Raw genomic sequence first — 40,483 nt, 5'->3', positions numbered from 1 at the left:
GCTTCCTTTGTACTCACCCTCGCGGGCTTTCCTCCGGGCTTTCGTTCTGTGTTCTTGCGTTTCCGACTCTATCAGACTCTTTCGTGTCCGACTTCCTCGATGCTTCCAGTTCCTGCGCTTTCACGCTTTCCCTTTCCGGCGATTCCGACTCTATCAGCGATTTCCCGGCCCCTTGACCACTCGCCGTATTACCGAAAAGGCATACGAAAAGACGGAAGGGGGCTCAAGATCGTTGATGAAGGAGGAGTCCCGTCCATCTGCCGTTCGCGAGAAGTTCACACGAGGCGTCCTGGCGGGAGTGACGACAGTACAGGCCCCATGGTGCCCAAGCAAATCGATTCAGGCGTATGGTCTAGTCCACCGGTCTAGTCCACTAGTCTCCGTGCCGAAGGACCAGCCCGGATCGGGACCAACTTCGGGCGAACCCGAACATCAAGTGACATATCCTTCAGACGAGTACGCCGTTCGCAACAGGCAGTGACGGCGACACGATGAGCCCCACCCCTGGGAGGCCCCCATGACCAGCGTGACGTCCCCACTTGCCGGGATCGCCATCGGACTCGCGGCAGTGCCGGATCCGGTGTTCTCCGGCGCGATGGTGGGACCGGGCACCGCCATTGATCCCGTGCGCGAGCCCTCGGAGGCGGTGGCTCCCGTAGACGGTGTGGTCGTCTCCCTGCACCCGCACGCGTACGTAGTGGTCGACGGCGAGGGCCACGGTGTACTCACGCACCTCGGGATCGACACGGTTCAGCTCAACGGCGAGGGCTTCGAGCTGCTCGTGAACAAGGGCGACACCGTGACCCGCGGCCAGGCCGTCATCCGCTGGAACCCCGCCGCTGTCGAGGCCGCCGGCAAGTCGCCCATCTGCCCCGTCGTGGCGCTCGAGGCGACGGCCGAATCCCTCTCCGACGTCGTCGACTCCGGCGACGTGAAGGCTGACGACGCTCTCTTCAGCTGGCAGTGACCTCCCGCCCGGAACGGGCGAGTGAGTCGGACATCCACCGCGGCGGCTCGGCCCGCCGCTCAATCGGAGACGGGTGAAATGGAGACAACGCTGCGAGGCGTCGGCGTGAGCCACGGGGTGGCGATCGGCGAGGTGCGGCACATGGGCACGGCGGTTCTCGAGCCGCCGGCCAAGCAGATCACCGCGGACGAGGCGGAGCGCGAGCAGGGGCGCGCCCGTCAGGCGGTGAGTGCCGTGGCGGCCGATCTGATCGCGCGTGGCCAGCTGGCCGGTGGCGAGGCCCAGCACGTGCTCGAGGCCCAGGCGATGATCGCCGAGGACCCCGAGCTGATGGCGGACGTCGACCGGCGGATCGCCGTCGGCAGCACGGCCGAGCGGGGCGTGTACGACGCCTTCGCCTCCTACCGCGATCTGCTCGCGGGGGCCGGCGAGTACATGGCCGGCCGGGTGGCCGACCTGGACGACGTACGGAACCGCATCGTGGCGCGGCTGCTCGGTGTGCCGATGCCGGGTGTGCCCGACAGCGACGAGCCGTACGTGCTGATCGCGCGGGACCTGGCTCCCGCCGACACGGCGCTGCTGGACCCGGCGCTCGTCCTCGGTTTCGTGACCGAGGAGGGCGGGCCTACCAGTCACAGCGCGATCCTCGCGCGGGCGCTGGGCGTGCCGGCGATCGTGGCGCTGCCGGGTGCCGGTGAGATCGCCGAGGGCACGGTGATCGCCGTCGACGGCAGCACCGGTGACCTGTTCGTCGAGCCCACCTCCGCGAAGAAGGCCGAGCTGGCGGCTGCTGCCGCCGAGCGCAAGGCGGCTCTTGCCGCCTCGTCGGGTCCGGGTGCGACGTCCGACGGTCACAAGGTGCCGCTGCTGGCCAATGTCGGCGGTCCCGCCGACGTGCCGGCGGCCGTCGAGGCGGGCGCGGAGGGTGTGGGTCTGTTCCGCACCGAGTTCCTCTTCCTGGACGACAGCAAGAAGGCGCCGTCCGAGGAGAAGCAGATCGAGTCCTACCGCAAGGTGCTCGAGGCGTTTCCCGAGGGTCGTGTCGTCGTGCGGGTGCTGGACGCCGGCGCCGACAAGCCGCTGGACTTCCTGACCCCGGCCGACGAGCCGAACCCGGCGCTGGGCGTTCGCGGGCTGCGCTCGCTGCTGGACCACCCGGACGTGCTGCGTACGCAGCTCACCGCGCTGGCGAAGGCGGCCGAGGGGCTGCCGGTCTACCTCGAGGTCATGGCCCCGATGGTCGCCGACCGCACCGACGCCAGGGCTTTCGCGGACGCCTGCCGCGAGGCGGGCCTCAAGGCGAAGTTCGGCGCGATGGTGGAGATCCCCTCCGCCGCGCTCCGGGCGCGCTCGATCCTGCAGGAGGTCGAGTTCCTGTCGCTGGGCACGAACGACCTCGCGCAGTACGCCTTCGCCGCCGACCGTCAGGTCGGAGCGGTGTCGCGGCTGCAGGACCCGTGGCAGCCGGCGCTGCTCGACCTCATCTCCATGTCGGCCGAGGCCGCCAGGGCCGAGGGCAAGAGCTGCGGTGTCTGCGGTGAGGCCGCCGCGGATCCGCTGCTGGCCTGTGTGCTGACGGGTCTGGGTGTCACCTCCCTGTCGATGGGTGCCGCGTCGATTCCTTATGTGCGGGCGACGCTCGCCAAGTACACGCTCGCCCAGTGCGAGCGTGCCGCGGCGGCCGCCCGGGCGGCGGACAGCGCCGAGGAGGCGCGCGTGGCCGCGCAGGCGGTGCTCTCCGGCGAGTAGCCGGGCGGGGTGCGGTGTGGATCGAGGGGCCTTCGCCGGTGGCGAGGGCCCCTCGGTCGTTCAGTGGTGCGGGCCGGGGGCGTCGACCTCGTAACCCGGGCAGTATTCGACCCCGGATTCCGGGGCGACGGGCTCCCCCGTGTCGGCGTCGGTGCAGTAGGCGTTGAAGACGGCCGCGGCCGAGAGTGCGGTGAGGCGGCCGCGGTCCAGGCGCCAGCCGTGGACCCGCTCGCGGTGGCCTTCGGTGGTGCTCCGCACGACCAGTCCCCCGGGTCCGCCCAGGGCGAGCCCGGCGGCGAGGACCGTCACGAAGTCGAGGCTTTCGCGGCCCCCGATGCGCGGTGGGGTGTCCGGATCCCCGGTGGTGTCGGCGTGGAGGACGGCGACGAGTTGTTCCGCCTCGGTCGGGATGCTGCAGACGAAGTGGTGGTGGCCGGGTCCGGCGCCGGCCACGAGGCGTTTGAGCGCGTCGGTGGCGCGGTCGAAGGAGGCGTGGCCGATGTCCTCGCCGCAGTCCGCGCAGCGGCCGATTCCGGCGAGGAGGGTGGTGGCGTACTCCCAGGTGGCCTGGCGGACCGCCTCGTCGACGAGGAGCGGGACGATCTCGTCGACGGGCTGACCGGTGTAGGGCAGGACGGCGCTGCCGCCGGCCAGTTCCGCGGTGAAGCGGGTGCGGGTCTCGGCCGTGTCGGGATCGAGGCCGTGTTCCCCGCAGTACTCGGCGTACGCGTCGGGGTCGAAGAGGGCGACGGTGGTGTGGATGCCCCGGGCCGCGAGGGACCGGAGCAGGCCGTCGACGTGGCGGAGGTACTCGGCGTAGTCGGCGGGGTGGTCGAACGTGAAGCTGCGGTAGCCGCACATGGCCGCGAAGTCCCCGGCGTCGGCCAGCAGGCCGAGGGTGCTGGGGACCTCGCGGCGCAGCGTGCGGCGCTTGTCCGTGTCGTGGTCGTTCTTGCGCGGTGGCATGGCTCCCCCTGAGTGATGCGATCTTCTGCTCACTCAGAGTAATCACCGCCACTGACAGTGACGGTTGCCTCAGCCGCGGGTGCGGGCCAGCTCCTCGTAGAAGTGGAGGAGGTCGAGGTTGTCCACGGAGCCCGGGTTGACCGCCTTGGCCAGGGGTGCGCCCTGGAGGAGCCGCTTGACCGGCACCTCGATGCGCTTGCCCGTGAGGGTGTGCGGGATGCCCGGGACCTCGATGATCTCGTCGGGGACGTGGCGCGGGGAGAGTTCCTCGCGGATCGTCGCCTTGATCCGGGCGCGCAGGTCCTCGTCGAGGGTGGCGCCGGGGGCGAGGTGGACGAAGAGCGGCATCCAGTAGCCGCCGTTCGCCTCCTCCAGGCCGATGACCAGGGACTCCTTGATCTCGGGGAGCCGCTCGACGGCTTCGTAGATGTCGGCGGAGCCCATCCGGACGCCCTGGCGGTTGAGGGTGGAGTCGGAGCGGCCGTGGATGATCACCGAGCCGTGGTCGGTGATCGTGATCCAGTCCCCGTGGCGCCAGACCCCCGGGAACATCTCGAAGTAGCTGTCGCGGTAGCGGCTGCCGTCGGGGTCGTTCCAGAAGTGGATCGGCATGGACGGCATGGGGTTGGTGACGACGAGCTCGCCGACCTCGCCGATGACGGGCTTGCCGGACGGGTCCCAGGACTGCAGGTCGGTGCCGAGGCAGGCGGCCTGGAGCTCGCCGATGTGGACGGGGAGGGTGGGCACCGCGCCGGCGAAGCAGCTGCAGACGTCCGTGCCGCCGCTGACGGAGGCGATCCAGAGGTCCCCCGCGACCTCGTCGTGGAGCCACCGGAAACCGTCGGGCGGGAGCGGGGAGCCGGTGGTGGCCACGCACTTCACGGCGGAGAGGTCGAAGTCGCGCCCCGGGTGGACCTCGGCCTTGCGGCAGGCCATGACGTAGGCGGCGGAGGTGCCGTAGAGGGTGGCCTTCGTCCGCTCGGCGATGCGCCACTGGGCGCCCGTGTCGGGGTAGCCGGGGCTGCCGTCGTAGAGGACGACCGTCGTACCGGTGAGCAGTCCGGAGACGAGGAAGTTCCACATCATCCAGCCGGTGGAGGTGTACCAGAAGAACCGGTCCTCCGGCCCGAGGTCGCAGTGCAGGCCGAGCTGCTTGAGGTGTTCGAGGAGGATGCCGCCCTGGGACTGGACGATGGCCTTGGGCAGGCCCGTCGTACCGGAGGAGTAGAGGACCCAGAGGGGGTGGTCGAAGGGGACCGCCTCGAAGACGGGCTTCGTGTCCGCGGCGGTGAGGGCGGGCCAGTCGAGGGCGCCGTCGGGGGCGGGCGTGCCGAGGAGCGGGATGTGGACGACGGCGCGCAGGGAGGGGAGCTCGGCGCGGAGTTCGGCGACGGTGTCGCGGCGGTCGTGCTCCTTGCCGCCGTAGCGGTAGCCGTCGACGGTGAACAGGACGACCGGCTCGACCTGCTGGAAGCGGTCGAGGACGCTGCGGGCGCCGAAGTCGGGGGCGCAGGAGGTCCAGACGCCGCCGACGGCGGCGGTGGCGAGGAGGGCGACGGTGGCCTCGGGGATGTTGGGGAGGTAGCCGCTGACGCGGTCACCGGGGCGTACGCCGAGGGCGCGCAGTTCGGCGGCGAGCGAGCCGACCTGGCGGCGGAGCCCGGCCCAGGTGACCGGGGTGACCTCGTGGGTCTCGTCCACGTACAGCAGCGCCGGATCGTCGGCGCGGGCCGGGTCCTCGGCGGCGCGCAGGGCGTGCTCGGCGTAGTTGAGGGTGGCTCCGGTGAACCAGCGGGCGCCGGGCATGGAGCGGTCGGCGAGGACGGACTCGTACGGGGTGGTGAAGCGGACGTCGAACCATTCGGCGACGGCCTGCCAGAAGGTGTCGAGCTCGTCGACGGACCAGCGGTGCAGGGCGGGGTAGCCGCCGTCGGCGGGGGCTCCGAAGCGGGTCGCGGCCCAGGCCTGGAAGGCGGTGATGCGGGCCGCGGCGATCCGGTCGGGGCCCGGCGCCCAGAGGGGTTCCGGCTGCGTGGCTGAGGTCATGGGTCGGCTCCCGGTCAAGTCTGCGGCTCGCGCTTCGTGTGCGTACGGTGCCATCGCCCGGTGGGTGTCCGCGCAACGGCTCACAGGGACGATGCCATGTGATCGACATCCGCACCAGAGTCGTCATCGCCGCTCACGGGGTCTGCGGTATGTGGGCCGCCGCTGGTCGCGGGCGGTCGCCCGGCGGGTGAACGACAGTTGAACGCAGCCCCTTCGGCCGGGCGCCGGTGGCAGGGTGATCTCCATGGACGGTCGTGATCTGGTGCGTGCGGTGAAGGACATCGGTTCGGAGCGCGGGCGGCGCGCCTGGCGCGCGGCGTGGCGCCACCGGCGCGCGGACGCGGTGGGGCTCCCGCGCCGGGGCGCGGAGCGGGCGCGCGTGCCGGGGCTGCTGACCGGTACGGAGCCCCGCCCGGGCGGGGGTGTGCTGCGGTTCGCGCGCTCGGAGCTGCTGGTACGGGTCACGGTGGGCGGCGCGGTGTTCTGGGGCTGGGACGGGGCCGGGCCGACGCCCTCGTACGCGGTGGTGGGCGACGGGCCGGAGCCGGATCCGCGTGCGGTGCTGGAGCCGGACACCGGGGGCGGCTGGCGGGTGGTGTCGGAGCGGGCGACGGTGGCGGTGTCCCGGCACGGGGCGGTGGAGGTGCGCACCCCGGGCGGGACGGTGCTGCGGCGGGAGGCGCCGCCGCGGTGGTGGGAGACGGTTCCCCTCGCCGGGGAGGCCGCGGTGGGGGCCGGATCCGGCTCGGGCGGGACGCACCCGGCGGGGGATGCGGACGGGGCCGGCGGGCCGGGGTCGTCCTCTGGTGAAAGCGGGACCGGCTCCGGCGGGGCCGGGGCGTTCTCCCGCGGGCAGGTGCCGGAAACCGGTGAGAGCTGGGTGGGATCCGGTACGGCTTCCCGTGGCCTGGGGAGGGCGTCCGGCGGCCGCGGGAGCGGGGTCGGCGGGGCGGGGGCGGGCTCTGGGGAGAGCGGGGCCGGGCCCGGCGCGGTGGGTGCTGGTGGGGGGCGGTGGGTGCAGCGCAGTGAGGTGGCGGCCGACGCGCGGTTCTTCGGGCTGGGCGGGCGGGCCGCGGGGCCGCGGCTGCGGGACGGGGCGTACCGGCTGTGGAACACCGACCCGAAGGGGGGCTTCGGGCCGGGCACCGATCCGCTGTACCTCACGATGCCGGTGCAGATGGTGGTCGCGGACGCGGGCACGCACCTGGTGTTCCACGACAACTCCTGGGACGGGCGGGTGGTGCTGCGGGAGGGCGAGGAGGGCGCGGGCTCGGGCGCGGACCGACCCGGGTCGAGCGAACTGCGCATGGAGGGCGGGCCGCTGCGGTGCTGGGTGCTGGTGGGGACGCCGGCGCGGGTGCTGCAGGGCTGGTCGGGGCTGACGGGCGCGGCCGCGGTGCCGCCGGAGTGGGCGCTGGGGTACCAGCACGCGCGGTGGGGCTTCGGGAGCGGGGCGGAGGTACGGCGGGTGGTCGAGGCGTACGCGTCGCGCGGGCTCGCACTGTCGGCCGTACACCTGGACATCGACCACTACGACGGGCACCGGGTGTTCACGGTGGACGAGGAGGCCTTCCCCGATCTGCCCGGGTTGGCGCGGGAGTTGCGGGATCAGGGGGTGCGGCTGGTCTCGATCGTGGATCCGGCGGTGAAGACGGGGGACGCGGTGCACGCGTCGGGGCTCGCAGTGGGGGCGGAGGGCGCCTTCGTGCGGGACGCGCGGGGCGCGGAGGTGCGCGGTGAGGTGTGGCCGGGCGAGTGCGCGTACCCGGACTTCACGGATCCGGCGGTACGGGAGTGGTGGGGCGGCCTGTACGAGGAACGGCTCGCGCGGGGCTTCGCCGGTTTCTGGCACGACATGAACGAGCCGGTGTCGTTCGCGCCGTTCGGGGACGCCACGCTGCCGCGGTCGGCGCGGCACGCGATGGACGGGGCCGGCGGCGACCACCGCGAGGGGCACAACGTGTACGCGCTGGGGATGGCGCGGGCGGGGTGGGAGGGGCTGGTGCGGCTGCGGCCGGCCGAGCGGCCCTTCCTGTTCTCCCGGTCGGGCTGGGCGGGCATGCAGCGGTACGGGGGCACCTGGTCGGGCGATGTGGAATCCAGCTGGGAGGGGCTGCGGTCCTCGTTGGCACTGGTGTTGGGGCTCGGCTTGTGCGGGGTGCCGTACTCGGGCCCGGACGTGGGCGGCTTCGGCGGTTCGCCGTCGCCCGAGTTGTACGTGCGGTGGCTGCAACTGGGTGCGTACCTGCCGCTGTTCCGCACCCACTCGGCGATCTGGGCGGGGCGGCGGGAGCCGTGGGCGTTCGGGCCCGAGGTGGAGCGGCAGGCGGCGGAGGTGATGGCGGAGCGGGAGCGGCTGCGGCCGTACTTCGTGACGCTGGCGCACCTGGCGCGGCGGACGGGTGCCCCGTACGTACGGCCGCTGTGGTGGGGGGCGACGGAGGACCGGCGGCTGCGGGACTGCGAGGACGCGTTCCTGCTGGGTGACGCGCTGCTGGTCGCCCCGGTGCTGGAGTGCGGGGCGGACCGGCGGGCGGTACGGCTGCCACGGGGCCGGTGGTACGACACCGCCACCGGGGCGGCGTACGAGGGCCCGGGGCAGATCCTGCTGGACGCCCCGCAGGGGCGGATCCCGGTGCTGGCCCGGGCGGGGTCCCTGCTGCCGGTCCGCTCCGCGGGGGGTGACGGTGACGGTGACGGGGTGGCCTTGGAGGCCTGGGCGCCGGCGCGGGGGCGTACGGGTGGTGGGGTGGTGATCCGGGACCCGGGGCCGGGGTTCGAGGCGGGCGTGGTCGAGCGGTACACCGTGCGGTGGGCGGGGGATGCGGTGGTGGTGGAGGACGAGGCGGGGAACCGGGTGGAGGGGGTCACCGTACGGGGCCTGTAGGCGCACGGAACCGGTAGCCGTACGGCCCGGGGCGTCGAAGTCGCCGCCGACCGATACGCAACCATCGGTTGCATATTGGTCGGCGGTGGACTAGCTTTATATGCAACCGAAGGTTGCGAAAGAGGGAGACGGCCATGGAGCACGGGAGCATCGAGCGCGAGCTGCACATCGACGCCTCGCCCGAGGTGGTGTTCGAGGTGCTCAGCAGCCCCGAGCACATCCGGGACTGGTGGAGCGCCGAGACCACCGCGTTCGAGCCGGCCGCAGGCGCGACGGCCCGTCTCACGTGGACGGATCAGGACACCGGACGGCGCCAGTCCGCGCCGTTCACGGTCGTCGAGGCCGACCCGCCACGGATGTTCTCGTTCCGGTGGACCTACGACGAGACGGAGACGGAGGCGGCGGGTCCGGGCAACTCGCTGCTGGTGACCTTCGAGCTCGCCCCCGCGGGGACGGGAACCACGGTCCGCTTCCGCGAGAGCGGCTTCCGCGAGCGGGGCTGGGAGGCAGCCGTGCTCGAAGCCCACTACGACGACCACCGGCAGGGCTGGGACTTCTACCTGCCGCGCCTGGTCGCGACCGCCGACCGGCTGGCGGCAACGCGATGAGCACCGCCGTCGACGACGACCTCTGGTCCGCGATAGGCGACCCGACCCGGCGCCGCATGATCGACCTCCTGCTGGCCGACGGCCAGGGGACCGCGACGACGCTCAGCGCGCACCTGCCGGTGACCCGGCAGGCCGTGACCAAGCACCTGGCCGTGCTCGACCGGGTGGGACTCGTACGGTCCGCGTCGGCGGGACGGGAGAAGCGCTACCAGGTGGACGAGGCCCAGCTGGCCCGGGCCGTGGCGCAGCTGAACTCGGTCGGCGAGATCTGGGACGCCCGCCTGCGGCGCGTCAAGAGCCTCGCCGAGGCGATCCAACGGGCCAAGGACGCAGAGAAGTGACACGGAGGAAGTGAGGAGAGCGAGATGGTGGACATCCTGCACCGGGTAGGCATCACCGCGACCCCGGAGAAGGTCTACGAGGCGCTCACCACGGTCGAGGGTCTGGCCGCGTGGTGGACGACCGACACGAGCGGCACCGGCGACGGCGCCCTGGAGTTCCGGTTCGGCGACCTCGGCGGCTTCGACATGAAGGTGCTCGACCTGCGGCCGAACGCACGGGTGCTGTGGGAGGTGGTCGACGGTCCGGCCGAGTGGGTCGGGACCACGGTCAGCTTCGAGCTGACCCAGGACGGCGAGTGGACGATCCTCCTGTTCGCGCACGCGGGCTGGCGCGAACCCGTCGAGTTCATGAACCACTGCAGCACCAAGTGGGCGATCTTCCTGATGAGCCTGAAGGCCCTGCTGGAGACGGGCTCCGGCGCGCCGCACCCGCGCGACGTGCAGATCGGCAACTGGCACTGACGCCGCCACCGTTGCGGGGCCGCCCGAGCCCGATGCCCGAAAGCCGGACCGGCTTTCGGGCATCGGGCTCAGGGCCTCGGGCATCGGGCTCCGGGCATCGGGCTCAGACGTACTTGCCCGCGAACCAGGCGTTCGCCGCCTCGGTGTGGAGGGGGAAGGCCAGCGGGGACGGGGCGCGGAGGACGTGCCAGCCCGTGGTCTCGTCCGTCGGCTTCGAGGCGGGGAGGTCGGCGGCGGGGCGGGGCGGGAGGAGGCCGAAGAGGAGGAGGTGGCCCGCCGGGGAACTCAGGGCGTCGGCCAGGGTGACCTCGGAGGCGGGGGCCGCGATGCCGGTCTCCTCGCGGAGTTCGCGGACGACCGCGTCGCGCCAGTCCTCGCCGAAGTCGATGAAGCCGCCGGGCAGGGCGATGCCGCCGAGAGCCGGTTCGATGGTGCGGGTGATGACCACGAGGCCGGTGCCGTCAGCATCCTCGACGGGCAGGAGGGTGACCGCCACCGGGAGCGGGTTGCGGTAGGCGGTCGCCCCGCAGGCGGTGCAGGTGCGGGGCCACGCGGGGGTGGAGTACGGCGCTCCGCAGGTGGAGCAGTGCGAGTCCTTCAGCTGTGCCGGCATCCGGCGATGGTATGCCAAGGGGTATGCGGATGACGGCTGTTGTGGGTGTGCTCGCGGTGCTGGCCGGCGGGGCGGCGGCGCCCTCCGAACCCGGGTCCGGTTCCGGCCCCGGGTTCGTGGCGCTGCGCGAGGTCGATCCGAGTGTCCGGCAGGACATGCGGTACGCCGGTGCGCGGAATTTCACCGGCGGGGTGGTGGACGGGTACGAGGAGCCGGTGTGCCTGCTGGCCCGGCCCGCCGCCGAGGCGCTGCGGCGCGCGCAGCGGGGGCTGCTGCGGCGCGGCTACGCGCTACGGGTGTACGACTGCTACCGGCCGCAGCGGGCGGTGGACCGGTTCGTGCGGTGGGCGCGGAAGGCGGACGGCCCGGAGGACCTGGCACGGAAGGCGGAGTTCTACCCGCACGTGGAGCGGAGCCGGCTGATTCCGGAGGGGTACATCGCGGAGCGGTCCGGGCACAGCCGCGGGAGCACCCTCGACGTGACCCTGGAGGAACTCTCGGGCCGGGAGGTCGGCATGGGGACGGCCTTCGACTTCTTCGATCCGCTCTCGCACACCGACGACCCGCGGATCACGGGCGCCGCCCGTGCCAACCGGCAGTTGCTGAAGGGGGCGCTGGCCGAGCAGGGGTTCGTGAACCTTCCCGAGGAGTGGTGGCACTTCACGTACAAGCCGGAGGCTTATCCGGACACGTATTTCGATTTCCCCGTCTCTGTCGCCGCCGTGCGGCCCTGAGTACCGTGCCCGCATGACTTTCAGCTCGTACGAGGAATTCTGGCCGTACTACGTCGCGATGCACTCCCGGGCCGCCACCCGCTGGATCCACCTCACCGGCACGCTCACCGGTCTGGCCGTGACCGCCTACGGGCTGGCGCGCGGCCGCAAGCGCTACCTCGCCGCGCTCCCCCTGATCGGGTACGGGACCGCCTGGCCGGCGCACTTCCTGATCGAGGGGAACAACCCGGCCACCTTCGGCAATCCGGGATGGTCGCTGCGCGGGGACGCTCAGATGATCCGGATGATGCTGGCCGGGCGGGACGCGGAGCTGGGCGAGATCGCCCGGAAGTGGCTCGCCGAGAACCCGTGCCAGGGGTGTCCGCCCGTGACAGACTTCTGACGATCCGTCAGACATCTGGCTTGGGAGGGATCTTGGCACGCACACGCACACCCGTCGTGGACGGGTGGTTCACCGAGGACGGTCCGGACGGCGGCTTCCGGCTGCTCGGCACCCGGTGCTCGGCCTGCACCGCGGTGTTCTTCCCGCGCGAGGACGCGTACTGCCGCAATCCGCACTGCCCGGGCGGCGGTGAGCTCATCGAGGTGCCGCTGTCCCCGCGGGGCCGGGTCTGGTCCTACACCGACGGTCGCTACCGGCCGCCGGCGCCCTACGTGTCCGACCCGGACGCGCCCTGGGAGCCGTACACGCTGGTCGCGGTGGAGCTGGAGGCCGAGGGGATGGTCGTGCTGGGGCAGGCGGTGCCCGGGGTGGGGGTCGCCGATCTGGCGGTCGGGGCGGAGGTCGAGGTGGTGGGCGGCGTACTGAACGAGGACGCCGGCACCGTCTGGACCACCTGGCGGTTCAAGCCGGTGGGAGGGACGGCATGAGCGTCGCCGACATCGCCGTCCTCGGCGCCGGCATGCACCCCTGGGGGAAATGGGGCCGCAGCTTCGTCGAATACGGCCGGACCGCCGCGCGGGCGGCGCTCGCGGACGCCGGACTGGACTGGACGGACGTGCAGTCGATCGTCGGCGCCGACACCGTGCGCTCCGGATATCCGGGCTACGTGGCCGGTGCGACCTTCGCGCAGGCGCTGGGCTGGCAGGGCGCCCGGGTGACCAGCGTGTACGCGGCCTGCGCCTCCGGGGCGCAGGCGATCGGCGCGGCCCGTGCGCAGATCCTGGCGGGCCTGGCCGACGTGGTCCTCGTGGTGGGTGCGGACGCGGCGCCCAAGGGGTTCTTCGCGCCGGCGGGCGGCGACCGGCCGGACGATCCGGACTGGCTGCGGTTCCGCGTGCTGGGCGCCACCAACCCCGCGTACTTCGCGCTGTACGCCCGGCGCCGGATGGCCGTCCACGGGGACACCCCGGAGGACTTCGCCCTGGTCAAGGTGAAGAACGCGGCGGCCGGGGCACTCAACCCGTACGCCCGCTACCGCAAGGGCGTGAGCGCCGAGGAGGTCGCGGCCTCGGCGGTGGTCGCCGATCCGCTCCGGCTGCTCGACATCTGCGCCACCTCCGACGGGGGTGCGGCGCTGGTGTTGAGCAGCATGGAGTTCGCGCGCTCGCGCGGGGTGGCCGATCCGGTGCGGATCCGGGCGGTGTCCACAGTGACGCCCACCTATCCGCGGACGGTGCTGGACCTGCCGGACATCGCCACCGACTCGGTGGTGGCCGTGGATCCGGCGGCCGGCTCCTTCCGGTCCTCGATCGCGCGTGCCGCGTACGAGGAGGCGGGGCTCGGGCCGGGCGAGCTGTCGCTCGCCGAGGTGTACGACCTGTCCACCGCCCTCGAACTGGAGTGGTACGAGGACATCGGGCTGTGCGCGCAGGGCGAGGGGGCGAAGCTCGTCCGGGAGGGGGCGACCGCGCTGGGCGGCCGGATCCCGGTCAACACCAGTGGCGGACTGGCCTCCTTCGGGGAGGCGGTGCCGGCACAGGCCATCGCGCAGGTGTGCGAGCTGACGTGGCAGTTGCGCGGGACGGCCGGGGACCGGCAGGTGCCGGGGGCACGGGCCGGGATCACGGCCAATCAGGGGCTGTTCGGGCACGGGTCGGCCGTCGTCGCCGTGCGCTGAACAGCTCGTGTTGTCCGAACGCTTGACGGCCCCCTGCGGCAGGTTCACACTCGCTCCACGGTCCCGCGCCGCGACCGGGACCCCGAACCCCCCGTGAGAGCTGCGGCCCGTACCCCAGTCGGCGGGGGTACGGGTCGCCTCCATGTCGGGCCCGTCGTACGGGCACCGCTCGCGGGCCCTCGTACGGGCCCCCGCGGGGGCCCTCGTACGGGCCGCCCGTCAGGCCCCTGCCGAGAGGCTCCGGCGCCGCTCGCGCGCCAGGGACATCGCGTGTTCCACGACCCCCACCAGTACGTCCTTCACGGACTCCCGGTCGCGTGCGTCGCACAGCAGCACCGGTACCCCGGGGTCGAGGTCGAGTGCCGTCCGTACGGTCACCACGGGGTGCCGGTCGGCGCCGTCGAAGCAGTTGACCGCGACCACGAACGGGATCCCGCGCCGCTCGAAGTAGTCGACGGCCGCGAAGCAGTCGGCGAGGCGGCGGGTGTCGGCGAGGACCACGGCGCCGAGCGCGCCCTGGGCCAGCTCGTCCCACAGGAACCAGAAGCGGTCCTGCCCGGGCGTGCCGAACAGGTACAGCACCAGGTCCTCGCGGAGCGTGATGCGCCCGAAGTCCATGGCCACGGTGGTGGTGCTCTTGCCCTCCACTCCCCCGGTGTCGTCGACACCGACGCCCGGCTCGGAGAGCCGTTCCTCGGTGCGCAGCGGTCTGATCTCGCTGACCGCACTGACCAGGGTGGTCTTGCCCACCCCGAAGCCGCCCGCGACCAGGATCTTCAAGGTCAGCGGTTCGACCGGCGACACCGCGTGCATGGCACCGGTGCGGCTAAAGCGCCCGAAGGCCATCGATCACCTCACGCAGAATGGATTCATCGGGCAGTTCGGCCGGTGGTACCGGCCTGGTCACGTGGACCAGTTCCTCGTCGACCAGGTCGCCGATCAGGACGCGTACGACCCCGACCGCGAGGTCGAGGTCGGCCGCGAGTTCGGCGACCGACTGAGGTCGGCCCCGGCACAGCCCGAGGATGTGGGCGTGTTCCGGGGAGAGGGTCATGTCCCAGACCGGATCGTCGGCCGCCGCTTCGGCGACGACGAGCGCGATCAGGTCAAGGCGGTGCTGACCCGCGTGGCTGGTCCGGCCGCGGGTCATGGCGTACGGGCGTACGACGGGACCCGCGTCGTCGTCGAACCAGTGCGCGTGGTCGGCGCCGTCGGCCGACGGGTCGACGGGGAAGCCGAAGCCGGCGGCGATGTCGGTGTCTGTGTCGGTGGAGTGGTCCTGGCCTGAATCGCTCATGCCGTACGACTCACCCTCCGGCTGGCAGCCCGGTGCGCGGGGCGGTCGCCAGGTGGTCGCCCACTCGCTTGACCATCAGCGTCATCTCGTACGCGACCTGCCCGACGTCGGAGTCGGCGTCGGCCAGCACGGCCAGGCAGCTGCCGTCGCCCGCGGCCATGACGAAGAGGAAGGCCTCGTCGAGTTCGACCACGGTCTGGCGGACCCGGCCGGAGTCGAAGTGCCGGCCCACGCCCTTGGCCAGGCTGTGGAAACCGGAGGCCACGGCCGCCAGGTGCTCGCTGTCCTCACGGGTCAGGTCCTTGGAGCTGCCGGTGGGCAGGCCGTCGCCGGAGAGGACCACCGCCTTGCGGATGGAGCCGACCCGGTCGACGAGCTCGTCGAGGAGCCAGTTGAGCGGGCCGGAGCCGCGGCCCCTGGTGTCGTTGCCGGTCTGCGGTGCGGTCATCGACCGTCCCCTTCGTTCTCGTATCCGGGACCGCCGGCGGCGGAGGTGCCTGCCTCGGTCTCGGACTGCTGCGGTGCGTGCTGGTTGCGGCCCGCCGTCCAGCCACGCTGGAGTGCGGACATGCGCGTACGTACGTCTTCCGCGTCGCGGTCGGCCCCCTGGTCAGTGGCGGCTTCGGCGGGTGCGGCGGACGGGGACTTCTTGAGCTGGGGTGCCAGGCTGGCCTGGCGGACCCGGCGGGGAAGCCCGCCGGTGCCCGGGCCGGGTGCGGGGTCCGTGTCACCGGATCCGGCCGCGGAGGCGGGGGTGGGCTGCGGCACCACCGACACCGGACGCTCCACCCGGCGGCCGTGCTCGGCCACCAGGGTCGGCGTGGGGCGGCGGCGCGGCAGCGGTACGGCTCCCGCGGGGCGGGGGCCGTCGGATCGCGAGGCCTCCACGCGCTGGGTCTCCAGCCGGACGGGGCCGGTGGGAGCGAGCGATTCGCGGTCGCGGTCGCCCTTGCGGGCGCCGTTGCGTTCGGTGTGCCGGTCCGTGTGCGGCCGCTCGGCCGGGCGCAGGCCCAGCAGGGCGCTGCGGGGGGTGCCGTTCGGCGGCGTCTCGTCGTCGAGGGTGGCCATGACGGGGCGGCCGGCGGCGGGGCGGCCCGCGATCCCGGCCGCGGTGTCGTCCAGCGCGGCGGGGTCGTCGAGGCCGTCCAGCGGGTCCAGACCGTCCAGGCCGCGGCCCACGAGCGGGGCCTCCAGCTCGACCGGGCCGCGCAGTTCGGCGACGGGCAGCGGGCGGCCGGAAGCGGCGCGCTCCACCGCGACCGGCACGGGCCGCTCGGACGGGGTCCGGCCAACCGGCGTGGGCCCGCCGGCCCGTACGGACTTGGCGGCCGCGCGGGGGCCGTCGAGGCGCACGCCGTTGCCATTGGTCTCGGGGGCCTCGGTGAGCAGTGCCACGGGGAGGAAGACCACAGCGGTGGTACCCCCGTACGGGCTGGGCTGGAGGACGACCTTGACGCTGTGGCGCTGGGCGAGGCGGCTGACGACGAACAGGCCGAGGCGGTCGGTGTCGGAGAGTTCGAACTCGGGGGTCTCGGCGAGCCGGAGGTTCGCGTCGAGCAGCGCCTCCGGTGTCATGCCGAGGCCGCGGTCGTGGATCTCCAGGGTGAAACCGTTCGCCACGCGCTCGCCGTGCACTTGGACCGCGGTGTGCGGCGGTGAGAACACCGTGGCGTTCTCAAGGAGTTCGGCGATGAGGTGGGTGATGTCGGCGACGGCGGGACCGACGATGCCCAGGCGGGTGAGCCGGCGCACCTCGATGCGCTCGTAGTCCTCGACCTCGGCGACGGCCGCCCGTACGACGTCCATCAGCTGGACGGGCTTGCGCCACTGGCGGGAGGGCGCGGCGCCGGAGAGGATCACCAGGCCCTCGGCGTGGCGGCGCATGCGGGTGGTCATGTGGTCGAGGCGGAAGAGGTCGGCGAGCTCCTCGGTGTCCTCGGTGCGGCGTTCCATGGTGTCGAGGAGCGTCAGCTGGCGGTGGAGCAGCACCTGGTTGCGGCGGGCCAGGTTGACGAACACCTCGGAGACGCCGCGGCGCAGGTCGGCCTGCTTGACGGCGGCCTCGACGGCGGCGCGCTGGAGGGTGTTGAGGGCCTGGCCGACCTGGCCGACCTCGTCCTTCTCGTATTCGAGGTGGGGCGCCTCGGTCTCCACGTCCACCGGCTCGCCGGCGGCGAGGCGGCGCATCACGCTGGGCAGCCGGACGCCGGAGGCCTCGTGGGCCTCCTTGCGCAGCCGGGACAGGTCGCGGACCAGGTCGCGGCCGATGCGTACGGAGAGGATCAGGGACACGATCAGGGCGAGGAAGCCGAGGATGCCGGCCGCGGCGGCCTGGACCATGACGTCCCTGGCGACGGGCTCGATGCGCTCCTGGTAGCGGTCACCGGCGGCGGTGTTCATGGCCGCCAGGTCGTCCAGGACCTTGGCCGAGGCCTCGTCCCACTGGGCGACGGTGACGCTGCGCGGCTTGTTGACCGCGCCGCCGGCTATGAAGCGCTCCTCGGCGTCGCGCAGGGGCTTGGTCTCGGGGTCGTTCCAGTACCGCTCGAACCGCTCCCGGTCGTCGGCGGGGAGGGTCACGAGGTTGAACTCGTAGAGCAGCGTGCGGTTGGCGGCGAAGTCGGAGACGTGGCGCACGTCGGGTGCGGTGACGTTGCGCGCGGCGAGGGCGGAGGCGACGACGGCGTCCTCGCGGGAGAGGAGTTCGCGGGCGCGGCTGATGCCGACGAGGGCGCGGCCTTCCTTGTCGACCTCGACGTTGTCGAGGCCGTGGAGGTTCATGAGGAAGTCGTAGCAGGGGTCGACGAGCCGGTTGTACAGCTCCAGGGCCTGGGTGGGGTCCAGGGCGTTCTGGTCGACGGAGCGGCGCATGGAGCCGATGCCCTGGAAGGCCGAGACGATCGAGCGCAGGCGCTGGGCGCTCTGCGAGCTCAGCTCGTCGATGACCTTGGGGTCGCGGGCGCTGACGCTGATCGCCTCGACGGCCTCGTCGGTCTCGGCGCGACGCCTGGTGAGTTCGGCCGTGGCGGTGGCGGCCCGGGGGTCGCCGAGGACGACGAGGGTCTGGCGCCGTTCCTTCTGGATGACGCGGGCCACGTCCTCGATCGGGTAGCCGACCTTGTCGATGACGTAGGCCACGTCGAACAGTTGGATCGCTTCACGGCCGGTGATGACCGTGGCGAAGCCCCAGAGCGCGGTCAGGGAGACGAGCGGCACAAGGAGCAACGCCACGATCTTCCGGCGGATGGACTTCCCGCGAAAGCGCATGGCCTCCCCAGCCTCCCCCAGGTCAACCCCGTTACCGGGGGTCGGTGTTCCGTCATTTAAACGGCGTGAGCCTACTACTGCTCTGGAGCAGGTTCGAAGGCGTGTCCGGACGTTTTCGGCCCGACCCCTGTACGAAGATCACCAGTTGTCCGACACTTCCGGTCAACCGCGGCCCGATATGTGGCAGATGACACTTGGTGGGGCGTCAATTCCCGCAACCTGATGGATGGCTGGAATTGTTCGTTCCGCGATCATCGCGGGGCCGTGGAGATTTCCACGATCCGGGAATCTCCCGGCGCCGTCGGACGTCTGTCAGTTCGAGAGCCGCGTCGGGGGTAGACGTGGTGAGTAGACAAGGCGGACCGCGGCGTGGGGAGGGAGCGGACCATGTGGAATGACGAGGCCGGCGGGGCGGGTTCGGGCGCGTACGCAGGGGTGGCGGGACAGGGGCTGTGGGTGGAGGAGCCGGCCCGCCGGCTCCGGATGCCCGATCCGGTGCGGACCTCCGCGGTGCGGGCGGTGGTGATCGTGGCGGTGACCCTGACCCAGGCGACGATCACGTTCTTCCTGACCCTGACCGGGTCCTGGCTGGCCCTGCCGATGGCGCTCTGCGCGATCGCGGGGACGATCGTGGCCACGTGGGGCGTGCTGGACGTGTGGATCACCCGGCAGACGTGGAACCAGCGGTACGGGGTCCTCTCGGAGCCGAGCAGCACCGCGCGCCGGCGCCGCCGCGAGGCCCACAGGGCGGCCCGCAGGGCGCGCGAGGCCGCCCCGGGCCGAATACCCCGCGAGGACGGCCACCTGGCCGCCTCCGGGCCGTACGTCACGCGCTGACGCCCGACCTGCCGCCACTCGCCTGCGGCGGGCAGGGCGGGGCCGGCGTCACCTGCCGTGCGTCAGGAAGGGGCGCCGCTGCGGCGGAACATGCGGGTGGCCGTGATCTCGCCGTGGATGGTCTCCTCCTCCGGGGACTGCTGCGGCAGGCCCGGACGGAGGTGTTCCTCGACGCTGATGTACTTCAGACCCGCCCGCAGGTCCGCGTCGTTGCGCAGCCGGATCACCAACGGGAACTCGGCGAGCGCCGTGGTGTCGAACAGACCCGTCGTGTAGAGCAGTTGGACGCCGAGCGCGTCGGAGACGGCCCGCTGGAGCTCCAGCAGGTACGTGGCGTTCGCGCGGCCGATCGGGTTGTCGAGGAACAGCGTGCCCGCGTGCCGGTGCTTGTCGCGGCCCCGGTCGTTGCTGCGCAGCGCCGCCATCGTGCAGTAGAGGGCGATCGCGGCGGTCAGCAGCTGCCCGCCGGAGAACACGTCTCCCATCTGGCCGACGGGGACGCGTTCGGCGCGCAGCACCGCGTCCGGCTTGAGGATCTCCACGGAGATGCCCTTGGGTTCGAGCGCTGCCTGGACGCCCCGCAGCAGCAGGGACATGCCGTCGCGGCGGCCCTCGCCGAAGGAGGCCGTGCTGTTCTTCTTCACGGCCGCGCGGGTGGCCTCGTCGATGACCTCGCCGAGCCGTTCCGTGAGCGTGGCCTGGTCCGGCTCCTCGAAGCGGATCCGCAGGAACTCCTGGCCCGACCATTCGCCCAGGCCCTCGGGGAGCTGGGAGAGGCGCTGCGCGGAGCGGAGCGTGGCCAGGGCGGACTCGACGAGGCCGCGCAGGCGGTCGACGATGCTGTCGCGGTTGCGCTCCAGCTGCGCCAGCTCGTCGGTGAGGACGCGCAGCCGGGGGGCGAAGGCCGCCGCCCAGGCCGCCGCGTGCTCGGGCAGGGCGGCGGCGGGCAGTTCCCGGATCTGCTGGCGCGCGGGGGTGCGTACCTGTTCGTAGCGGGTGGAATTGGCGTGCCGGACCAGGATGTCGCTCGCCTCGCGCACCGCGGCCTCGGCGGCCGAGAGGTCGGCCGCGCAGCTGCGCAGGGAGCGGCGGGCCTCGGTGGCCGACTGGCGGGCCTCCTCCAGGGTGCCCGGGTGGGGCGCCGGCTCCTGCTCGTCCTCGGCGTGCGTGTGGTCGCGCAGGAGGTCGCGCAGCAGGGCGGCGGTCTCGTCGAAGCCGCCGGCGCCGTCCTCGGCGGTGCGGTGGTCGCGCAGCAGGTCCGCGTGGGCGGCGCGGGCGCTCTCCACGGCCGCGGTGTGGGCGGCGAGCTGGGCGGTGGCCGTACGGAGCAGGGCCTGGGCCTGTTCGACGTTCCCGGGGACCAGTTCCTCGGGCAGTTCGGTGTGCGCCTCGCCCTCGGCGGGGGCGTGCCGCTCGGCCTCGCCGCGCAGCCGGCCGAGCTGTTCGCTGGCCGTGGACGCGCGGGTCTCCAGCATCTGCACGAGGGACTCGGCGCGGGCGGCGGCGGCCTGCCGGGAGGGGCCGTCGGCGCCGTCGGTGCCTTCGAGGAGCTGGGCGGCGCGGGTGCGGACCTTGTTGGTGAGGCGGTCGAGTTCGGCGAGGGCGGCGCTCTCGTCGCTCTCGGCGCGGGCCTGTTCGGCGCGCAGGTCGGCGCCGACGCCCACCTTCTCGTAGAGCTGGGAGGCGGCGCGGTAGGCCTCGCGGAGGTCCGGGAGGGGCGCGCGCGGGCCGTCCCCGTCCGCGTCGGGCAGCTGGTCGGGGGCGCCGGCGATCTCGGCTCGCTCGGCGCGCAGGGCGCGGGCGGTGCGGCGGGCGTCGTCGGCGGCGCGCTGGGCGGCACGGCGGTCCTCGTCGGCGGCGCGGGCGCGGTCCAGGCAGATCTCGGCGCGGGCCTCGGACTCGGCGGCCTCGTCGGCGAGTTCGCGGAGCCTGGCCTGCCAGCCGGCCCGCTCGCGCAGGCGGTAGGCGAGGCCTGCGAGGGCGTCGGCGACGCGGCGGGCGCGCTGGGCGGTGTCCTGGCGCTCCTCGCGGACGCGGGCGGCGTCGGCGGCGGCCTCGTCGGCCTCGGCGCGTACGGTACGGGCCTGCGCGAGCTCGGCGTCGGTCTCCTCAGCGAACGCGCGGGCGGCCGCGGCCTGTTCCGCGAGTTCGGTGAGGCGGCCGGGCGGGCAACCGGTGCGCCAGGAGGCGAGGCGGGCGGCGAGTTCGCGGTCGCCGGAGAGGCGGGCGGCGAGCTCGCGGATCTCGGTGTCGCGGGCGCCGGCCCGCGTGCGCAGCGCTTGGCGCTCCTCGTCGGCGGCGTGCTCGTCGTGCATGGCCGGGTTCGGCGGTACGAGGAACACGGCGGTGTCGGAGTCGGCCGCGGGCGGTACGGGCGCCAGCAGGGCGGCCGCGGTGCCGACGGCGACGGTGGAGCGGGGCAGCAGGGCGGCGCAGGAGAGGACCTCGCGGGCCCGGCTGTGGGTGTCGGGGTCGGTGATGACGACGCCGTCGACGAGTTCGGGGCGGGCCGCGAGGACGGCGGCGTGGTCGGCGGGGTCCACGGACTGGGCGAGGTAGCGCCAGCCGGGGAGGGCCGGGATGCCGTGCTCGCCGAGGTACTCGACGGTGGCGAGGACGTCGGGGCCGGGCGGCAGCAGGCCGCCGTCGCCGAGCGCGCCGAGGATGCGGGAGTCGTCGGCGGCGGCGGTGCGCAGCTCGAACAGCTGGCGTTCGGCCGCGGCGACCCCGTCGGTGAGCAGGGTGCGCAGGTCGTCGGCGTTCCGGTCGAGGTCGGCGACGGTGAGGCCGCCGCCTCCGGCGGTTTCGGGGCGGCCGGCGGGCCCGGCCTGGGCCGGACCGTGCCCGCCGGAGCCGTGCGCCACCTCGGCCGACGCGGCCTGGGCAGCCTGGGCGGCGGATCCCGCGTAGGGGCCGGAGGCGCCGCTCTGCGTGCGCGGGTGGGGAAGGAAGGAGGCAGGAACCGAGGGCAGACCGAGGAGTTCGGCCAGGCGGGGGGAGGCGGCGAGGGAGGCCGCCGCACGGTATTCGGCGTCGTGCGCGGCCTCGGCCGCCTCGGCGGCGTCCGCCGCGCGGGCGGCGGTGAGTTCGGCGCGGGACTCCGCGGCGGCGGCCTCGCGGGCGGCTTCGGCGGCGGCGCGGGCGGCGTCCCGGGCCTCGTCCCAGGCGGCCACCGCGGTCTTCTCGGCGTCGGTGGCGGCGAGGGCCGCGCGCGCCGGGTCGGCGTCGGGGGCGGAGTCGTCGAGCCAGCCGGCCCGGACCGCCTCGGCGGTCTCCTGCTGGACCTCGGCGAGGCGCGAGCGGAGGTGTTCGGCCTCGCTGCGGGCCCGCTGGGCGGCCGTGGCGGCGGCGGTGGCATCGCGGTGGGCGCTCTCGCCGACGGAATGGAGCTCGGCGGAGCGCTCCTCCTCCTCGTCGGCGGCCCGCTCGCCTTGTTCGGCGGCCGTGTGCAGGGCCCGTACGAGGTCGGCGGCAGCCGTGGCGCGCGCGGCGAGCGCGGGGGCGGCGTCCCGCTCGGCCTCCAGGATCGCGGCGGCGACGCGGGCGGAGCGGTCGGCGGCGGCGCGGTGGCGCAGCACGATCTCGGCGGCCTGCCACGCGGAGTGCAGGGTGCGGGCTTCGAGGAGCTCTCGGCGCTGGGCGGCGGCGGCCTTGTCGGCGACGGTCAGGGCCAGCGAGGCGTGCCGGTAGGCGAGTTCGGCGGAGACGGCGGCGCTGCGGGCCCGGGCGGAGTCGGCGGCGGTGACCTGGTGGGCGGCGGCGGTGACCCGCTGGGCGAGGTCGGCGGCGCGGCCGCGTTCCTCGGCGGCGCGGGCGGACAGCCGCCGGGCGAGGGTGCGCGTACGGCGTTCCGCGCCCGCGTGGACGTCGCGCAGCCGGGAGCGGGCCCCCGCGGCCTCGACGATCTTGGTGAGCAGGTCCACCGAGCCGGCGGTGAAGTCGCGTTCGGCCATGAGCTCGGCGCGGCGGCCCAGCTTGTTGCCGAACCCGTGGACGAGGTCGGCGAGGCCGTCGGTGTCACGGGTGTCGGTGACGGCGCGCAGCAGGAGGTCGGTGAAGTCGGAGTCCTTCTTCACCGCGAAGAGGCCGGCCGCCTCGCCCTCGTCGGCGTTCATCTCGCGCTGGTAGCGGAAGAGTTCGGGGTCGAGGCCGAGCTCGGTGAGGTGCTCGTTCCAGCGGTCGTGGATCTCCTCGAAGTACACCTCGAGGTGCGGGTACGCCTTGCCGGCCTCCGTGAGCGCGTCGCGGAAGCCCTTCATCGTGCGGCGGCGGCCCTGGGCGCCGGAGGCGCCCTCGACGGGCGGGCGCACGGCGGTGGCCTCGGCGACGGGCAGGCTGTCGAGGCTCAGACCGGGGCCGGGGCGGAAGGAGTACCAGGCCTCGGCGAACTTGCGCGGGTCGTTGGAGACCTGGCGGCCGCGCCATTCGCTGACCTTGCCCACGACCACGCACTCGCCGGTCTGGGTGTGCTGCCACTCCAGGGCGACGTGGCCGCAGTCGTCGGCGAGCAGGAACTTGCGCAGGACGCCGGAGCTCGCGCCGCCGAGGGTGTTGCGGTGACCGGGGAGCATCACCGAGAAGATCAGCTTGAGGAGGACGGACTTGCCGCCCCCGTTCTCCAGGAAGAGCACGCCGGCGGGCGCGGGGCGGCGCGGCGGACCGGTGGGCTCGTCCTCGAAGAACTCCGCCTGGGCCGGCGCCGGGTGGGGCACCGGCTCGCCGACTCCGCGCAGGTCGAGCACGGTGTCGGCGTAGCGCGCACCGGCGGGCCCGATGGAGTAGAGGCGGATCCGGGACAGCTCGTACATGGCGGCGGACTCTCGTGGTGTCTGGTGGCTCAGGGCGTACGGAGGACGGGTGGCTCAGGCGTGGAAGGGGAGCCCGGCATCGGCGGCCAGGTCCAGGTCGTCGCCCTCGGGCGGCGGCAGGAGGGTGGCGGAGCCGTCGCTGACGGGGACCACGCCGAGTTCCAGGAGTTCGGCCATGGCCGCGCTGCCCGCCATGTCGCGGACCTGGAGCTGATAGCGCGGGGTGGTGCGGTAGGTGCCGCCGGACTCGTCGCCGGTGCGCTGGAGGAAACCGGAGTCGGTGAGGAAGGCGGCGGCCTTGCCGACGATGCCGGTGGTGGAGCCGGCGAGGCGGCGGGCGTCCTTGGTGGCACCCGTCGCGCTGCGGCGGGAGTAGACGCGCCAGGCGGCCTCCAGGCCGGGGGCGTCGGAGGCCGGGTCGGTGTTCTCGCCGATCTCCTCGGCGCACTCCTCCAGGCGGCGGCAGGTCTGCCGGACGAAGGAGTCGACGCCGTTGACGGTGATGCGGCCGATGTAGCCGTCGTCGGCGAGGTCCTCCGGGCGGGGGAAGGCGAGGGCGGCGACGGCGAGGTGGGCCAGGCCGTGCAGGAACCGGTCGGCGGAGTCGGCGGCGGTGCGGCGGGCGTAGTCGCCCATCCGGACGGCGAAGACGGAGTCCTCGCCGGCTGCCACGGCCATGCCGGCGCGCGGGGAGACCTCCAGGACGACGAGGCCGAGGCCGGTGGCGACGGCGTCGGCGAGGCGGCCGAAGGCGGGCTCCTCGCGGTAGCGGCGCAGCAGCTCGGCGTACTCGGCGTCACGGGCGGGGAGCAGCTTGGGCTGCAGCCCGAAGGCGACGAGCCGGGCCGCGTCGGCGGCGTCGGCGGGGGTCACCGCCGGGCTCGCGGCCGCGACGGGGGTGGCGGGAGCCGCGGGCTCGCTCCACGCGGGGTGCTCGGCGTGGTGGTCGCTCACGGGTGGGTCTCCTCGGCAGTGCGGGTGGTTCGGGCGGTATGGGGTGTACGGGCGGTGCCGGCGGCTTCGGCGGCGGCCGGGTTCTGTCCGGCGGGGGCAGGCCCCCGCGCCCCGAGGCGGGCCCGGCCCGACGCCCACGCGAGCGCCGGGCGACCCGCCATATTCAGCCTCGCCGGCGTTTGAGCAGGGGGCACCTCCCAGCGGTAGCTGGGGGAGGGTCGGGGCAGAGCCCGGTGCCCGGCGGAGCCGGGATTCCTGGGGCTCCGCCCCAGACCCCGCTCCTCAAACGCCGGAGGGGCTGGATATGCGACGGCGGTCACGACGCCTCCGCGCGGTCCGCGGCCATGCCGGCGGCGTCGAGGAGGGCGGTGCCGACGATGAGGTCGGCGCCGCCGAACTCGGGGTCGTCGAGCTGCGTGCCGTCGTCCACCGCGAAGAGCAGCCGCTCCTCCCCCTGCCGGTACGCCGTGCCCACGGCCGGGCTCGCCGCGTGGACGGCCAGCAGGGCCACCAGGTACGGCAGGTCGGGATCGCTGCGGCGGGCCTGCGCGAGGAGCCCGGACAGCCGTCGCGGTGCGTCGTGCGGGAGGTCCAGGAGCTCCTTCGCGGCGGCGAGCTGCTCCTCGCTGAAGCGGCTGTCGTCCGGGGTGGCGATGAGGTCCGGCTCCGGCATCTCCGCGCCGAGGTGCTCGCGCTCCACGGGCGGGGTGAGCAGGATCTCGACCAGGTCGGTCACCCGCACCGAGACGGGTGTGCGCAGCCCCGCGCCGGAGGCGAAGAAGGCGGCGGTCACCCGGCTCGCCTGCTCCAGGGGCAGCGGCAGGATCGGGGCCACGAGCTGGCCGTACAGGTCGATGCCGGAGCGCGGCGCCGGGGCGGCGAAGGCCTGGCGGTCCTGCTCGGCACGGAACAGCGGGCCCGCGTCCAGCAGCCGGGACTGGAGCTGGGTGTGGCGGCGGATGCAGTCCTTGACGATGTCGACGAGCTCGGCGGCGCGGCGCTTGTTCTCCGGCTCCTCGGCCTCGTCGCGCGCCTTGCGGATGTTGGTCAGGATCGCGTTCTCGTGGCGGTAGCGGTCGGCGACGTGGTCGAGGGCCTCGGCGATCATGTCGGGCACGGCCTGCAGCCAGTCCACCGCCCGTACGTTGCGCCGGGTCGCGTCCAGGGTGCGGCGCAGGGTCTCGGCGTACTGGACGGTCCGGTAGCGGGCCTGCTCGGCGGCGAGCTGGGCGTCCGCCAGCCGCCCGCGGCTGATCAGCACCTCCAGCTTGACCTCGGCGGCGATCTGGGCGCTGGTGACGTCGGTGTCGAGGGCTCCGACCAGGACGTTGACGGCCTCGTCGGTGGTGCGCAGGTAGACGGCGCCGCCGTAGCCGGGGACCTCTTCGATCAGCTTGAAGTCGTAGTCACGGCGGACGTAGACGCCGTCCGGGCCGAAGGTGCCGTAGATCGCGCGGAAGCCGCGGTCGACGCTGCCGACGTTGATCAGGTTCTCCAGCACCCAGCGGGCCACCCGCTCGTGCTCGGCCGCCGGGCGGGAGGGGGCCTGGGCCGCGACGCGCGGCAGCAGCCTGGCTACTATCTGCTCGTGGTCGGCGCCCGTATCGAAGTCCATGTTGAGCGTGACGAGGTCGATCGCGGCCAGCGCGACCTCCGCCATCGCGTAGATCCCGTACTCGCCCGCCAGATTGGCCTTGCGTACGTCGAGGTCGTGCAGCGGAGCGGTGCAGGCGAGGGCGCGCAGCCGCCGGGCCAGGCCCTCGTCGGCGGCCGGGCCCGGCGCCGGGGACGGGAGGGTCTTCGCCGGGGCTGGGAGAGTCACGGACAAAGACTAGGCGCTGTTGCTGACAACATCCCAAACGGCATGGTTCGGCCGGATCGTCCCCGGCCGAACCGTGGGACGTCTGCTCTACGCTCAGCGCATGGATTCCATGATCGCATCCTCTGCGGTGGTCGACCTCAACGCCGACCTCGGCGAGGGATTCGGACGCTGGACGCTCACCGACGACGAGGCCCTGCTGTCCGTCGTCACGAGCGCCAACGTGGCCTGCGGTTTCCACGCCGGCGACCCGTCCATCATGCGCCGCGTCTGCGAACTGGCCGCCGAGCGGGGCGTACGGATCGGCGCGCAGGTCTCCTACCGCGACCTCGCCGGCTTCGGACGGCGCGCGATGGACGTCCCGGCCGCCGAGCTGGCGGACGAGGTGGCTTACCAGATCGGCGCGCTGGAGGTGTTCGCGCGGGCGGCCGGCTCCCGGGTGTCGTACGTGAAACCGCACGGCGCGCTCTACAACCGGACCGTGCACGACGGGGACCAGGCCGCGGCCGTGGTCGCGGGCGTCCGGCTGGCCGCCGGGTCCGGTGCCACCGGGGGCCTGCCCGTACTGGGACTGCCCGGGTCGCTCCTGCTCGCCGCCGCCGGCGAGGCCGGGCTGGCCGCCGTACCGGAGGCCTTCGCCGACCGCGCCTACACGCCCGCAGGGACGCTGGTTCCGCGCACCGAGCCGGGAGCGGTGCTGCACGACCCGGACGCGGTCGTGGCGCGGGCCGTGCGGATGGCCGCCGTGCGGACGGTGGTGGCTGCCGACGGCTCGTCGGTCCGGGTGGCCGCGCGTTCACTGTGCCTGCACGGGGACACCCCGGGGGCGGCCGTGCTCGCGCGGCGGGTCCGGGAGGCGCTGGGCGCGGCCGGGGTCCGCGTGGAGGCCTTCGCGTGAGGCCGCTCGTGGTGGGCGGCGGGGCGCTGTTGATCGAACTGGACTCGGCGGCGGAGGTGGCCGCGCTCCACGCCGAGCTGCTGCGCCGCCGGGACGCGGGCGAGCTGGGGCCCGTACGGGACCTCGTGCCGGCCGCGCGGACGGTACTGCTGGACGGGGTGCGGGACCCGGCCGCGCTGGGTGCCCGGATCGCCCGGTGGGAGGTGCCGGCGCTCGCGGAGGCGGAGGGGCCGCTGGTCACCGTCCCGGTGCGGTACGACGGCCCGGACCTGGCGGAGGTGGCCCGGCGGTGGGGGGTGTCCCCGCGGGAGGTGCCGGGGATCGTGGGCGGCACCGGCTTCCGGGTGGCCTTCTGCGGGTTCGCCCCCGGCTTCGGCTACCTGACGGGGCTCCCGGAGCGCTTCCACCTGCCGCGCCGGGACACGCCCCGGACGGCCGTCCCGGCGGGCTCGCTGGCGCTGGCCGGCGAGTACGCGGGGGTGTACCCGCGCTCCTCCCCCGGCGGCTGGCAGCTGATCGGCTCCACGGACGCGGTGCTGTGGGACCCGGAGCGGGAGCCCGCGGCGCTGTTCGCGCCCGGCGTCCGGGTGCGGTTCACGGAGGCGGGCCATGACTGAACTGCTGGTGGTGCGGCCGGGCGCGCTGACCACGGTCCAGGACCGGGGGCGCCCCGGGTACGCACACCTGGGCGTCCCCCGCTCGGGCGCTCTGGACACGGCGGCGCACGCGCTGGCCAACCGCCTCCTGGGCAACGCGCCGGACGCGGCGGCGCTGGAGACGACCCTGGACGGGACGGGGCTGCGGGCGCTCTCCTCGACGGTCGTGGCGGTCACGGGCGCACCCTGTTCCGTACGGATCTCAGGTCGCCCGGCGGCCTGGGGAGCGGCGGTCCTGCTGCCGGCCGGGGCGGAACTGGAGGTGGGCCCGGCGGAGTCGGGGCTGCGCAGCTACGTCGCGGTACGGGGAGGCCTGGCCGTCCCGCCGGTCCTCGGCAGTCGCTCGGCGGACCTGCTGTCGGGGTTGGGGCCGGCCGTCCTGTCGGCCGGGATGCGGCTGCCGGTGGGCCCGGCCGGGCCGGATCCGGTGCCCGGGGCGGACGTCTGCGGCCTGCCCGGGCCGCCCGCGGAACTGCTGCTGCCGCTCCGCTTGGGGCCGCGCGCGGACTGGTTCGCGCCGGATTCGCTGGCCGGGCTGTGGCGGGCGGAGTTCCGGGTGTCGGCGAGGTCCAACCGCATCGGCCTGCGCACGGAGGCGGGCCCGGCGCTGGTCCGCGCCCGGCCCGGGGAACTGCCGAGCGAGGGCATGGTGCTGGGCGCGGTCCAGGTCCCGCCGGACGGCCTGCCGGTGGTGTTCCTGGCCGACCACCCGGTGACGGGCGGCTACCCGGTGGTCGGCGTGGTCCCGGCGGGCCCGGCCCTGGACGCGGCGGCGCAGGCCCGGCCGGGGACTCCGGTGCGGTTCCTCCGGTCCCGGTGAAACGTTTTCGGGGGCTGCGGCCAAGTACGGAGTGAGGGGGCCGACCGGCCCCCGCCGCAGGGGAGGAACCAGGGTGCGAAGCCCAGGACAGAAGACCGGGCCACCGGATCTCACCACGCACGAGGGATTCGGCGCGTTCTACGAGGAGCACATCGACGCCGTGCTCGGATTCGTCACCCGCCGGGTCGCCGACCCGCACCTGGCGGCGGACCTGACGGCGGACATCTTCCTCGCGGCGATGGGCTCGACCTCCGGCTATCGGCCCAACAGGGGAGCGCCGATCGCCTGGTTGTTCGGGATAGCCCGCAACGTCCTGTCGGGCCACGCCCGCGGGCTCGCCCGGGAGAGCGGCGCCCTGGCGCGGCTGAGCGGCCGCCGTCTCCTGGAGGACGGGGACGTCGCGGCCCTGGAGGAACGGATCGACGCCCAGCGGGCCTTCAGGTCCCTGGCGGAACGTCACGCCGCTCTTTCCGAGCCGCTGCGCGCGGCCCTCGACCTCGTGGTCGTCGACCAGCTCACCCCGGCCGAGGCCGCCCAGGCCCTCGGCATCACCCAGGCGACCGTCCGCGTCCGCCTCCACCGGGCCCGCCGCGCGCTGCGCGGGACCGGGCGCGCCACCGTCACCGAACCGCAGTTGGAGGCAGCCCGATGAGCACCAGGCCCAGCGGGTTCGAGGACCGGCTCAAGGCGGCGCTGCTGGCCCGCCTCCCGGAGGAGGCCCCGGCCCCGGCCCCCGCCCGCAACTTCGCCCGCCGCTACGGCATCCCGCTCGGGGTGGGCGTCGCCACCGCCGTCGTACTCGCGGTCATGGCCCTGCCGGGCAGCACCCGCAACGGCTCGCTGCCCTCGGACGCGCCCACCGGTTCGCCGAGCCCTACGGCCACGAGCGCGCCGGAGATCAAGAGGGATCCGGACGGGTCGCTCCGGTTCAAGCTGCCCGAGCAGCACCAGGTCCCGGCCCTCGTGGACCGGCTGAAGGAGCTGGGGGTCCAGGTCGCGTTGGTCCCGAAGCGGCCGCGGTCCCAGTGCTCCGAGCTCGGTGGCGGTGGCCGCGGTCCGCAGGCCGACCGCGAGGCCGAGATCCTGCAGCACAGCGATGACGGCTTCGTCCTCAAGGTCAACGCGAAGACGGTCCCCCCGGGCTACACGCTGATGTTCCCGTGGGCTGACTACTACCCGCTGGGTGAGCAGGGGATCGGCTTCGGCGTGGTCGAGACGGCCAAGGTCCCGTCCTGCTCGATCGACTACTCCGAGGGCCTGGAAGAAGCGCTGAAGGCGCGCTCCGAGCCTCCGAAGGACCCCGGCAAGACCATCGAGGTCGACGTTCCCGCGCCTGAGGGGCTGGCCGCACTGGTTCAGAGCCTTCAGGCCCAGGGGGTCAGCGTCGCGGTGATCGAGAAGAAGCCCGCGTCGGAGTGCACGCACGTGGGGGGCGGCTACCGGGGCCCGCAGGCCGACCACGAGGCCGAGGTGTCCGTCGGGACGACGCCTCGGTTGCGGATCAATTCGAAGACGGTCCCTCCGGGGTACACCCTCGTGCTCACCAAGCCGGCGGGGCCGTCGAGCCCCTCCGCGAAGGTCGGGTACGGCGTGAAGGAGACGTCGAAGGTCACCCCCTGCGAGATCGACTTCTCGCCGGGCCGGTGACGGCCTCTTCGCGATGAACCCCGGACGCCCCGGCCTTCCTCAGGCCGGGGCGTCCGCGCTTCCGCGACCCGCTACACGGCCGACTCCGGGGCGATCCGGCTGCGGACGGCCGACTGGACGTCCTCTTCCTCGGCCGGGTCCGTCGCCAGGCGGCGCAGCCGGGGTGCGACCCGGGCGTCGGCGGTCTCGGCGTGGTGGGCCGCCACCTCGCGGGTGGTCTCCTCGCAGTCCCAGAGGCATTCGACGGCGAAGCCCGCCGCGAAGGAGGGGTCGGTGCTGGCGAGGGCCCGCGCGGCCCGGCCGCGCAGGTGGGACGAGGCCGTCTCGCGGTAGATGTGGCGCAGCACGGGGGCGGCGCAGCCGATGGCGAGGCGGCCGGCGCCGTCCACGAGGGGGTAGAGGTGCCGGGTGTCGGGGCCCGCGCCGCGGACCGTGGAGCGCAGGGCTCCGAGGACCAGTTCCGCGTCCTCGGCTCCGCCGCGGGCGGCCAGGGTGGCCGCGGCTGCCGCGCCCAGGGCGTCGGGGCGGTGGATCCAGCGCCGGGCCCGTTCGACGGCCTCGGGGCCGCACATGCGCTCGTAGGCCGCCACGGCGGGTTCGTCGGCGGCGGCCTCGATGAGGTCCAGCACGGCGGGGTTCTCCGGCTCGGCGAGGACCAGGTGGTGCAGGGCCGTGGCGCGGGCGGCCTCGCCCGAGGCGCCGGCGGCGGCCGCGAGGATCGCGGAGCGGTCCTCGGGTGCGGCGACCGCGGCCAGGCAGCGCGCGGCGGGCACGTGCAGCGGCATGCCGCGGCGCAGGCCGTCGGCGGCCCAGTCGAAGACGGCCTGGACTCCCCAGCCGGGCCGGGGGCCGCTGGGGGTCAGCTGGCGCTGCCAGCGGTCGAATGAGCCCTGCTGACGGGCGGCGCGCAGGCGCTCGCCGTGCTGCGGGGTCTCCTCCCACAGGCGCCACGGCCGGGGCTCGTAGGCGTCGCGGACGGCGGCGGCCAGCCGCGCCTCGCCCTCGGCCGTGGCGGGGAACCTGGCGAGGACGGGGGCGGCCAGGGACCGCAGGCCTTCGTCGTCGTCGCGCAGGGCGAGTTCGTCGAGGGCCCAGGCCCAGTTCGCCCCGGAGGCGGCGTACCGGCGCAGCAGCATGAGCGCGTCGTCGCGGCCGTACGAGGCCAGGTGGCCCAGGACGGACAGGGCGAGGCCGGTCCGGTGGTCCTCTTCGTCGACGAGGTCGTCGGCGCTGAAGAGGTGGTGCTCGATCTCGCCCAGGGGACCGTTGAGGTCCAGGTAGAGCCGGGCGTAGTACAAGGAGCGGTTCTCGACCTGCCAGTCCTGGCGCGGGTCGCGGAGCACGCACTGGTTGAGGGCCTCGAGGGCCTCCGCCCTGGGTGCCGCGAGTGCGTGCAGCGTGCCGTCGCCGCGGCCGCGCTGGAGGAGCCCGAGCAGGGTACCGCTCGGTGCTATGACTGGTTCGAACATGGGAATGGCCTCAAATCAAGCTGGGGACGCAACCGGGAATCGGGATTCACAGGGCCGCGTAACAGCATGTGAGGACGTCCGCCGTCATGTTCCGCTCGATGTAGACCATTGCCTTCTCACTCTCGTCAGTTCTTCGTGACCATGGTGGCCGGGTCGGGCAGGGACACCCTTCGTGTCCTACCCGCTCCGGCCCGCCCCCCGTGCTCGCGAATCGAATCCGACGCCATGATGGCCCAGCCGGTTTGTGCACCGCGACCACATTTACGGCCGCCGTGACCATTCCGTGAGGTCGGGAACCGGCCGGGCCCGGCCAGATCCGAGGCAAAAGCGGACTACTCGGCTCCGAAAAGTTCCAGCAGGTCGGCCTTGGCGAACATGCGCGCCGTGTCCACGGCGGAGGGGGTTCCGGCGGTCGGATCGGCTCCGCCGGCGAGCAGGGCGCGGATCACGGCCTCCTCACCCTTGAAGACGGCCCCCGCGAGCGGGGTCTGGCCGCGGTCGTTGGCGCGGTCGGCCTCGGCGCCGCGGGCCAGCAGGGCCGACACGGCGTCGGCGTGGCCGTGGTAGGCGGCGAGCATGACGAGGGTGTCGCCGCGGTCGTTGGTGAGGTTCGCCGGGACCCCGGCGTCGAGGTAGGCGGCGAGCGTCTCGGTCTCACCCTGACGGGCGAGGTCGAAGATCTTGGTGGCCAGTTCGATGACGTCCTCGTCGGGGACGTCCTGGGAACCGGCGCCTTCCGCGGCGTGCTCGCTCATCGTTCGTTACCGCCTTTCACTCGTTGCTGACATGGTCCGCCCCGCAGCCCCGTCCCCAGGACGGGCGGGCAGGGGGGTGCACGGCACTGCGTCCGTACGGGTGAATCGCCAGAGTAGCGCCCTGGCCTGCACATGTCCGGGTCGGGCCGAGGCAAGGATCACCCTCGACCCCCGGTGCGCCGGACGCGCCAGCCGGGCTGAGCCGGTCAAGTGAAAAACTCACAGATTCACCCGTATGCACCTTTTGTCGCATTGATACTTCCTGTGAGCCTGGAAGAACTGATGGTGACTGTCCCCCACCAACCAGGAGAACTCCTCATGGTCCTGTCCATCTCAGGCGTGGTCCTGCTCGGCATCATCTGCTTCCTCTTCTTCAAGAAGGACGGGATGAAGCTGTCGCACGCGTTCGTCTGCTCGCTCTTCGGTTTCTTCCTCGCCGGCTCCGCAATCGCCCCGAGCATCACGGCGAGCACGGCGAGCCTCGCGAGCCTGCTCGGCGGGATCAAGCTCTAACCCGGCCGTCGCGCAGCGCCACCAGCAACACCCGAAGCACCGTCACACCCACAACTCCAGGAGACGCCCGTGGCCCGGCGCCCACTTCCCCGCATCCTCAGCAGCGGCACCGCGTCGCTGTCCCGGGGCCGCGACTTCGCTCGCACGGCCGCCGACACCGCCACGGACGTCCTCCATCCGCTCCTCACCATCGGACGCGGCCTGCGCGTCCTGGCCTCGGCCGGGCGGCGCAGATGGTCGGAGACTCCCAAGGACAAGCGTGGTCCCGCGCTGTTCCTGGGAGCCGCCTGCGTCCTCGTGGTCGCGCTCGTCCCCTACGGTCCGCTCCTCGCCCTGATCACCCTCATGGCGGCCGCGGCCTGGCAGGGGCGCGACCGCAACCAGGTGAAGACCGGGCCCAGCGATGCCGAGACCGAACGGCTCGGCTCCCTCTACGAAGCCCTCGTGCCGTACTTCTCCATCCCGGAGGACCCGAACCCCCTCTTCGCCCACGGCGGGGACTGGGACAAGGCCTTCAGCGGCTACGAGTTCGACGAGGCGGGCCGCATCACCCGGCTCCACATCCGCTACCCGGCCTACTTCACCGATGGCGAGGCCGCCTCACGGGCCCGGATCGAGGCACTGCTGCACGCCAAGTCCGGGCGCGGTCGGGAGTATCTCTTCGACTGGGACGAGGAGGGCAACCAGCTCGACCTGAGCGTGCTGGCGGCGCTGCCGACGGGCATCGCCGCCCAGCCGTTCGTCACCTCCCCCGGTGAGACCGTGCTCGGCTTCACCGACGCGGGCGGCGTGCAGCGCACCCTGCCCGTCCTGGAGGGCGACGAGCCCCGCGACGTGCCGCCGGTGATCTGGCGCACCGGGCCCCGCTCCACCGAGCCCCACCTGCTGGCCGTCGGCCAGCCCGGCAGCGGCACCTCCACCCTGATCCGCTCCGTCGCCCTGCAGGCCCTGCGGCACGGCGGCGACGTGCTGATCGTCGACGGCGGCGGCAGCGGCGAGTACGCCTGCCTCTCGGGCCGCGCCGGCGTCCTCGCCGTGGAATGCGGGCCGACCGGGGCGCTGGCCACCCTGGAGTGGGCCGCGCAGGAGACCGAGCGGCGGCTCATCGCCACCCACCGGGCCCGGGAGTCCGGCCGGCCGGCGCCCGAGGACACCCGGCGCCCGCTGTGGATCCTGCTGGACCAGCCGAGCGTGCTGGCCCACCTCGCGGTCGCCGAAGGGGGCCCCGACCCGCTGGCCCAACTGCAGGTGCCGCTGCGGCACGGGCGGCCCGCGCACGTCACGGTGGTGGTGGCCGAGCACTTCGACCACCTGGAACTGCTGCACGACTCCGTCTGGCAGCACACCCGCGCCCGGATCGTCCTCGGGCCCGCCGGGATCCAGCAGATCGCCGACGTGCTGGGGCTGCCGCCGCACACCACCCCGACGGCCCAGGTGCCGCCCGGCCGCGGCTACGCCCGGCTCGGCGCGGGTCCCGTGTACCGGCTGCAGGTGCCCGCCACCCCGGACCCGTACGACGAGGCCACGCACCCGGCGTACCGCCAGGCCGTGCTGGAGCTGCTGCCGGGTCGGCTCGCGCCCGGCGGGGGCGGCGGGCGGGATCACAGCGCGCTGGACAAGCCGCTCCAGGGGCACCCGCCGGCGCAGGGCTCGGCTCTGGGCGCCCCGGGGATCCCGGAGGTGCCGGCCGAGGCTCCGTAGGCCGGTCGCGACGGGCCCGGGCGCGCGCCGGGGCATCTCCTCGGAGGCCGAACGTGGCGAGGGGTCGGAGCGTGAGGGGTGGTCGCGTTCGGCGCCCTGCGGGGGTGCCCCGGCACACACCCGGCCCCGTCCCGACCAGCGGGCAGCGGGGTCGGCGGGTTACGCCACGAACGTGCGCGGCGGCTCCGCGCCGCTGCTGCCCGCGCCCGTGCCGACCAGCCGGGCCGCCGCCGCGAGCCGGGAGGCGGCCTCAACGGCCACCGGCCCGCCCACGGTGAACGGCAGCCGGACATAGCCCTCGAAGGCCCCGTCCACGCCGAACCGCGGCCCCGAGGGGACCCGTACGCCGACCCGCTCCCCCACCTCGGCCAGCCGGGACCCGGACAGTCCACCCGCGCGGGCCCACAGCGTGAGGCCGCCCCGCGGAACCTCGAACTCCCAGTCCGGCAGCTCCCGGCGGACCGCCGCGACCAGCGCGTCACGGTTCTCCCGGGCCTGGTCGCGGCGGATCCCGACGGCCTCCCGCCAGCCCCCGGTGCGCATCAGCCAGTTCACCGCGAGCTGCTCCAGCACGGGCGTGCCCAGGTCGGCGTAGGCGCGGGCGGCGACCAGGCTGCGGATCACGTCGGGGGCGGCGCGGACCCAGCCGATCCGCATGCCCGCCCAGAAGGCCTTGCTGGCGGAGCCCACGGTGATGACCGTGCTGCCGCCGGGGTCGAAGGAGCAGACCGGGCGGGGCATCTCCAGTTCCGGGTCCAGCTGGAGTTCCAGCATGGTCTCGTCGGCGACGAGGACGGTGCCGGCCGAGCGGGCGGCCGCCACCATGGCGCGGCGCTGCTCGTCGGAGGCCAGGGCTCCGGTCGGGTTGTGGAAGTCGGCCACGACGTAGGCGAGGCGGGGGGCCGAGTCGCGCAGCACCTGCCGCCAGACGTCCATGTCCCAGCCGGCCAGCCCGTCCGCCATGGCGACGGGGACCAGGCGCACCCCGGCGGCGCGCATGAGCTGGAGGATGTTGGCGTAGGACGGCGACTCGACGGCGATCCGCTCCCCGCGCCCGGCGAAGAGGCTGCAGATGGCGTCGATCGCGCCCATCGCGCCGGTGGTGACCATGATCTGCTCGGGCATGGTGGGGATGCCCTGCTCGGTGTAGCGGTCGGCGAGCATCCGGCGCAGCGCGGGCAGGCCGGCCGGGTAGTCGCCGTGCGTGTGTGCGTACGGGGGCAGCTCCTCCAGTGCACCCTGGACGGCCTTGGTGAGCCAGGGCTCCGGGGCGGGGAGGGCGGCGCAGCCGAGGTCGATCATCGAGCCGAGGGACTCGGGCGGCAGCGGTTCCAGGCCGCGCGCGGGCAGCGGGTTCCCGGCCGGGACGGCGGTCCAGCTGCCGGCACCCCGGCGGGACTCCAGGAACCCCTCCCCGCGCAGGGCCTCGTACGCGGCGGCGACGGTGGTGCGGCTGAGGGAGAGGGAGACGGCCAGCTCCCGCTCGGCGGGGAGCCTGGCGGCGACCGGGACGCGGCCTTCGAGGACGAGGAGGCGGATCGCGTCGGCGAGGGTGCGGTACGCGGGCAGTTTGCGGGCGCCGGGGACCGCGGGACGCTCCTGCTGCGAGGTGATGAGACGGGCGAGCTGGGCGGCGCCGACCGCCGAGGTCCATTCGGCCATTGCGTCCGGTCCACCTTCGTCGGATTGGCCTCGACGGCGGGCGCCGGAGGCCGGGATTGGATTGATGTCTGCGGGCCCAGACTGTCACGCCCCAGTCCACTTGCACCAGGGGGCGCCGCACCGGGGCACCAGAGGGGCGCCGGAGCGGCCTCCGCCGTGTCCGCCGTTCACCTCGCGGACCCCCGTCCCCTCACGCCACGGGGGATACTGCCGCCGTGACGCACGTACGCCTTCGCCATCCGTATCTGGACCACCCGGCTCCGATCCCCTTCGCACACCGGGGAGGCGCCGCGGACGGGCTGGAGAACACCGCCGCCGCCTTCCGCCGGGCGGCCGAAGCGGGCTACCGGTACTTCGAGACCGATGTGCACGCCACGGCCGACGGGAAACTCGTCGCCTTCCACGACTCCACGCTGGACCGGGTCACCGACGGCCGGGGCCGGATCGCCGAGCTGCCCTGGAAGCAGGTCCGCGAGGTGCGCGTGGCGGGCACCGAGCCCCTGCCGCTCTTCGAGGAGCTGCTGGAGGAGTTCCCGGACGCCCGCTGGAACATCGACATCAAGGCCGAGTCGGCCCTGCACCCGCTGGTCAACCTGATCGCGCGGACCGGGATCTGGGACCGGGTCTGCGTGGGCTCCTTCTCCGAGAGCCGGGTGGCCCGCGCCCAGCGGATCGCCGGCCCCCGGCTGGCGAGCTCGTACGGCGTACGCGGGGTCCTGGGCCTGCGGCTGCGCTCGTACGCGATCCCGGCGGCGCTGCGCGTGGGCGCGGTGGCGGCCCAGGTGCCGGAGACCCAGGCGGGCATCCGCGTGGTCGACCGGCGCTTCGTGCGGACCGCGCACGAGCGGGGTCTGCAGGTCCACGTGTGGACCGTGAACGAACCGGAACGCATGGAGGCTCTCCTCGACCTGGGAGTCGATGGCATCATGACCGACCGGATCGACATCTTGCGCACGGTGCTGGACCGGCGCGGAGCCTGGGCCTGACACGCCCTTCGGCCGCCGCGCGGGCCCGATGGCCGCTGCGGTACGGGGACCAGCGAGGGGGACACCAGGTGAGCGCGGAAGACAGCAGGACCGCCGAGGAAGCGGAACCAGCGGAACCGGGAGCCGAGGACGGCAGATCGGCCACGGCGGTCGCGGCCGCGCGCAAGCGCGAGCAGCGCGGCTGGTACTTCTACGACTTCGCCGTGTCGGTGTACTCGGCGAGCGTGCTCACCGTGTTCCTCGGGCCGTACCTGACCTCGGTGGCCAAGGCCGCCGCGGACGCCGAGGGTTTCGTGCACCCGCTGGGCATCCCGGTGCGGGCCGGTTCCTTCTTCGCCTACTCGGTGTCGGCCTCGGTGATCCTGGCCGTGCTGCTCATGCCGCTGGTGGGCGCCGCGGCGGACCGGACCGGGCGCAAGAAGCCGTTGCTGGCGGTGGCCGCGTACACGGGCGCCGCGGCGACGACGGGGATGTTCTTCCTGGGCGGTGAGCGCTACCTGCTGGGCGGGCTGCTGCTCATCGTGGCGAACGCCTCGCTGTCCGTCTCGATGGTGCTCTACAACGCCTACCTGCCGCAGATCTCCACGCCGGACGAGCGGGACACCGTCTCGTCGCGGGGCTGGGCCTTCGGCTACACGGCGGGCTCCGTGATGCTCGTGCTGAACCTGGTGCTCTACATGGGCCACGACTCCTTCGGGCTCACCGAGGGCATGGCGGTACGGATCTGCCTGGCCTCCTCAGGCCTGTGGTGGGGTGCCTTCGCCCTGATCCCGCTGCGCCGGCTGCGGGACCGGGCCGTGGTCCGGGAGCCGGGGGCCGGGCCGGCGGTCAGCGGCTGGAAGCAGCTCGTCGCCACCCTCAAGGACATGCGGCGCTACCCGCTGACGCTGTCGTTCCTGCTGGCGTACCTGATCTACAACGACGGCGTGCAGACGGTGATCTCCCAGGCTTCCATCTACGGATCGGAGGAGCTGGAGCTGGAGCAGTCCACGCTCATCGGGGCGGTGCTGCTGGTGCAGGTCCTGGCGGTGGGCGGGGCGCTGGGGATGGGCCGCCTCGCGCGGATCTACGGCGCCAAGCGGACGATCCTGGGCTCGCTGGCCGCGTGGGGCGTGACGCTCGCGGTCGGATACTTCCTGCCGGCCCGGACCCCGGTGTGGTTCTTCGCGCTCGCCGCGATGATCGGGCTGGTGCTGGGCGGCAGCCAGGCGCTGTCGCGCTCGCTCTTCTCGCACCTGGTGCCGGCCGGCAAGGAGGCCGAGTACTTCTCGGCGTACGAGATGAGCGACCGCGGGCTGAGCTGGGTGGGGCCGCTCGTCTTCGGCCTGACCTACCAGCTCACGGGGAGCTACCGGGACGCGATCATCTCGCTGGTGGTCTTCTTCGCACTGGGATTCGTGCTCCTGGCCAGAGTGCCGGTGCGGCGCGCGGTGGAAGCGGCAGGCAATCCTGTACCGGAGCGGATCTGAGAGCGGGTCCGCGACTGCGCCCGGCCCGGATCCGCGAACGAATTCCGAACGAATTTAGACGTTGAAGCAAAGGGCCGGTAGTGTACGCCTTTGGCCTGCCAGGCGGACCGTTACTGCGCGCTCGAGAAGCGTGGACGTTGGGTGACATCTGCTGCCAGATGTGACAAAACGGGCATTGGTGGGTACAACAAGGGGCGGCACGACGGGCGACGCACGACCCGGAGCGGGAATCTATACCGCCGACCGGACGTTGACCGGATGACGACGACAGCGACACCTGTCCTGTGGGCGACAAAGCCCGGGAGGCACGATTCATGAGTGAGCGAGCTCTCCGCGGTACGCGCCTCGTGGTTACCAGCTACGAGACGGACCGCGGCATCGATCTGGCCCCGCGCCAGGCGGTGGAGTACGCATGCCAGAACGGACATCGATTTGAGATGCCGTTCTCGGTTGAGGCAGAAATTCCGCCGGAGTGGGAGTGCAAGGCGTGCGGCGCCATGGCACTCCTGGTGGACGGGGACGGGCCCGAAGAGAAGAAGGGCAAGCCTGCGCGAACGCACTGGGACATGCTCATGGAGCGACGCACCCGCGAGGAGCTGGAGGAAGTGCTGGCCGAAAGGCTTGCAGTCCTGCGTTCCGGCGCCATGAACATTGCCGTGCATCCGCGGGACAGCCGCAAGTCCGCCTGACAGCCGGACGGATACACAAGCCGAGGGGCCCCGCCACACAGTGTGGCGGGGCCCCTCGGCTTTCTCCTGCTCTCCTGCTCTCCTGCGCGCTACGGCGCCAGGGGCGGGCGGTGGCCCGTGTCCGGGCCGGCCGGCCCCTCGGGCCGGTCCTCGCGGACGACCTCGCCCTGCACGACCTTGCCGTCGGGGTAGTGGATGCGGGCCTGCTGGAAGGCGTCGCCGAAACTCCCGGCCGGGGCCGAGGCCATCTTGCGCTCCAGCGAGCGGGCCGCGCGGCGGCCGATCCAGGCCCGGACGGGCGGGAGCAGGAGGAACAGGCCCGCCACGTCGGAGAGCAGCCCCGGCATCATCAGGAGCAGGCCCGCCAGCATGGTGAGGCCGTTGCCCCGGCCGGGCTCCTGCGGGGCGGGCTGCCGCCCCTGCTGGGCCTGCTGGAAGGTGTCCGACAGGTTCTTGAAGGCGCGCCGCCCGGCGCGCTTGATGACCAGCGCGCCCAGGACGATGCCACCCGCCAGCAGCGCGGCCACGGCGAGCCCGCCGGCCACGTCCGCGACCACGGTGAGCAGCCAGATCTCCAGGATCAGCCAGGCCGTGATGGCCAGAGGGAGGAAGGTTCGGGCGGGCGAACGCCGCCGGGGGGCCGTGGAAATGCCGGTCGTCATGCCACCCAGTGTGCCTGGGGCCGCGTAAAAGCGGCCTCAGCCGGAGGTACCGGACATCCCTTAGGGGGTCACTGCTTGTCGCCGTCCTTGCCCAGCAGTCTGGCCGCCTGGGCCTTCAGGCCCCACTGGGTGACCCGCCAC

36 protein-coding genes (1 of these 36 running past the window's edge) are annotated in these 40,483 nt (G+C 73.7%); 21 read left to right on the top strand and 15 right to left on the bottom strand.

Annotated elements, in window-relative coordinates:
* Window positions 1–517: 517 nt before the first annotated feature.
* A complete protein-coding gene (locus IF88_RS0101665; RefSeq protein WP_030706660.1) occupies window positions 518–967 on the top strand; it encodes a PTS sugar transporter subunit IIA in 450 nt (149 codons plus the stop codon).
* A gap of 78 nt (window positions 968–1,045) precedes the next feature.
* Window positions 1,046–2,716 (top strand): phosphoenolpyruvate--protein phosphotransferase, encoded by a 1,671-nt coding sequence (gene ptsP, locus IF88_RS0101660; RefSeq protein ID WP_030706659.1) that lies wholly within the window; start codon window positions 1,046–1,048, stop codon window positions 2,714–2,716.
* Between the two features lie 60 nt (window positions 2,717–2,776).
* Here ptsP and IF88_RS0101655 read toward each other — a convergent pair whose 3' ends face one another.
* Window positions 2,777–3,682, bottom strand: a complete 906-nt coding sequence (locus tag IF88_RS0101655) for a hypothetical protein (RefSeq protein ID WP_078892635.1) — start codon at window positions 3,680–3,682, stop codon at window positions 2,777–2,779.
* Between the two features lie 69 nt (window positions 3,683–3,751).
* Complete coding sequence (locus IF88_RS0101650) at window positions 3,752–5,728, bottom strand: acetoacetate--CoA ligase (RefSeq protein WP_030706655.1); 1,977 nt, start codon at window positions 5,726–5,728, stop codon at window positions 3,752–3,754.
* 244 nt (window positions 5,729–5,972) lie between these two features.
* Between IF88_RS0101650 and IF88_RS0101645 the strand changes: the two genes are divergently transcribed.
* From IF88_RS0101645 to IF88_RS0101630, 4 genes are all read left to right on the top strand, one after another.
* Window positions 5,973–8,615, top strand: coding sequence for a TIM-barrel domain-containing protein (locus IF88_RS0101645; RefSeq protein ID WP_030706654.1), 2,643 nt, complete (start codon window positions 5,973–5,975; stop codon window positions 8,613–8,615).
* A gap of 134 nt (window positions 8,616–8,749) precedes the next feature.
* Window positions 8,750–9,223 carry an SRPBCC domain-containing protein gene (locus IF88_RS0101640; RefSeq protein ID WP_030706652.1) on the top strand — a complete coding sequence of 158 codons (474 nt, stop codon included), beginning with the start codon at window positions 8,750–8,752 and terminating at the stop codon, window positions 9,221–9,223.
* Window positions 9,220–9,564: an ArsR/SmtB family transcription factor gene (locus IF88_RS0101635; RefSeq protein WP_030706648.1), complete on the top strand. Its 345-nt coding sequence runs from the start codon at window positions 9,220–9,222 to the stop codon at window positions 9,562–9,564. The genes IF88_RS0101640 and IF88_RS0101635 overlap by 4 nt, the downstream gene beginning before the upstream one ends.
* Window positions 9,565–9,588: 24 nt before the next feature.
* On the top strand, window positions 9,589–10,026 hold the full coding sequence (locus tag IF88_RS0101630) for an SRPBCC family protein (protein ID WP_030706646.1): 438 nt from the start codon (window positions 9,589–9,591) through the stop codon (window positions 10,024–10,026).
* A gap of 103 nt (window positions 10,027–10,129) precedes the next feature.
* Here the strand turns inward: IF88_RS0101630 and IF88_RS0101625 are convergent, their stop codons facing one another.
* The gene (locus tag IF88_RS0101625; protein ID WP_051836268.1) at window positions 10,130–10,639 is read right to left on the bottom strand and encodes an NUDIX domain-containing protein; all 510 of its coding nucleotides are present in this window, start codon (window positions 10,637–10,639) and stop codon (window positions 10,130–10,132) included.
* A gap of 29 nt (window positions 10,640–10,668) precedes the next feature.
* Between IF88_RS0101625 and IF88_RS0101620 the strand changes: the two genes are divergently transcribed.
* From IF88_RS0101620 to IF88_RS0101605, 4 genes are read left to right on the top strand one after another with little or no spacing between them, the layout of a single operon-like run.
* A complete protein-coding gene (locus IF88_RS0101620) occupies window positions 10,669–11,373 on the top strand; it encodes a M15 family metallopeptidase (protein WP_234323412.1) in 705 nt (234 codons plus the stop codon).
* Between the two features lie 13 nt (window positions 11,374–11,386).
* Window positions 11,387–11,755, top strand: a complete 369-nt coding sequence (locus IF88_RS0101615; RefSeq protein WP_051836264.1) for a DUF962 domain-containing protein — start codon at window positions 11,387–11,389, stop codon at window positions 11,753–11,755.
* 32 nt (window positions 11,756–11,787) lie between these two features.
* Window positions 11,788–12,243, top strand: a complete 456-nt coding sequence (locus IF88_RS0101610; RefSeq protein ID WP_030706640.1) for a Zn-ribbon domain-containing OB-fold protein — start codon at window positions 11,788–11,790, stop codon at window positions 12,241–12,243.
* A complete protein-coding gene (locus tag IF88_RS0101605; RefSeq protein WP_030706638.1) occupies window positions 12,240–13,433 on the top strand; it encodes a lipid-transfer protein in 1,194 nt (397 codons plus the stop codon). Before IF88_RS0101610 ends, IF88_RS0101605 begins: the two co-directional genes overlap by 4 nt.
* 219 nt (window positions 13,434–13,652) lie before the next feature.
* Here IF88_RS0101605 and IF88_RS0101600 read toward each other — a convergent pair whose 3' ends face one another.
* From IF88_RS0101600 to IF88_RS0101585, 4 genes are read right to left on the bottom strand one after another with little or no spacing between them, the layout of a single operon-like run.
* Window positions 13,653–14,279, bottom strand: coding sequence for a GTP-binding protein (locus IF88_RS0101600; protein WP_030706636.1), 627 nt, complete (start codon window positions 14,277–14,279; stop codon window positions 13,653–13,655).
* Window positions 14,260–14,730, bottom strand: a complete 471-nt coding sequence (locus IF88_RS0101595; protein ID WP_234323411.1) for a DUF742 domain-containing protein — start codon at window positions 14,728–14,730, stop codon at window positions 14,260–14,262. The genes IF88_RS0101600 and IF88_RS0101595 overlap by 20 nt, the downstream gene beginning before the upstream one ends.
* Window positions 14,731–14,740: 10 nt before the next feature.
* Complete coding sequence (locus tag IF88_RS0101590; protein WP_030016314.1) at window positions 14,741–15,178, bottom strand: roadblock/LC7 domain-containing protein; 438 nt, start codon at window positions 15,176–15,178, stop codon at window positions 14,741–14,743.
* Window positions 15,175–17,997 carry a nitrate- and nitrite sensing domain-containing protein gene (locus IF88_RS0101585; RefSeq protein WP_030706634.1) on the bottom strand — a complete coding sequence of 941 codons (2,823 nt, stop codon included), beginning with the start codon at window positions 17,995–17,997 and terminating at the stop codon, window positions 15,175–15,177. The genes IF88_RS0101590 and IF88_RS0101585 overlap by 4 nt, the downstream gene beginning before the upstream one ends.
* Before the next feature lie 387 nt (window positions 17,998–18,384).
* Between IF88_RS0101585 and IF88_RS0101580 the strand changes: the two genes are divergently transcribed.
* Window positions 18,385–18,834: a hypothetical protein gene (locus tag IF88_RS0101580; protein ID WP_051836262.1), complete on the top strand. Its 450-nt coding sequence runs from the start codon at window positions 18,385–18,387 to the stop codon at window positions 18,832–18,834.
* Between the two features lie 62 nt (window positions 18,835–18,896).
* Here the strand turns inward: IF88_RS0101580 and IF88_RS0101575 are convergent, their stop codons facing one another.
* The 3 genes from IF88_RS0101575 to IF88_RS0101565 form a co-directional block, all read right to left on the bottom strand.
* Window positions 18,897–23,642, bottom strand: coding sequence for a hypothetical protein (locus IF88_RS0101575; protein WP_030706630.1), 4,746 nt, complete (start codon window positions 23,640–23,642; stop codon window positions 18,897–18,899).
* A gap of 54 nt (window positions 23,643–23,696) precedes the next feature.
* Window positions 23,697–24,596, bottom strand: a complete 900-nt coding sequence (locus IF88_RS0101570) for a hypothetical protein (protein ID WP_030706629.1) — start codon at window positions 24,594–24,596, stop codon at window positions 23,697–23,699.
* Between the two features lie 316 nt (window positions 24,597–24,912).
* The gene (locus IF88_RS0101565; protein ID WP_030706628.1) at window positions 24,913–26,418 is read right to left on the bottom strand and encodes a hypothetical protein; all 1,506 of its coding nucleotides are present in this window, start codon (window positions 26,416–26,418) and stop codon (window positions 24,913–24,915) included.
* A 100-nt stretch (window positions 26,419–26,518) separates the two neighbouring features.
* Here IF88_RS0101565 and IF88_RS0101560 point away from each other — a divergent pair, with 100 nt between their 5' ends.
* From IF88_RS0101560 to IF88_RS0101540, 5 genes are all read left to right on the top strand, one after another.
* A complete protein-coding gene (locus IF88_RS0101560; protein WP_078892650.1) occupies window positions 26,519–27,313 on the top strand; it encodes a LamB/YcsF family protein in 795 nt (264 codons plus the stop codon).
* Window positions 27,310–27,930: a 5-oxoprolinase subunit B family protein gene (locus tag IF88_RS0101555; RefSeq protein ID WP_030706625.1), complete on the top strand. Its 621-nt coding sequence runs from the start codon at window positions 27,310–27,312 to the stop codon at window positions 27,928–27,930. The genes IF88_RS0101560 and IF88_RS0101555 overlap by 4 nt, the downstream gene beginning before the upstream one ends.
* On the top strand, window positions 27,923–28,789 hold the full coding sequence (locus tag IF88_RS0101550) for a biotin-dependent carboxyltransferase family protein (RefSeq protein WP_030706619.1): 867 nt from the start codon (window positions 27,923–27,925) through the stop codon (window positions 28,787–28,789). Before IF88_RS0101555 ends, IF88_RS0101550 begins: the two co-directional genes overlap by 8 nt.
* A gap of 73 nt (window positions 28,790–28,862) precedes the next feature.
* Complete coding sequence (locus IF88_RS0101545; RefSeq protein WP_051836258.1) at window positions 28,863–29,441, top strand: RNA polymerase sigma factor; 579 nt, start codon at window positions 28,863–28,865, stop codon at window positions 29,439–29,441.
* Complete coding sequence (locus IF88_RS0101540; protein ID WP_030706616.1) at window positions 29,438–30,436, top strand: hypothetical protein; 999 nt, start codon at window positions 29,438–29,440, stop codon at window positions 30,434–30,436. The genes IF88_RS0101545 and IF88_RS0101540 overlap by 4 nt, the downstream gene beginning before the upstream one ends.
* Window positions 30,437–30,507: 71 nt before the next feature.
* Here the strand turns inward: IF88_RS0101540 and IF88_RS0101535 are convergent, their stop codons facing one another.
* Together IF88_RS0101535 and IF88_RS0101530 are read right to left on the bottom strand one after the other, a co-directional pair.
* A complete protein-coding gene (locus tag IF88_RS0101535; protein WP_030706614.1) occupies window positions 30,508–31,905 on the bottom strand; it encodes a hypothetical protein in 1,398 nt (465 codons plus the stop codon).
* A gap of 332 nt (window positions 31,906–32,237) precedes the next feature.
* A complete protein-coding gene (locus tag IF88_RS0101530) occupies window positions 32,238–32,660 on the bottom strand; it encodes an ankyrin repeat domain-containing protein (protein ID WP_051836256.1) in 423 nt (140 codons plus the stop codon).
* A gap of 318 nt (window positions 32,661–32,978) precedes the next feature.
* Between IF88_RS0101530 and IF88_RS0101525 the strand changes: the two genes are divergently transcribed.
* Window positions 32,979–33,173 (top strand): hypothetical protein, encoded by a 195-nt coding sequence (locus IF88_RS0101525; protein ID WP_030706611.1) that lies wholly within the window; start codon window positions 32,979–32,981, stop codon window positions 33,171–33,173.
* A gap of 69 nt (window positions 33,174–33,242) precedes the next feature.
* Complete coding sequence (locus IF88_RS0101520; RefSeq protein ID WP_030706609.1) at window positions 33,243–34,874, top strand: membrane protein; 1,632 nt, start codon at window positions 33,243–33,245, stop codon at window positions 34,872–34,874.
* 159 nt (window positions 34,875–35,033) lie between these two features.
* Here IF88_RS0101520 and IF88_RS0101515 read toward each other — a convergent pair whose 3' ends face one another.
* Complete coding sequence (locus tag IF88_RS0101515) at window positions 35,034–36,536, bottom strand: PLP-dependent aminotransferase family protein (RefSeq protein ID WP_030706607.1); 1,503 nt, start codon at window positions 36,534–36,536, stop codon at window positions 35,034–35,036.
* A 215-nt stretch (window positions 36,537–36,751) separates the two neighbouring features.
* On the opposite strand from IF88_RS0101515, the gene IF88_RS0101510 reads away from it, so the two are divergent.
* From IF88_RS0101510 to IF88_RS0101500, 3 genes are all read left to right on the top strand, one after another.
* The gene (locus IF88_RS0101510) at window positions 36,752–37,522 is read left to right on the top strand and encodes a glycerophosphodiester phosphodiesterase family protein (RefSeq protein WP_030706606.1); all 771 of its coding nucleotides are present in this window, start codon (window positions 36,752–36,754) and stop codon (window positions 37,520–37,522) included.
* 68 nt (window positions 37,523–37,590) lie between these two features.
* Window positions 37,591–38,991 carry an MFS transporter gene (locus IF88_RS0101505; protein WP_030706605.1) on the top strand — a complete coding sequence of 467 codons (1,401 nt, stop codon included), beginning with the start codon at window positions 37,591–37,593 and terminating at the stop codon, window positions 38,989–38,991.
* Window positions 38,992–39,305: 314 nt separating this feature from the next.
* The gene (locus tag IF88_RS0101500) at window positions 39,306–39,680 is read left to right on the top strand and encodes an RNA polymerase-binding protein RbpA (RefSeq protein WP_007262928.1); all 375 of its coding nucleotides are present in this window, start codon (window positions 39,306–39,308) and stop codon (window positions 39,678–39,680) included.
* 89 nt (window positions 39,681–39,769) lie between these two features.
* On the opposite strand, the gene fxsA is transcribed toward IF88_RS0101500, so the two are convergent.
* The gene (fxsA, locus tag IF88_RS0101495) at window positions 39,770–40,342 is read right to left on the bottom strand and encodes an FxsA family membrane protein (protein WP_030706603.1); all 573 of its coding nucleotides are present in this window, start codon (window positions 40,340–40,342) and stop codon (window positions 39,770–39,772) included.
* 68 nt (window positions 40,343–40,410) lie between these two features.
* Window positions 40,411–40,483: the 3' end of a polyprenol monophosphomannose synthase gene (locus IF88_RS0101490; RefSeq protein WP_030706602.1), read on the bottom strand. It continues 701 nt past the right edge of the window; only the last 73 of its 774 coding nucleotides appear in the window; its start codon lies off the right edge, out of view; its stop codon occupies window positions 40,411–40,413.

The organism is Streptomyces sp. NRRL F-2580 (genome assembly GCF_000720115.1).
Taxonomy (GTDB): domain Bacteria; phylum Actinomycetota; class Actinomycetes; order Streptomycetales; family Streptomycetaceae; genus Streptomyces.
This window is presented reverse-complemented; position numbering and strand designations above follow the sequence as displayed.

What these genes read in the sequence shown, in the direction of transcription:
- IF88_RS0101665 (WP_030706660.1), top strand. Translation starts at nt 518, where the DNA reads ATGACCAGCGTGACGTCCCCACTTGCCGGGATCGCCATCGGACTCGCG.
- ptsP (WP_030706659.1), top strand. Translation starts at nt 1,046, where the DNA reads ATGGAGACAACGCTGCGAGGCGTCGGCGTGAGCCACGGGGTGGCGATC.
- IF88_RS0101655 (WP_078892635.1), bottom strand. Translation starts at nt 3,682, where the DNA reads ATGCCACCGCGCAAGAACGACCACGACACGGACAAGCGCCGCACGCTG.
- IF88_RS0101650 (WP_030706655.1), bottom strand. Translation starts at nt 5,728, where the DNA reads ATGACCTCAGCCACGCAGCCGGAACCCCTCTGGGCGCCGGGCCCCGAC.
- IF88_RS0101645 (WP_030706654.1), top strand. Translation starts at nt 5,973, where the DNA reads ATGGACGGTCGTGATCTGGTGCGTGCGGTGAAGGACATCGGTTCGGAG.
- IF88_RS0101640 (WP_030706652.1), top strand. Translation starts at nt 8,750, where the DNA reads ATGGAGCACGGGAGCATCGAGCGCGAGCTGCACATCGACGCCTCGCCC.
- IF88_RS0101635 (WP_030706648.1), top strand. Translation starts at nt 9,220, where the DNA reads ATGAGCACCGCCGTCGACGACGACCTCTGGTCCGCGATAGGCGACCCG.
- IF88_RS0101630 (WP_030706646.1), top strand. Translation starts at nt 9,589, where the DNA reads ATGGTGGACATCCTGCACCGGGTAGGCATCACCGCGACCCCGGAGAAG.
- IF88_RS0101625 (WP_051836268.1), bottom strand. Translation starts at nt 10,639, where the DNA reads ATGCCGGCACAGCTGAAGGACTCGCACTGCTCCACCTGCGGAGCGCCG.
- IF88_RS0101620 (WP_234323412.1), top strand. Translation starts at nt 10,669, where the DNA reads ATGACGGCTGTTGTGGGTGTGCTCGCGGTGCTGGCCGGCGGGGCGGCG.
- IF88_RS0101615 (WP_051836264.1), top strand. Translation starts at nt 11,387, where the DNA reads ATGACTTTCAGCTCGTACGAGGAATTCTGGCCGTACTACGTCGCGATG.
- IF88_RS0101605 (WP_030706638.1), top strand. Translation starts at nt 12,240, where the DNA reads ATGAGCGTCGCCGACATCGCCGTCCTCGGCGCCGGCATGCACCCCTGG.
- IF88_RS0101600 (WP_030706636.1), bottom strand. Translation starts at nt 14,279, where the DNA reads ATGGCCTTCGGGCGCTTTAGCCGCACCGGTGCCATGCACGCGGTGTCG.
- IF88_RS0101595 (WP_234323411.1), bottom strand. Translation starts at nt 14,730, where the DNA reads ATGAGCGATTCAGGCCAGGACCACTCCACCGACACAGACACCGACATC.
- IF88_RS0101590 (WP_030016314.1), bottom strand. Translation starts at nt 15,178, where the DNA reads ATGACCGCACCGCAGACCGGCAACGACACCAGGGGCCGCGGCTCCGGC.
- IF88_RS0101585 (WP_030706634.1), bottom strand. Translation starts at nt 17,997, where the DNA reads ATGCGCTTTCGCGGGAAGTCCATCCGCCGGAAGATCGTGGCGTTGCTC.
- IF88_RS0101580 (WP_051836262.1), top strand. Translation starts at nt 18,385, where the DNA reads ATGTGGAATGACGAGGCCGGCGGGGCGGGTTCGGGCGCGTACGCAGGG.
- IF88_RS0101575 (WP_030706630.1), bottom strand. Translation starts at nt 23,642, where the DNA reads ATGTACGAGCTGTCCCGGATCCGCCTCTACTCCATCGGGCCCGCCGGT.
- IF88_RS0101560 (WP_078892650.1), top strand. Translation starts at nt 26,519, where the DNA reads ATGGATTCCATGATCGCATCCTCTGCGGTGGTCGACCTCAACGCCGAC.
- IF88_RS0101550 (WP_030706619.1), top strand. Translation starts at nt 27,923, where the DNA reads ATGACTGAACTGCTGGTGGTGCGGCCGGGCGCGCTGACCACGGTCCAG.
- IF88_RS0101540 (WP_030706616.1), top strand. Translation starts at nt 29,438, where the DNA reads ATGAGCACCAGGCCCAGCGGGTTCGAGGACCGGCTCAAGGCGGCGCTG.
- IF88_RS0101535 (WP_030706614.1), bottom strand. Translation starts at nt 31,905, where the DNA reads ATGTTCGAACCAGTCATAGCACCGAGCGGTACCCTGCTCGGGCTCCTC.
- IF88_RS0101530 (WP_051836256.1), bottom strand. Translation starts at nt 32,660, where the DNA reads ATGAGCGAGCACGCCGCGGAAGGCGCCGGTTCCCAGGACGTCCCCGAC.
- IF88_RS0101525 (WP_030706611.1), top strand. Translation starts at nt 32,979, where the DNA reads ATGGTCCTGTCCATCTCAGGCGTGGTCCTGCTCGGCATCATCTGCTTC.
- IF88_RS0101515 (WP_030706607.1), bottom strand. Translation starts at nt 36,536, where the DNA reads ATGGCCGAATGGACCTCGGCGGTCGGCGCCGCCCAGCTCGCCCGTCTC.
- IF88_RS0101500 (WP_007262928.1), top strand. Translation starts at nt 39,306, where the DNA reads ATGAGTGAGCGAGCTCTCCGCGGTACGCGCCTCGTGGTTACCAGCTAC.
- fxsA (WP_030706603.1), bottom strand. Translation starts at nt 40,342, where the DNA reads ATGACGACCGGCATTTCCACGGCCCCCCGGCGGCGTTCGCCCGCCCGA.